Annotated in this window: 56 protein-coding genes and 1 pseudogene (1 of these 57 cut by a window edge); 37 read left to right on the top strand and 20 right to left on the bottom strand. The window is 72.5% G+C overall.

Annotated features, from left to right (window positions below; genetic code table 11):
* From VGN18_RS09605 to VGN18_RS09595, 3 genes are all read left to right on the top strand, one after another.
* Positions 1-101, top strand: partial view of a penicillin-binding transpeptidase domain-containing protein gene (locus VGN18_RS09605; RefSeq protein ID WP_327539454.1) — the 3' portion only. The gene continues 2,005 nt to the left of window position 1, outside the view; only the last 101 of its 2,106 coding nucleotides appear in the window; the start codon falls outside the window, past its left edge; it ends in the stop codon at positions 99-101.
* Positions 98-1,276: a rod shape-determining protein RodA gene (rodA, locus tag VGN18_RS09600; protein WP_327539453.1), complete on the top strand. Its 1,179-nt coding sequence runs from the start codon at positions 98-100 to the stop codon at positions 1,274-1,276. The genes VGN18_RS09605 and rodA overlap by 4 nt, the downstream gene beginning before the upstream one ends.
* A 135-nt stretch (positions 1,277-1,411) precedes the next feature.
* The gene (locus VGN18_RS09595) at positions 1,412-2,458 is read left to right on the top strand and encodes a LacI family DNA-binding transcriptional regulator (protein WP_327539452.1); all 1,047 of its coding nucleotides are present in this window, start codon (positions 1,412-1,414) and stop codon (positions 2,456-2,458) included.
* Here the strand turns inward: VGN18_RS09595 and VGN18_RS09590 are convergent.
* On the bottom strand, positions 2,418-3,338 hold the full coding sequence (locus tag VGN18_RS09590; RefSeq protein WP_327539451.1) for an EamA family transporter: 921 nt from the start codon (positions 3,336-3,338) through the stop codon (positions 2,418-2,420). The genes VGN18_RS09595 and VGN18_RS09590 overlap by 41 nt on opposite strands.
* Before the next feature lie 201 nt (positions 3,339-3,539).
* On the opposite strand from VGN18_RS09590, the gene VGN18_RS09585 reads away from it, so the two are divergent.
* The 4 genes from VGN18_RS09585 (at position 3,540) to VGN18_RS09570 (ending at position 9,825) form a co-directional block, all read left to right on the top strand.
* Positions 3,540-5,489 carry a TIGR03960 family B12-binding radical SAM protein gene (locus tag VGN18_RS09585; protein WP_327539450.1) on the top strand — a complete coding sequence of 650 codons (1,950 nt, stop codon included), beginning with the start codon at positions 3,540-3,542 and terminating at the stop codon, positions 5,487-5,489.
* Positions 5,489-5,923, top strand: a complete 435-nt coding sequence (locus VGN18_RS09580; protein ID WP_327539449.1) for a GNAT family N-acetyltransferase — start codon at positions 5,489-5,491, stop codon at positions 5,921-5,923. Before VGN18_RS09585 ends, VGN18_RS09580 begins: the two co-directional genes overlap by 1 nt.
* Before the next feature lie 34 nt (positions 5,924-5,957).
* Complete coding sequence (locus tag VGN18_RS09575) at positions 5,958-6,722, top strand: TIGR03936 family radical SAM-associated protein (RefSeq protein WP_327539448.1); 765 nt, start codon at positions 5,958-5,960, stop codon at positions 6,720-6,722.
* Positions 6,723-6,882: 160 nt separating this feature from the next.
* Positions 6,883-9,825, top strand: coding sequence for an Rne/Rng family ribonuclease (locus tag VGN18_RS09570; protein WP_327539447.1), 2,943 nt, complete (start codon positions 6,883-6,885; stop codon positions 9,823-9,825).
* Here the strand turns inward: VGN18_RS09570 and VGN18_RS09565 are convergent.
* On the bottom strand, positions 9,815-10,270 hold the full coding sequence (locus VGN18_RS09565; protein ID WP_327539446.1) for a GNAT family N-acetyltransferase: 456 nt from the start codon (positions 10,268-10,270) through the stop codon (positions 9,815-9,817). The two genes, VGN18_RS09570 and VGN18_RS09565, sit on opposite strands and share 11 nt — an antisense overlap.
* Before the next feature lie 193 nt (positions 10,271-10,463).
* Here VGN18_RS09565 and rplU point away from each other — a divergent pair, with 193 nt between their 5' ends.
* The 7 genes from rplU (at position 10,464) to VGN18_RS09530 (ending at position 15,756) form a co-directional block, all read left to right on the top strand.
* Positions 10,464-10,778, top strand: a complete 315-nt coding sequence (gene rplU / locus VGN18_RS09560; protein ID WP_327539445.1) for a 50S ribosomal protein L21 — start codon at positions 10,464-10,466, stop codon at positions 10,776-10,778.
* Between the two features lie 13 nt (positions 10,779-10,791).
* Positions 10,792-11,049 (top strand): 50S ribosomal protein L27, encoded by a 258-nt coding sequence (gene rpmA / locus VGN18_RS09555; RefSeq protein ID WP_327539444.1) that lies wholly within the window; start codon positions 10,792-10,794, stop codon positions 11,047-11,049.
* Between the two features lie 119 nt (positions 11,050-11,168).
* Complete coding sequence (gene obgE / locus VGN18_RS09550; RefSeq protein ID WP_327539443.1) at positions 11,169-12,614, top strand: GTPase ObgE; 1,446 nt, start codon at positions 11,169-11,171, stop codon at positions 12,612-12,614.
* Positions 12,614-13,705, top strand: a complete 1,092-nt coding sequence (proB, locus tag VGN18_RS09545; RefSeq protein WP_327539442.1) for a glutamate 5-kinase — start codon at positions 12,614-12,616, stop codon at positions 13,703-13,705. Before obgE ends, proB begins: the two co-directional genes overlap by 1 nt.
* 13 nt (positions 13,706-13,718) lie before the next feature.
* Positions 13,719-14,132: a DUF5313 family protein gene (locus tag VGN18_RS09540; RefSeq protein ID WP_327539441.1), complete on the top strand. Its 414-nt coding sequence runs from the start codon at positions 13,719-13,721 to the stop codon at positions 14,130-14,132.
* 46 nt (positions 14,133-14,178) lie between these two features.
* The gene (locus VGN18_RS09535; protein ID WP_327539440.1) at positions 14,179-14,478 is read left to right on the top strand and encodes a LapA family protein; all 300 of its coding nucleotides are present in this window, start codon (positions 14,179-14,181) and stop codon (positions 14,476-14,478) included.
* Between the two features lie 15 nt (positions 14,479-14,493).
* Complete coding sequence (locus tag VGN18_RS09530) at positions 14,494-15,756, top strand: glutamate-5-semialdehyde dehydrogenase (protein WP_327539439.1); 1,263 nt, start codon at positions 14,494-14,496, stop codon at positions 15,754-15,756.
* Here the strand turns inward: VGN18_RS09530 and VGN18_RS09525 are convergent.
* A complete protein-coding gene (locus tag VGN18_RS09525; protein WP_327539438.1) occupies positions 15,731-16,525 on the bottom strand; it encodes a helix-turn-helix transcriptional regulator in 795 nt (264 codons plus the stop codon). The two genes, VGN18_RS09530 and VGN18_RS09525, sit on opposite strands and share 26 nt — an antisense overlap.
* A 136-nt stretch (positions 16,526-16,661) precedes the next feature.
* On the opposite strand from VGN18_RS09525, the gene VGN18_RS09520 reads away from it, so the two are divergent.
* On the top strand, positions 16,662-17,015 hold the full coding sequence (locus VGN18_RS09520) for a nuclear transport factor 2 family protein (RefSeq protein WP_327539437.1): 354 nt from the start codon (positions 16,662-16,664) through the stop codon (positions 17,013-17,015).
* 3 nt (positions 17,016-17,018) lie between these two features.
* Here the strand turns inward: VGN18_RS09520 and VGN18_RS09515 are convergent, their stop codons facing one another.
* The 3 genes from VGN18_RS09515 to VGN18_RS09505 are packed head-to-tail and all read right to left on the bottom strand — an operon-like array spanning position 17,019 to position 19,215.
* Entirely contained in the window at positions 17,019-17,663 is a 645-nt protein-coding gene (locus VGN18_RS09515; protein ID WP_327539436.1) for a response regulator transcription factor, read from the bottom strand.
* Entirely contained in the window at positions 17,660-19,003 is a 1,344-nt protein-coding gene (locus VGN18_RS09510) for a sensor histidine kinase (RefSeq protein WP_327539435.1), read from the bottom strand. Before VGN18_RS09510 ends, VGN18_RS09515 begins: the two co-directional genes overlap by 4 nt.
* Positions 19,000-19,215, bottom strand: coding sequence for a hypothetical protein (locus tag VGN18_RS09505; RefSeq protein WP_327539434.1), 216 nt, complete (start codon positions 19,213-19,215; stop codon positions 19,000-19,002). The genes VGN18_RS09510 and VGN18_RS09505 overlap by 4 nt, the downstream gene beginning before the upstream one ends.
* Before the next feature lie 224 nt (positions 19,216-19,439).
* On the opposite strand from VGN18_RS09505, the gene VGN18_RS09500 reads away from it, so the two are divergent.
* The 3 genes from VGN18_RS09500 to VGN18_RS09490 all read left to right on the top strand — a co-directional run bounded on the left by VGN18_RS09500 (position 19,440) and on the right by VGN18_RS09490 (position 24,075).
* Entirely contained in the window at positions 19,440-20,504 is a 1,065-nt protein-coding gene (locus VGN18_RS09500; RefSeq protein WP_327539433.1) for a prenyltransferase, read from the top strand.
* Between the two features lie 98 nt (positions 20,505-20,602).
* Positions 20,603-22,000, top strand: coding sequence for a wax ester/triacylglycerol synthase domain-containing protein (locus VGN18_RS09495; protein ID WP_327539432.1), 1,398 nt, complete (start codon positions 20,603-20,605; stop codon positions 21,998-22,000).
* 71 nt (positions 22,001-22,071) lie between these two features.
* Positions 22,072-24,075, top strand: a complete 2,004-nt coding sequence (locus VGN18_RS09490) for an SDR family oxidoreductase (RefSeq protein WP_327539431.1) — start codon at positions 22,072-22,074, stop codon at positions 24,073-24,075.
* A gap of 4 nt (positions 24,076-24,079) precedes the next feature.
* On the opposite strand, the gene VGN18_RS09485 is transcribed toward VGN18_RS09490, so the two are convergent.
* Entirely contained in the window at positions 24,080-25,261 is a 1,182-nt protein-coding gene (locus tag VGN18_RS09485) for an EAL and HDOD domain-containing protein (protein ID WP_327539430.1), read from the bottom strand.
* A 256-nt stretch (positions 25,262-25,517) separates the two neighbouring features.
* Between VGN18_RS09485 and VGN18_RS09480 the strand changes: the two genes are divergently transcribed.
* The 7 genes from VGN18_RS09480 to VGN18_RS09450 all read left to right on the top strand — a co-directional run bounded on the left by VGN18_RS09480 (position 25,518) and on the right by VGN18_RS09450 (position 34,088).
* On the top strand, positions 25,518-26,609 hold the full coding sequence (locus VGN18_RS09480; RefSeq protein ID WP_327539429.1) for a hypothetical protein: 1,092 nt from the start codon (positions 25,518-25,520) through the stop codon (positions 26,607-26,609).
* A 25-nt stretch (positions 26,610-26,634) separates the two neighbouring features.
* Positions 26,635-28,287 (top strand): signal peptide peptidase SppA, encoded by a 1,653-nt coding sequence (sppA, locus tag VGN18_RS09475; RefSeq protein ID WP_327539428.1) that lies wholly within the window; start codon positions 26,635-26,637, stop codon positions 28,285-28,287.
* A 21-nt stretch (positions 28,288-28,308) separates the two neighbouring features.
* Entirely contained in the window at positions 28,309-28,905 is a 597-nt protein-coding gene (gene nadD / locus VGN18_RS09470) for a nicotinate-nucleotide adenylyltransferase (RefSeq protein ID WP_327539427.1), read from the top strand.
* 51 nt (positions 28,906-28,956) lie between these two features.
* A complete protein-coding gene (rsfS, locus tag VGN18_RS09465) occupies positions 28,957-29,346 on the top strand; it encodes a ribosome silencing factor (protein ID WP_327539426.1) in 390 nt (129 codons plus the stop codon).
* A 5-nt stretch (positions 29,347-29,351) separates the two neighbouring features.
* Positions 29,352-30,017, top strand: coding sequence for a histidine phosphatase family protein (locus tag VGN18_RS09460; protein WP_327539425.1), 666 nt, complete (start codon positions 29,352-29,354; stop codon positions 30,015-30,017).
* 337 nt (positions 30,018-30,354) lie between these two features.
* On the top strand, positions 30,355-33,225 hold the full coding sequence (gene leuS / locus VGN18_RS09455; RefSeq protein ID WP_327539424.1) for a leucine--tRNA ligase: 2,871 nt from the start codon (positions 30,355-30,357) through the stop codon (positions 33,223-33,225).
* Positions 33,226-33,233: 8 nt separating this feature from the next.
* Positions 33,234-34,088, top strand: a complete 855-nt coding sequence (locus VGN18_RS09450) for a DegV family protein (protein WP_327539423.1) — start codon at positions 33,234-33,236, stop codon at positions 34,086-34,088.
* A gap of 11 nt (positions 34,089-34,099) precedes the next feature.
* On the opposite strand, the gene VGN18_RS09445 is transcribed toward VGN18_RS09450, so the two are convergent.
* A complete protein-coding gene (locus tag VGN18_RS09445; protein ID WP_327539422.1) occupies positions 34,100-35,272 on the bottom strand; it encodes a C40 family peptidase in 1,173 nt (390 codons plus the stop codon).
* Positions 35,273-35,501: 229 nt separating this feature from the next.
* Here VGN18_RS09445 and VGN18_RS09440 point away from each other — a divergent pair, with 229 nt between their 5' ends.
* The 3 genes and pseudogenes from VGN18_RS09440 to holA all read left to right on the top strand — a co-directional run bounded on the left by VGN18_RS09440 (position 35,502) and on the right by holA (position 39,819).
* The gene (locus VGN18_RS09440; RefSeq protein WP_327539421.1) at positions 35,502-36,383 is read left to right on the top strand and encodes a ComEA family DNA-binding protein; all 882 of its coding nucleotides are present in this window, start codon (positions 35,502-35,504) and stop codon (positions 36,381-36,383) included.
* Positions 36,380-38,533: pseudogene (locus tag VGN18_RS09435) on the top strand (ComEC/Rec2 family competence protein); the annotation flags it as partial. The gene VGN18_RS09440 and the pseudogene VGN18_RS09435, both read left to right, overlap by 4 nt.
* Before the next feature lie 281 nt (positions 38,534-38,814).
* A complete protein-coding gene (gene holA, locus VGN18_RS09430; protein ID WP_349259869.1) occupies positions 38,815-39,819 on the top strand; it encodes a DNA polymerase III subunit delta in 1,005 nt (334 codons plus the stop codon).
* A gap of 126 nt (positions 39,820-39,945) precedes the next feature.
* Here holA and rpsT read toward each other — a convergent pair whose 3' ends face one another.
* The 4 genes from rpsT to VGN18_RS09410 form a co-directional block, all read right to left on the bottom strand.
* Positions 39,946-40,206, bottom strand: coding sequence for a 30S ribosomal protein S20 (gene rpsT / locus VGN18_RS09425; protein WP_327539418.1), 261 nt, complete (start codon positions 40,204-40,206; stop codon positions 39,946-39,948).
* A 135-nt stretch (positions 40,207-40,341) separates the two neighbouring features.
* On the bottom strand, positions 40,342-40,719 hold the full coding sequence (locus tag VGN18_RS09420) for a hypothetical protein (protein WP_327539417.1): 378 nt from the start codon (positions 40,717-40,719) through the stop codon (positions 40,342-40,344).
* Positions 40,720-40,799: 80 nt separating this feature from the next.
* Positions 40,800-41,780, bottom strand: coding sequence for a ribose-phosphate pyrophosphokinase (locus VGN18_RS09415; protein ID WP_327539416.1), 981 nt, complete (start codon positions 41,778-41,780; stop codon positions 40,800-40,802).
* Positions 41,781-41,822: 42 nt separating this feature from the next.
* Positions 41,823-42,446 (bottom strand): NAD(P)-dependent oxidoreductase, encoded by a 624-nt coding sequence (locus VGN18_RS09410; protein WP_327539415.1) that lies wholly within the window; start codon positions 42,444-42,446, stop codon positions 41,823-41,825.
* Positions 42,447-42,525: 79 nt separating this feature from the next.
* On the opposite strand from VGN18_RS09410, the gene VGN18_RS09405 reads away from it, so the two are divergent.
* Both VGN18_RS09405 and lepA read left to right on the top strand, forming a co-directional pair.
* Positions 42,526-42,894, top strand: a complete 369-nt coding sequence (locus VGN18_RS09405) for a helix-turn-helix domain-containing protein (protein WP_327539414.1) — start codon at positions 42,526-42,528, stop codon at positions 42,892-42,894.
* Between the two features lie 15 nt (positions 42,895-42,909).
* Entirely contained in the window at positions 42,910-44,802 is a 1,893-nt protein-coding gene (lepA, locus tag VGN18_RS09400) for a translation elongation factor 4 (RefSeq protein ID WP_414655034.1), read from the top strand.
* Position 44,803: 1 nt separating this feature from the next.
* Here lepA and VGN18_RS09395 read toward each other — a convergent pair whose 3' ends face one another.
* The 4 genes from VGN18_RS09395 to VGN18_RS09380 are packed head-to-tail and all read right to left on the bottom strand — an operon-like array spanning position 44,804 to position 47,311.
* Positions 44,804-45,319: a 2'-5' RNA ligase family protein gene (locus tag VGN18_RS09395; protein WP_327539412.1), complete on the bottom strand. Its 516-nt coding sequence runs from the start codon at positions 45,317-45,319 to the stop codon at positions 44,804-44,806.
* Complete coding sequence (locus VGN18_RS09390) at positions 45,316-46,284, bottom strand: zinc-binding dehydrogenase (protein ID WP_327539411.1); 969 nt, start codon at positions 46,282-46,284, stop codon at positions 45,316-45,318. The genes VGN18_RS09395 and VGN18_RS09390 overlap by 4 nt, the downstream gene beginning before the upstream one ends.
* Positions 46,285-46,293: 9 nt before the next feature.
* Positions 46,294-46,566: a DUF6295 family protein gene (locus tag VGN18_RS09385; RefSeq protein WP_327539410.1), complete on the bottom strand. Its 273-nt coding sequence runs from the start codon at positions 46,564-46,566 to the stop codon at positions 46,294-46,296.
* Between the two features lies 1 nt (position 46,567).
* The gene (locus VGN18_RS09380; protein WP_327539409.1) at positions 46,568-47,311 is read right to left on the bottom strand and encodes a dienelactone hydrolase family protein; all 744 of its coding nucleotides are present in this window, start codon (positions 47,309-47,311) and stop codon (positions 46,568-46,570) included.
* 65 nt (positions 47,312-47,376) lie between these two features.
* Between VGN18_RS09380 and VGN18_RS09375 the strand changes: the two genes are divergently transcribed.
* From VGN18_RS09375 to hemW, 3 genes are read left to right on the top strand one after another with little or no spacing between them, the layout of a single operon-like run.
* Positions 47,377-47,802: a ribonuclease domain-containing protein gene (locus tag VGN18_RS09375; RefSeq protein ID WP_327539408.1), complete on the top strand. Its 426-nt coding sequence runs from the start codon at positions 47,377-47,379 to the stop codon at positions 47,800-47,802.
* Positions 47,803-47,811: 9 nt separating this feature from the next.
* Positions 47,812-48,063: a barstar family protein gene (locus VGN18_RS09370; RefSeq protein ID WP_327539407.1), complete on the top strand. Its 252-nt coding sequence runs from the start codon at positions 47,812-47,814 to the stop codon at positions 48,061-48,063.
* Positions 48,064-48,090: 27 nt separating this feature from the next.
* Positions 48,091-49,335: a radical SAM family heme chaperone HemW gene (gene hemW, locus VGN18_RS09365; protein WP_327539406.1), complete on the top strand. Its 1,245-nt coding sequence runs from the start codon at positions 48,091-48,093 to the stop codon at positions 49,333-49,335.
* A 76-nt stretch (positions 49,336-49,411) separates the two neighbouring features.
* On the opposite strand, the gene VGN18_RS09360 is transcribed toward hemW, so the two are convergent.
* Positions 49,412-49,723, bottom strand: a complete 312-nt coding sequence (locus VGN18_RS09360) for a type II toxin-antitoxin system VapB family antitoxin (RefSeq protein ID WP_327539513.1) — start codon at positions 49,721-49,723, stop codon at positions 49,412-49,414.
* A gap of 104 nt (positions 49,724-49,827) precedes the next feature.
* Here VGN18_RS09360 and hrcA point away from each other — a divergent pair, with 104 nt between their 5' ends.
* From hrcA to VGN18_RS09345, 3 genes are all read left to right on the top strand, one after another.
* Positions 49,828-50,847, top strand: a complete 1,020-nt coding sequence (hrcA, locus tag VGN18_RS09355; protein WP_327539405.1) for a heat-inducible transcriptional repressor HrcA — start codon at positions 49,828-49,830, stop codon at positions 50,845-50,847.
* 92 nt (positions 50,848-50,939) lie between these two features.
* Positions 50,940-52,094: a molecular chaperone DnaJ gene (dnaJ, locus tag VGN18_RS09350; protein WP_414655035.1), complete on the top strand. Its 1,155-nt coding sequence runs from the start codon at positions 50,940-50,942 to the stop codon at positions 52,092-52,094.
* Positions 52,095-52,097: 3 nt separating this feature from the next.
* Positions 52,098-52,829, top strand: coding sequence for a 16S rRNA (uracil(1498)-N(3))-methyltransferase (locus VGN18_RS09345; RefSeq protein WP_327539403.1), 732 nt, complete (start codon positions 52,098-52,100; stop codon positions 52,827-52,829).
* Positions 52,830-52,834: 5 nt separating this feature from the next.
* Here the strand turns inward: VGN18_RS09345 and VGN18_RS09340 are convergent, their stop codons facing one another.
* The 3 genes from VGN18_RS09340 to VGN18_RS09330 all read right to left on the bottom strand — a co-directional run bounded on the left by VGN18_RS09340 (position 52,835) and on the right by VGN18_RS09330 (position 54,818).
* A complete protein-coding gene (locus tag VGN18_RS09340; RefSeq protein WP_327539402.1) occupies positions 52,835-53,149 on the bottom strand; it encodes a YceI family protein in 315 nt (104 codons plus the stop codon).
* Between the two features lie 95 nt (positions 53,150-53,244).
* Positions 53,245-54,300, bottom strand: coding sequence for a hypothetical protein (locus VGN18_RS09335; protein WP_327539401.1), 1,056 nt, complete (start codon positions 54,298-54,300; stop codon positions 53,245-53,247).
* Complete coding sequence (locus tag VGN18_RS09330; RefSeq protein ID WP_327539400.1) at positions 54,297-54,818, bottom strand: SigE family RNA polymerase sigma factor; 522 nt, start codon at positions 54,816-54,818, stop codon at positions 54,297-54,299. Before VGN18_RS09330 ends, VGN18_RS09335 begins: the two co-directional genes overlap by 4 nt.
* A 105-nt stretch (positions 54,819-54,923) precedes the next feature.
* Here VGN18_RS09330 and VGN18_RS09325 point away from each other — a divergent pair, with 105 nt between their 5' ends.
* Positions 54,924-55,271: a histidine triad nucleotide-binding protein gene (locus VGN18_RS09325; protein WP_327539399.1), complete on the top strand. Its 348-nt coding sequence runs from the start codon at positions 54,924-54,926 to the stop codon at positions 55,269-55,271.
* Positions 55,272-55,795 lie beyond the last annotated feature (524 nt).

Here is a 55,795-nt window from a genome sequence, read left to right as displayed (position 1 = left end):
CACTGTTCGGCGTCGACGGCAAGCCGCTGCTGCCCGGGATCCGTCCCGACACGACGCTGCCGACGATCGCGCCGCAGGTGAGCACGGTGACGAAGCGATGACCTACGCCGCGCGCGATCCGCGCGTCCCGTTCGCGCTGAACCCCCCGGTGCTCTCGCTCGACCGCCGGGCGCAGGGCCAGGACCACGTCCTCAACGCGACCGCGCTCGCGCTCTCCCTGATCGGCGCGGTGCTGGTGTGGGCCGCGACCCGCGACCAGCAGATCGTGATCGGCGGCAACCCGCAGGCGTTCCTCTACCGCCACCTGATCAATCTGGTGATCGCTGCCGGGCTCATGGTGGCGGCGTCGCGGCTCGACGCCCGCCTGCTGCGGCTGTTCGGCCCGATTGTCTACCTCGCCAGCCTCGGCGGGTTGCTGCTCGTATTCGTGGCCGGCTCGACGATCAACGGCGCGCACGCGTGGATCCGGCTCAGCAGCAGTGTCGAGCTGCAGCCGTCGGAGTTCATGAAGCTGGGCCTGATCGTCGGTATGGCGGTGCTGTTCACCCAGCGCGCCGCCCGGCGTGACGACGGATCGCCGCCGACCACCGGCGACGTGCTCCTCGTGATCGGGCTGGTGGCGGTGCCGTTCGGGTTGATCATGCTGCAGCCCGACCTCGGGTCGGCGATGGTGCTCGCGAGCGCGGCGTTCGGCGTGCTCATCACCGCCAACGTCCGGGCCCGCTGGACGATCGGGCTGATCGTGCTCGGCGTGCTGGTCGCGGTGATCGCGGTGAAGGCCGGCGTGCTGCAGGACTACCAGCTCGCCCGCTTCACCTCGTTCACCCACCCGAACCGGGATGTGCAGGGCGCGGCCTACAACGTGACCCAGGCGCACATCGCCATCGCCGACGGCGGCCTGTTCGGCACCGGGCTGTTCCACGGGCCGCAGACCAACGGCGGCTTCGTGCCCGAGCAGCAGACCGACTTCGTGTTCTCCGTGGCGGGGGAGGAGTTCGGCCTGCTCGGCGGCAGCTGCATCGTCGCGCTGTGCGCGCTGCTGTGCTGGCGCGGCCTGCGCATCGCCCGAGACGCCGACGACGCCGGCCGGCTGGTCGCGGTCGGCGTCGTCTGCTGGTTCGCCTTCCAGGCGTTCCAGAACATCGGCATGAACCTCGGGCTCACGCCGGTGACCGGCGTGCCGCTGCCGTTCGTGTCCTACGGCGGGTCGTCGATGTTCGCGCAGGGGCTCGCGATCGGCCTGCTGCAGTCGGTACGCCGACGGTCGGCGGGCTGAGCCCTCCGCGACCGCAGGGGTTGGCGCACCGGCGGCGGGGTGGCAGTCTGACAACCTTGTCGGCCTCCGGACGGAGGGCTTCGTGAGCGACGCCAAGACCCGAGGTCCCGGGTGAGCCCGGCGCGACGGGCCACCATGCGCGACGTCGCGGCCCGCGCCGGCGTGAGTTTCAAGAGCGTCTCGCGGGTCGTGAACGGCGAACCCGGGGTCTCGCCCGATCTCGTGGCGCGGGTGCACCGGGCCGCGGCCGAGCTCGACTACCGGCACAACCTCGCGGCCAGCAACCTGCGCCGCGGCGTGCGCACGTCGAGCATCGGGGTGTTGCTGCACGACCTCGGCAACGCCTTCTCGGCCCAGCTGTTGCGCACCATCGGCGACCGGGCCCGGGCCCGGCGCATCGCCGTCCTGTCGGCCAGCGTCGACGACGATGTCGAGCGCGAGCCGCAGCTGGCCCTCGATCTCGTCTCACGCCGGGTCGACGGTCTCGTCATCATGGCCGCGGTTCGCGACCAGTCCTACCTCGCCGCTGAGATCCGGGCCGGCCTGCAGGTGGTGGCGGTCGACCGTCCGGTGCACGGCGTCGAGGTCGACACCGTCGTGTGCGACAACCTCGGCGGGGCCCGGGCGGCGGCCGAACACCTCCTCGCGCAGGGACACCGGCGCATCGCGTGCCTCACCGACCGCGCCGTGCTCTGGACCGCCGCGCAGCGGGCGTGCGGCTTCCGCGACGCGCTGCAGCCCACCGGCGGCCCGGACGAGCGCCTCGTCCTCCCCGACCTCGGCGACGCGACCCTCGCCGAGCGCGCGGTCACCGAGCTCATGGCTCTGGCCGATCCGCCGAGCGCGCTGTTCACCGCGCAGAACAGCATCACGGTCGGCGCGGTGACGGCGCTGCGCCGCCTCGGGCTGCTCGATCAGGTCGCGCTCGTCGGATTCGACGACTTCCCGCTCGCCGACCTGCTCGATCCGCCCGTCACCGTGGTCCGCCAGGACGTCGTCGGCATGGGGGAGCGCGCGAGCGAGCTGCTGCTCACCCGCATCGACCGGCGCACCGGGCCGGCCGAGATGGTCACCCTGCCGACGACGCTCGTGGTGCGCGGTTCGGGCGAGATCCCTCCACCGCCGGTGACGCGACGCGGGGTCAGGCGTCCAAGGGGCGGTCGGGGCGTGCCCGCCCGGTGACCGTGGCGCCGACACTCGCGACCACGACCATCACGATCGCGACCGTGAGCACGGCGGTCAGCGACTGCCCCAGCACGATCACCCCGGCGAGGGCCGCGACCGCCGGTTCCAGACTCATGAGCAGGCCGAACACCGCGGTGGTCAGCCGGCGCAGCGCGATGAGCTCGAGGGTGTACGGCACGAGCGACGACATCACCGCGACGCCGAGGCAGCCGGCGAGCACGCCCGGCAGCAGCAGTGACGAGCCGCCCTCGACGACGCCGGCGGGCAGCACCAGGAACGAGCCGACGGCCATGCCGATCGCGAGGGCCTCGATCGCGCCGAACGACGCCCCCACCCGCTTCGTCAGCACGATGTAGAGCGCCCAGAGCGAGGCCGCCACCAGCGCCAGCAGCACCCCGACGAGATGCACGCCGGACTCACCCCCGCGCAGCGCGAGCAGCACGACGCCGCCGCCGGCGAGCGCCACCCAGATCACGTCGACCACCTTGCGCGACCCGGCGATCGCGACGGCCAGCGGGCCGGTGAACTCGATGGTCACCGCAACGCCGAGCGGTAGCCGGTGCAGCGCCTCGTAGAAGGCCCAGTTCATGGCGGCGAGCGTGAGCCCGTACGCGACGACCGTCCCGATCTCGCGCCGGGTCCGGCCGCGCAGGCTCGGACGGGCGATCGCGAGCAGCACGACGGCGGTGAACAGGACGCGCAGGAACGCCGTACCCCCCGGCCCCGCGCGATCGAAGATCTTGTCGGCGAACGCGGAGCCGAACTGCACCGAACTCACCGCGGCGAGCAGGAGGATCTCCGGGGGCACGGCGTCGGCCCGGCTGGGTGTCGGCTCGCGCGAACTCACTGTCGCGATACTGCCAGTGGTCCGGATCACGCCCGCAGCGTGGCAGCACGCCACATCGCGGTGGCGCAGCACGCAGCCCGTCTCGAGCGACCTCGTCACCACGGCGACCGGCGCCGAGGCCCGCGACCACCAGGATCCGACGCCGTTCTTCGGCGAGTGGCTCTACCGCCCGGGCAAGCCCCCCGGCGGAGCGGATCGCTGCAGCCGAATACGTCCGTACACTCGGTAGGCGTGCCTGTCCCGTCGCTGTTCCCCCTGCTCGAACCGCTGCTGCCGCGGGTCGCCAAGCCGATCCAGTACGTCGGCGGTGAGCTCAACGCGCGCACCAAGGAATGGGACGACGTCGCGGTCCACTGGGCGCTGATGTACCCCGACGCCTACGAGGTCGGCCTGCCCAACCAGGGCGTCCAGATCCTGTACGAGGTCCTCAACGAGCGCGACGACGCCCTCGCCGAACGCACCTACAGCGTCTGGCCCGACCTCGAGGCCCTGCTGCGCGAGCACGGCATCAGCCAGTTCACCGTCGACGCCCACCGCCCGGTCGGCGCGTTCGACCTGCTCGGCATGTCCTTCTCCACCGAGCTCGGCTACACCAACATGCTCACCGCGCTCGACCTCGCCGGAATCCCTTTGACCGCAGCGGATCGGGACGAATCGCACCCGATCGTGGTCGCCGGCGGGCACGCTGCGTTCAACCCGGAGCCGATCGCCGACTTCATCGACGTCGCCGTGCTCGGCGACGGCGAGCAGGCCGTCGGCACCATCACCGACGTCGTCCGCGACTGGAAGGCGCAGAACTGCCCCGGCGGGCGCGACGAGGTGCTGCTGCGCCTGGCCGCGACCGGCGGCATCTACGTGCCCCGCTTCTACGACGTGACGTATCTCGAGGACGGCCGCATCGAGGCCGTGCGGCCGAATCGCGCCGGCGTGCCGGAGCGGGTCAGCAAGCACACCGTCATGAACCTCGACGAGTGGCCCTACCCGAAGACACCGCTCGTACCCCTGGCCGAGACGGTGCACGAGCGGATGAGCGTCGAGATCTTCCGCGGCTGCACCCGCGGCTGCCGCTTCTGCCAGGCCGGCATGATCACCCGTCCGGTGCGCGAGCGCAGCCTGAAAGGCATCGGCGAGATGGTCGCCAACGGCCTGGCCGCGACCGGCTTCGAGGAGGTCGGGCTGCTGTCGCTCTCGAGCGCCGACCACTCCGAGATCGGCCCGCTGGCCAAGCAGCTCGCCGACCGCTACGAGGACGACAAGGTCAGCCTGTCGCTGCCCTCGACCCGCGTCGACGCGTTCAACATCGACCTCGCCAACGAGTTCTCCCGCAACGGCCGGCGCTCGGGCCTGACCTTCGCGCCCGAGGGCGGCAGCGAGCGGCTGCGCCGGGTCATCAACAAGATGGTCAGCAAGGACGACCTGATCCGCACCGTCTGCGCGGCGTACGGGCAGGGCTGGCGCCAGGTGAAGCTGTACTTCATGTGCGGCCTGCCGACCGAGACCGACGACGACGTCCTCGAGATCGCCGAGATGGCGCACGACGTCATCCGGGCCGGCCGCGAGACCGCGGGTCACAAGGACATCCGCTGCACCGTCTCGATCGGCGGGTTCGTGCCCAAGCCGCACACGCCGTTCCAGTGGGCCGCGCAGGCCTCGCCCGAGGTGATCGACGAGCGGCTGCGCAAGCTGCGGGCCGCGATCAACGCCAACAAGTCGCTCGGCCGAAACGTCGGCATGCGCTACCACGACGGCGAGCCGTCGATGGTCGAAGGCCTGCTGTCGCGGGGCGACCGCCGCGTGGGCGCGGTCATCGAGAAGGTGTGGCGCGAGGGCGGCCGTTTCGACGGCTGGTCCGAGCACTTCTCCTTCGCCCGCTGGATGGCGTCGGCCGAGGCCGTCGGGATCGACGTGAACTGGTACACGACCCGCGAGCGCGACGGCGACGAGGTGCTGCCCTGGGACCACCTCGACTCGGGCCTGGACAAGCAGTGGCTGTGGGACGACTGGCAGGACGCGCTGAGCGAGTTCGAGCAGGACGACTGCCGCTGGACCCCGTGCTTCGACTGCGGCGTCTGCTCCAACCTCGGCACCGACATCCAGATCGGCCCGACCGGCGGCACGCTCGCGCCGGTGCCCGGCCGCGCGCTGCTGCCGATGGCCGCCCCGGCCGCCCCGAAGGCCTGATGCCGATCCGGCGCGCCGGCCCGGACGACGTGCCCGCGCTGGCCCGGTTGCGCGCGGCCTGGACCGACGAGGTCGCGGACCCGGAGTTCGAGGCCGAGTTCGCCCGGTGGTGGGACGCCGAGGCCGGCCGTCGCGCGATCTGGCTGGCCGAGGTCGACGGCGAACCCGCCGGCATGCTGACGCTGGCCGAGTACCGCCGCATGCCCCGCCCGGGCCGCCCGGCCGGGTGCTGGGGCTACGTCGGCAACGTGTTCGTGCTCGCGGAGCAGCGCGATCGCGGCCTCGGGCGGGCGCTGCTCGACGCCGTGATCGCCGAGGCCCGCGCCCGCGACTACGTCCGACTCGTCCTCGCCCCGTCCGAGCGATCGATCCCGCTCTACCGCCGCGCCGGGTTCGGCGCCGCCGACGGCCTGCTCGTCCTGCCCCTCACCTGATCGGTGACGCCGCGGCATGGGGGAGACTGGGGGCATGGCACGACGTGTTCCTGAAGGCCCGCCCCCGCCACCGGTGGTGCAGCGGATCCGGCTCCGCTACGCCAAGCGCGGGCGGCTGCGCTTCACCTCGCACCGCGACTTCGCCCGGGCGTTCGAGCGGGCGCTGCGCCGCGCCGAGGTGCCGATGGCTTACTCCGCGGGCTTCTCGCCGCACCCCAAGATCAGCTACGTCGGGGCCGCCCCGACCGGGGTGGCCAGTGAGGCCGAGTACCTCGAGATCGGGCTCGCCCGCGCGGTCGATCCGGCCGCGCTCCGCGAGGCCCTGGACGCCGTGCTGCCCGACGGCATCGACATCGACGAGGCGGTCGAGGCCGGCCCGGGTTCGCTGGCCGAGCGGATGCAGGCCTCGGCCTGGCGCATCGAGTTGCCGGGGATCGACGCCGAGGCCGCGGCGCTCGCCGTGACGGCGTTCCTGGCCCGCGACGAGATCCCGGTGTTCCGCCTGACGAAGGACGGCCGGCGCACCCTCGACGCCCGCGCGCCGGTGCTGCGCATGATCGCCTCCGGCGCGGCCGACGACGCTGCCGCGGGCACTCGTGCGATACTGGACCTGGTCGTTCGGCAGGTCACCCCTACCGTCCGACCCGACGACATCGTTGCTGCACTGCGCGAAGTCGCCGGTCTCGCCCCGGCCGGTCCGCCTGTAGCGGTCCGCCTGGCGCAGGGTCCGGTCGACCCCGACGGTGCGATCGGGGACCCACTGGCCCCCGATCGACAACACGCAACGGCGACGTCGTAGCACGACCGCAGTGATCCGGGTCGATCCCCCTCGGCCCGAGCAGACTTCGCGGACCCGCCCGGCACCCGCCGGAACGGGACCCGCCACAACCGCCTCTGCGCGGTCGCGGTCCACCTCCTGGTGGGCGCGCCCGGAGGCCGAAATGGAGTGACCCGAGCACATGCTCGATTCCGACCCCACCGACACCACGTCCACCCCGTCCGACGACGCGAGCGAGAGTCCGGCACCGAAGGCCCGCAAGCGCGCTCCGCGCAAGGCGGCGGCCAAGGCCGGCCCACCGCCGGTCGCCGAGCCCGCCGCTGACGCAGCGTCCGGCGAGCCAGCGGCCGCGGCCCCTGCCCCTCGCAAGCGCGCCCCGCGCAAGGCGGCGGCCAAGGCCTCCGCCCCGGTCGAGACCGAGGTGGCCGCGCCCGAAGCCGGCGACCAGGTCGCGGCCGCGCCCGCGGCGAAGGCCCCGGCCAAGCGCGTCCGCAAGATCGCCGCCAAGACCGCCACGCCGGCGGCTGCGCAACCGGCGCCGGCGGAGCCGGCGGCCGAGGCCGCCGCGCCGGCCAAGAAGACCGCGCGCAAGCGGGTCAGCAAGAAGGCCGCAGCCGAGGCCCCGACGCCCGACTCGGTCGAGAGCACGGCCACGGCACCGGCCGGCATGGCCGCCCCGAGCGTGCTGTTCATGGCCCCCGACGCGTCGGAGCCGACCACGCCGCGCCGCCGCCGGGTCGCCAAGAAGACGGCTGCCCCCGTCGAGGCCGAGGCCGATTCGGCCGAGCCGGAGCCGGGCGAGACCGACATCACCACGGCCGAGGACGCCGAGGACCAGACCGCCGAGCCCGAGGACGTCCGCGAGGCCGCGATCGAGCAGGCCAGCGGCGCCCGCCGTCGCCGGCGTCGGGGCCGTCGCGGTCGCGGCGGCGGCTCGGCCCGCAACGGCGAGGACGCCGAGGACGACACCGACGACGAGACGCCGGACTCGGACGACGCCGAGAGCGTGACCGAGTCCGACGAGGCCGACGAGACCACCGAGGCCTCGGACGACTCCGAGGAGACGACCGCCGCCGGCACCCGCCGCCGCCGTCGGCGCCGCCGCTCCGGCGCGGCCGACTCCGACGACGATTCCGGCGACAACCCGCCCAACACCGTCACCCACGTTCGCGAGCGCAACCAGAACCAGCGCAAGGACAACTCCCGCGACTCCGGCGGCGAGAGTGGCGACGGCGTCCGCGGGGTCAAGGGTTCGACCCGCCTCGAGGCGAAGCGCCAGCGCCGCCGCGACGGCCGCGAGACCACCCGCCGCCGTGCCCCGATCCTCACCGAGGCCGAGTTCCTGGCCCGCCGCGAGGCCGTCGACCGCGTCATGGCCGTGCGCCAGAGCGGCGACCGCACCCAGATCGCGGTGCTCGAGGACGATGTCCTCGTCGAGCACTACGTCACCCGGGCCAGCGCCACGTCCTACGTCGGCAACGTCTACCTCGGTCGCGTGCAGAACGTGCTGCCCTCGATGGAGGCCGCGTTCATCGACATCGGCAAGGGCCGTAACGGCGTGCTCTACGCCGGCGAGGTCAACTGGGACGCCGCCGGCCTCGAGGGCAAGTCCCGCGCGATCGAGCAGGCGCTGAAGTCCGGCGACAGCGTGCTCGTCCAGGTCACCAAGGACCCGATCGGCCACAAGGGCGCCCGGCTCACCAGCCAGGTGTCGCTGCCCGGCCGCTTCCTCGTCTACGTGCCCGGCGGCGGCATGACCGGCATCAGCCGGCGCCTGCCCGACACCGAGCGGCACCGCCTGAAGGCGATCCTGAAGAAGATCGTCCCCGACGAGGCCGGCGTCATCGTGCGCACCGCGGCCGAGGGGGCGAGCGAGGAGGACCTCACCCGCGACGTCGAGCGGTTGAAGTCGCAGTGGGAGGCCATCCAGGCCAAGTCCACCCAGACGAAGTCGGCGCCCACGCTCGTGCACGGCGAGCCCGATCTCGCGATCCGGGTCGTCCGCGACGTCTTCAACGAGGACTTCCAGTCGATGGTCGTCCAGGGCGACGGTGCCTGGGACACCATCTCGGAGTACCTCGGCGGCGTGGCCCCCGACCTCGCCGAGCGGGCCTCGCGGCACACCAAGGACACCGACCTGTTCCACGACCTGCGGGTCGACGAGCAGCTCATGAAGGCACTCGACCGCAAGGTCTGGCTGCCCTCGGGCGGCTCGCTCGTCATCGACCGCACCGAGGCCATGACGGTCATCGACGTGAACACCGGCAAGTTCGTCGGCTCGGGCGGCAACCTCGAGCAGACGGTCACCCGGAACAACCTCGAGGCGGCCGAGGAGATCGTGCGCCAGCTGCGGCTGCGCGATGTCGGCGGCATCGTCGTCATCGACTTCATCGACATGGTGCTCGAGTCGAACCGCGACCTCGTGCTGCGTCGCCTGACCGAGTGCCTCGGCCGCGACCGCACCAAGCACCAGGTCGCCGAGGTCACCTCCCTCGGGCTCGTCCAGATGACCCGCAAGCGGGTCGGAGAGGGCCTGCTCGAGGCGTTCAGCGAGCCGTGCGAGCACTGCCGCGGACGCGGCGTCGTCATCCACACCGAGCCGGTCGATCAGCCCGGCGTGCCGGGCGACGACACCGAGGACCGGCCGAAGACCCGCCGCAAGCGGGGCGCCCGCAGCGCCGCGACCGAGCCGGTCGAGGTCCCGGTCGAGCCGCCGGCGACCCCGGAGCAGCGGCAGGCCGCCAACGCGGCCATCGCCGCGATCCACCGGGCCGCCGCGCTGGAGAAGGAAGCCCTGGCCAAGGAGCACGCCGAGGACGCGTCGGCCGTCGACAAGCTGGCCACCGGCCTCGTCGTCGCGGCCATGGACGCCGAGGCGGCGTCGGCCCGGCCGGCCGTCGACGACTCCGACGACGCGACGCAGGAGAAGGTCGACGACGAGCCGACCGACCCCACCGCCGCGGCGATGGAGTCGGTGGCCAAGACCGAGGCGCCCGCCCCGGCGATCGACGACACCCCGGCGCAGAGCGAGTCCGAGCCGCCGTCGCCGAACGGGTCGGCCCCGGGCGGGCGCCGCCGGCGCCGCGCGGCCAGCCGTCCGGCCGGCCCGCCCGTCAGCGGCTGAGGTCGCGTTCGAAGCAGCGCGACACCGGCTCGCCGGCGTACGGCCCGAAGTTCTCGATCGGGCGGTACCCGGCGCGCCGGTAGAACGCTTGCGCGGCGTCGAGCCGGTCGCCGGTCTCCAGCCGCAGGTGGGCCCAGCCGAAGCCGCGGGCGGCGTCCTCCAGGGCCGCCAGCACCGCGTCGGCCACGCCCGACCCGCGGGCCGACGGCACGACGTACATGCGCTTGATCTCACCCGTTGTCGCGTCGAGCCGGCGCAGGCCGCCGCAGCCCACCGCCCGGGCGGCGTCCCAGGCGACCAGGAACAGGTCGATGTCCTCGGCCGACGGCGTGACTCCGGGCTCGGTGTCCTGGCCGTAGATGCCGCGGATCTCGGCCTGCTGGGCCGTGCGCAGCACGGTGGCCGCGGGGGAGTCCCAGTGATCGGCGCGGACGTCGAAGGGCACGGGCGGAGACTAGCGGCGGGGGGCGTTTTGCCTCGGCCGTGTGCGGTGACGTAATCTGGACGACGGCCCACCTGGTGGTGGGCCAATCGTGCGTAAGGCGGGCCTCCGGTTCTCCGGGACGCCGACCACGTCCGGGATCGACGAGAGCCCGGACCGACAAGAGTTTCCAGCAAGCCGAGGAGTGGATCCCGCGATGTACGCCATCGTCAAGACCGGCGGCAAGCAGTACAAGGTCGCCGAGGGCGATGTGATCGAGGTCGAGAAGCTCGACGCGGCGCCCGGCGCCGAGGTCGCTCTCGCAGCGATCCTGCTGGTGGACGGCGACGCCGTCACCCACGAGGCCGACAAGCTGTCCAAGGTCAACGTCACCGCCGAGGTGGTCGCCCAGACCAAGGGTCCGAAGATCCGGATCCACAAGTACAAGAACAAGACCGGCTACCACAAGCGGCAGGGCCACCGTCAGAAGCTGACGCAGCTCAAGATCACCGCCGTCAGCGGCCAGAAGTAGAGGGAGACTCGACATGGCACACAAGAAGGGTGCATCCAGCTCCCGCAACGGTCGCGATTCGAACGCCCAGTACCTCGGCGTCAAGCGCTACGGCGGCCAGGTCGTCAAGGCCGGCGAGATCCTGATCCGGCAGCGCGGCACCAAGTTCCACCCGGGCGCCGGCGTCGGCCGCGGCAAGGACGACACGCTCTTCGCCCTCGAAGCCGGGGCCGTGCAGTTCGGCCAGTCGCGCGGCCGCAAGACCGTGAACATCGTGCCGGCCGGGGTCTGAGGGCCCTCCCAGCACCACTCGACCCCAAGCACCACTCGAGACAGGGCGGCCCCGGGCAACCGGGTGCCGCCCTTCTTCTGTTCCGACCCGCCCACCACCCCTATCGAGAGGAGCCGGACGTGAACTTCATCGACCGCGTCGTCCTGCACCTCACCGCCGGTAACGGCGGCCACGGGGTCGCCTCCATCCACCGCGAGAAGTTCAAGCCGCTGGGCGGACCGGACGGCGGGAACGGTGGTCGCGGCGGCGACGTCATCCTCGTCGTCGACACCAACGTGCACACGCTGCTCGACTTCCACCACCACCCGCACCAGAAGGCCGGCAACGGCGCACAGGGCGCGGGCAGCCACCGCAACGGCGCCGAGGGCGGCGATCTCGAGCTGCGGGTGCCCGACGGCACGGTCGTGCTCGACGAGAACGGTGACGTGCTGGCCGACCTCACCGGGGCCGGCGCGACCCTCGTCGCGGCACAGGGCGGCCGAGGCGGGCTGGGCAACGCCGCGCTCGCCTCGACGAAGCGCAAGGCCCCGGGCTTCGCCCTTCTCGGGGAGCCGGGCGAGGCCCGCGAGCTCGTGCTCGAACTCAAGAGCGTCGCCGACGTCGGCCTGGTCGGCTTCCCGAGCGCGGGCAAGTCCTCGCTCGTCGCCGCCATCTCGGCCGCCCGGCCGAAGATCGCCGACTACCCGTTCACGACGCTGGTGCCGAACCTGGGTGTGGTCAGCGCGGGTGACACCACCTTCACCGTCGCCGACGTCCCCGGCCTCATCCCCGGTGCCGCGGCGGGTAAGGGCCTGGGGCTGGACTTCCTGCGACACGTCGAGCGGTGCGCGGTGCTGTTGCACGTGCTCGACTGCGCAACGCTCGAACCCGGCCGCGACCCGCTGTCGGACCTCGACGCCCTCGAGCACGAGCTGGGCCAGTACGAGGGCACCTTCGGCGAGCTGCTGGCCAAGCCGCGCCTCGTCGCGCTGAACAAGGTCGACGTCCCCGAGGCGCGCGAGCTGGCCGATCTCGTCCGGCCCGACCTCGAGGCCCGCGGCTACCGCGTCTTCGAGATCTCCGCCGTCTCGCACGCCGGCCTGCGCAACCTGACGTTCGCGCTCGCCCAGGCGGTCGAGGCGGATCGCGCCGCCCGGGCCGTCCCCGAGTCGCCCCGCATCGTCCTGCACCCCAAGGCGGTCGACGACGCCGGCTTCACCGTCGAGCCCGATCCGGCCGAGCCGGGCGCGTTCATCGTCCGCGGCGAGAAGCCCGAGCGCTGGATCCGGCAGACCGCCTTCGACAACGACGAGGCCGTCGGCTACCTCGCCGACCGGCTCGCCCGCCTCGGGGTCGAGCGCGAGCTCATCCGGCTCGGCGCCGAACGCGGCGCGTCGGTCACGATCGGTCCGGTCATGTTCGACTTCGAACCCACCGCCGGCGTGGACGAGAGCGACTACCTGCCCTCGCGCCGCGGCACCGACCTGCGCGTCGACGCCCCCACCCGCACCCGGGCGCACGAGCGGCTCGCGGCCAAGAAGGCCCGCAAGCAGTCGTCCGGCGAATGGGACGACGAGACCGACTGATGGCCAGAGAGCTGATCGCCGGCGCGCGGCGGACCGTCGTCAAGGTCGGTTCGTCGTCGCTCACGGCCGACGGTCAGCTCGACCCGCACCGCCTCGACGCGATCGTCGACGCCATCGCCACGCGGGCGGCGGCCGGCCGGCAGGTCGTGCTCGTGTCCTCCGGCGCGATCGCCGCGGGCATCGGCCCGTTGGGGCTGTCGACCCGCCCGCGTGACCTGGCGACACAGCAGGCAGCGGCGAGCGTGGGCCAGCTGCTGCTGGCCGAGCGCTACGCGGTCTCGTTCGCCCGCTACGACCTGCAGGTCGGGCAGGTGCTGCTCACCGCCGATGACCTGCACCGGCGCGGGCACTACCGCAACGCCGAGCGGACCCTCGAACGCCTGCTGGCCTTCGGGGTCATCCCGATCGTCAACGAGAACGACACCGTGGCCACGCACGAGATCCGCTTCGGCGACAACGACCGGCTGGCCGCGCTCGTCGCCCACGTCGTGCACGCCGACGCGCTCGTGCTGCTCACCGACGTCGACGGCCTCTACACCGGCAAGCCGGGGCGGCCGGGCTCCACCTACATCCCCGAGGTCGTGACGGTCGCCGAGCTCGCCGGCGTCGACGTCAGTCGCTCGGGGAGCCACGTCGGCTCCGGCGGCATGACGACGAAGATCGACGCCGCGACGATCGCCACCGGCGAGGGCATCCCGGTCATGCTCGCGGCCTCGGCCCGCATCGGCGAGGCCCTGCTCGGCAAGGCCGGCACCTACTTCCACCCGGCCGGCGAGAGGATGGCGTCGCGGCTGTTCTGGCTGCGGCACGCCACCTCGCCGCGCGGCCGGCTCGTGCTCGACGCCGGCGCGGTCACCGCCGTGGTCACGCGTCGCGCCTCGCTGCTGCCCGCGGGCATCACCGGGTTGGACGGCGACTTCGACGCGGGCGACCCGGTCGAACTCGTCGGCCCCGACGGCGTCGTGCTGGCCCGCGGCCTCGTCGGGTACGACGCCTCGGACCTGCCACCGCTACTGGGTCGAAAGACCCGGGACCTCCCGGCCGAGTTCCGGCGCGAGATAGTGCATCGTGACGACCTCGTCCTGCTCTAGACCGGGAGACTACGTGACCTCCGAACGCCTGCGGCCCGGGCCGCTGCGCTGGCTCTGGTACGCCTTCGGCGGCGGCCTGCCCGCGCGCTACCGCGAGTGGGTCCTGCACGACACGACGTGCTCGACCTGGCTGCCGCGCCACATCGTCCGGTCGCTGCTGATGCTGGCCCTGCCCGTCACCGCGGTGCTGCTGTTCCTGCCGGCCGACCTCGGACTGCGGGTGCTCACCGCCTTCACCGCCGGCGCGTGCGGGCTGATGTTCATGATCGTGCACGTCATCGAGACCACCGAGCGCCGCTTGGTGAAGGCGGGCTACGTCGGCGGAACCGGTGAGCTCACCCGCTCGGCCCGCTCGCACGACAGCCAGCGGCTCGCCAACGCGCAACGCCGCGCCCGGGTCGCCGAGCGCAACGCGCGGCGGCGCTAGACCACGTCACAGTGAGGGCCCGCCGGGGTCGGGGTAGATCACTGTCATGACCACTCCGGACCAGTTCCAGCCGCCCGCCGACCCGTACCAGCAGCCGGCGGACCCCGCCGCGACGCCGGGGGCGCCGGAGACGAAGAAGCGCAGCGCCTCGGCCGGGCAGATCCTGGCCGGCCTGCTGTTCGTCGTCGTCATCGTGTTCATCATCGAGAACAGCCGGCAGGTGCGGGTGCGGCTGATCTTCCCCGAGGTGCAGGCCCCGCTCTACGTGCCGATCCTGATCGCCGCCGTCCTCGGCGGCGTGATCGGGGCGCTGCTGCGCTACCGGCGCCATCGCCACCACCGGTAGCCGTACCCTGGCCGGATGATTGAGCGGGCCGCCACCGAGGAAGACGTCCGAGCCGTCGCCCGTCGCGCCCGCGACGCGGCCGCCGAACTCGCGCCCCTGCCGCGCCGCGCGAAGGACGCGGCGCTGCACGCCATGGCCGACGCCCTCGACGCCGCCACGGACGCGGTGCTGGCCGCGAACGCCGAGGACGTCGCCCGCGGCCGCGACACCGGTCTGAACGCCGGGCTGATCGACCGGCTCTCGCTGGATGCCGACCGGGTCGCCGCGATGGCCCAGGGGCTGCGCGACGTCGCCGGGCTGGCCGACCCCGTCGGCGAGGTGCTGCGCGGCTACACCCAGCCCAACGGCCTCGAGATCCGGCAGGTGCGGGTGCCGTTCGGCGTCATCGCGATGATCTACGAGGCGCGTCCGAACGTGACCGTCGACGCCGCCGGGCTCGCGCTCAAGAGCGGCAACGCCGCGCTGCTGCGCGGCTCGGCGTCGGCGTACTCGTCCAACGTCGCGCTGGTCGAGGTGCTGTCGACGGCGGCGGCCGAGGCCGGCTTGCCCGCCGACAGCGTGCAGCTCGTACCGGGCACCGACCGTGGCAGTGTGCTGCACCTGCTGCGGGCCCGCGGGTTGGTCGACCTCGTCATCCCGCGAGGCGGGGCCGGGCTCATCAACCACGTCGTCGAGAACGCGACCGTGCCGGTGATCGAGACCGGCGTGGGCAACGTGCACGTCTACGTCGACGCGGGCGCCGACCTCGAGATGGCCGAGCGCATCGTGGTGAACAGCAAGACCTCGCGGGTGAGCGTGTGCAACTCGGCCGAGACACTGCTCGTGCACCGGGCGGTCGCGGCCGAGTTCCTGCCCCGCATCACCTCAGCGCTGCAGACCTGCGGCGTGGTCGTGCACGGTGACGAGCACTTCGCGTCGCTGGCGGGCGTGCAGCCGGCCACCGACGACGACTGGGAGCGGGAGTACCTCTCGCTCGACATGGCGGCGCGGGTGGTCGACGACATCGACGAGGCGATCGCGCACATCCGGCGCTGGTCGTCGGGCCATACCGAGGCGATCGTCACGCGCGACCTCGACTCGGCCCGGCACTTCGTCGCCCGCGTCGACTCCGCCGCGGTCATGGTCAACGCCTCGACCCGCTTCACCGACGGCGCCGAGTTCGGCTTCGGCGCCGAGATCGGCATCTCGACGCAGAAGATGCACGCCCGCGGGCCGATGGGCCTCGCCGAGCTGACCTCGACGAAGTGGGTCGTCACCGGCGAGGGGCACGTCCGCTGAGCCGGAGCGCCTGCGCCGTGGCCTCGTCGGCCGGGTAGAACGACTCGATCACCAGCTCGTCGACGGTGATGTCGGAGGCGGTCTCGACGACGGCGGCGACGGTGAAGAGCGAAAGCTCGAGCGCGCCCTGGCGCAGCCGCATCGGCAGCACGACCTCGGCGGGCGGGGGAGCGGCGTCGGTGCCGCCGGGGTAGTCGCGCAGCTCGGCCGCCAGCTCCACGAGCCGCGGGTCGCCGGTGAGCTCGACGCGGTGCCGCACCTGGCTCAGCAGGTGCGCCCGCCACTGCCCGAGGTTGACGATGCGCGGGGCGAGACCGTCCGGGTGCAGGGTCAGGCGCAGCACGTTCACCGGCGGCTCGAGCAGGTGCGCGGCGACGCCGTCGGTCATCCGGGTCACGGCCGGGTTGGCGTCGAGCATCGTCCACCACCGGTCGATGACGACGGCGGGATACGGCTCGTGGCTCGTCAGCACCAGACGCATCGCCTCGCGCACCTTCGCGAGTTCGGGGGCGTCCAGACCGTGCTGCGGGAACGCCGGCGCGTAGCCGCCGGCGAGCAGCACCTGGTTGCGTTCCCGCAGCGGCACGTCCAGCTGCTCGGTGAGCCGCAGGATCATCTCCGGCGTCGGGCGCGACCGTCCGGTCTCGACGAAGCTGAGGTGCCGGGTCGAGATGTCGGCGCGGATCGAGAGGTCGAGCTGGCTGAGCCGCCGCCGCTCGCGCCACTCGCGCAGCAGGTGCCCGACCGGGCGCGTCACGGTGCTCGTCATGCGGCCGACGCTACGGACCGCGGGTAGGTCGCGCGATTACCCCGGAGGGAATCGACGGGACGCCGCCGCGGCGTCCACGATCGTCGCTGTCAGTCGCAAGCCAACCGCAAGGCTTTGCCGCGAAGGGGATTCCGCGATGTCCGAGCTGTTCGAGAACTACCTGGCCTGCTGGAACGAGACCGACCCGACGGCGCGACGGGCGCTGATCGAGCGGCACTGGAGCGAGGACGCGACCTACGTGGATCCGCTCGCCGACGTCCGGGGCCACGAGGCGCTGGACGCGACCATCGGCGCCGTGCAGGCGCAGTTCCCCGGGTTCGTCTTCACGCCGGCCGGGCCGGTCGACGCGCACCACCGACAGGCCCGCTTCACCTGGGGCCTCGGGCCGGCCGGCGCGGAGCCGCTGATCGTCGGCTTCGACGTCGTCGTCACAGGTACCGACGGCCGCATCGAGACCGTGCTCGGGTTCCTCGACCGCGGGCCGGGCTGACCGTCACGACTGCAGGTAGCGCAACACGGCGAGCACGCGCCGGTTGTCGGTCTCGGACTGCGGCAGGTCGAGCTTCGTGAACACGTTCGCGATGTGCTTCTCGACCGCCCGGTCGGAGATGACCAGCGCGGCCGCGATGCCTGCGTTCGACAGCCCCTCGGCCATCCGCTCGAGCACCTCCCGCTCGCGCGGGGTGAGGGCGGCGAGGCGGTCGGTCTGGCGGCTGGCTCCGAGCAACTGGGCCACCACCTCGGGGTCGAGCGCGGTGCCGCCGCCGGCCACCCGCACCAGCGCGTCGACGAACTCGCGCACGTCGGCGACGCGGTCCTTGAGCAGGTACCCGACGCCCTTCACCGACCCGGCGAGCAGCTCGGCGGCGTAGCGCGTCTCGACGTACTGCGAGAACACCAGTACCCCGACCTCGGGGTGCGTGCGGCGCAGCGCGATCGCCGCCCGCAGGCCCTCGTCGGTGTAGCTCGGCGGCATCCGGATGTCGACGACGCACACGTCCGGGAGGTGGAAGGCAACGGCGTCGCGCAACGCGTCGCCGTCGGCCACCGCGGCCGGCACGTCGTGTCCCCGATCGACGAGGAGGCCGGCGAGCCCGTCACGCAGGATCGCGTTGTCCTCGGCGATGACGACCCTCATGCGGTCCGCCCGGCCCGCAGCGGAAGTTCGACGGTGATGGCGGTGGGGCCGCCGTCCGGGCTGTCGATGCGGACGGTGCCGTCGACGGTGGCGATGCGCTCGGCCAGGCCGCGCAGGCCGCTGCCCGCCCCCATCCGGGCGCCACCGTTCCCGTCGTCGGTCACCTGCAGGCGCAGCCGGCCGGAGGCGCTGCGCACGTCGAGGCCGATGCGGGTGCCGCCGCTGTGCTTGACGGCGTTGGTGATGAGCTCGGCGGCGCAGAAGTAGGCCATCGTCTCGATCGCCGGGTCGGGACGGTCGGTGATCCCGCTGTGCACGGAGACCGGGATGCTGCTGTGCGCGGCGAGGGTGGCCAGGGCGGCGTCGAGTCCGGCGTCCAGCACCGGCGGGTGGATGCCGCGGGCGAGATCGCGCAGCTCGACGATGGCCTGCTTGGCCGTGGTGTGGGCGGTGTCGAGCAGACGGGAGGCCTCGGCCGGGTCACCGCCCTCGGCCAGCTTCTCCTTGGCCAGCCCGACGTTCATGGCCAGCGCGACGAGGCGGGCCTGGGCGCCGTCGTGCAGGTCGCGCTCGATGCGGCGCAGCGTGGCGGCCGAGTCGTCGACCGCGGCGGCCCGGGTGCGCTCGAGCTCCTCGACGCGATTGGCGTCACCGGTCGGGCCGAGCAGCGAGCGCACGAGGCCGCGGTCGACGGCGTTGAACGCGCGGATGACCCACGGGAAGGTCATGACCAGCAGCAGCCCGGTGACGAACACCAGCCCGATGCGCAACGGGGTGTCGAGGAAGTAGCGGTCGGTGATGCTGGCGCCGCGGTGGCAGGTGCCGCCGTCGTGGCCGGTCTGGCACGGCAGGAACGGCCGCCAGATCGCGTAGGTGAGCCCGCCCAGGCCGTAGCTGAGGAAGACCGTGGTGGCCACGAACTGGGCGATGCCGACGGGGAGCTTCAGCAGCAGGTACAGCCGGGCCCGCCAGGCGGTGCCGTCCTTGAGGCACGAGCCGATCCAGCCGAGCAGTCCGGGATTTGCCCGGAAGCGTTGCGCGGGTGGGACGTCGGCGTCGATCAGCCGGTTGGCGAACCGGCGCAGGCCGTCGCCGAAGCCGCGCTCGATCAGCCCGGTGAGCGCCATCAGCGGCAGCCCGACGAAGGTGACGATCAGCCCGGCCGACACGCTGATCGTGGTGACGGTGAGGGTGAAGCCGGCGACGCCGATCGGCAGGCCGACCAGGGCGTACAGGACGTGCGCCCAGGTGCGTCGGCGGAAGGGCTCGGTGGCCGCGCGCGGCAGTCGATCGACCCAGGACTCGGTCGTCATGGTGGGGTCAGCCTGCCAGACGGTCATCGTGATCCGCCTTTCGTGAGGTGGGACGTCAGGAGGTAGGCGGCGATCAGGATCGCCGGGCCGCAGTGCCGGGCCAGCACGCCGGCGGTCGACGGCCCGCCCCGGTCGTTGCGGTAGGTCGACGGGTCGCCGAAGTCGATGACGAAGCACTCCGCGATGCCGCGGATCACGAGGAACGCGGCGACGACCGCGGCGGTGGCCTTGAGGATCATGCCGCCGATGCTGCTCGGATCGAGCGCCCCGATCGATGGGGTTCGCCCGTCGATCCGAGGTGGGGTTTCCCGTACCCCCGGCCAGTGGCCGCGTCCCCGTGATCTTCATGCCGGGACGGCCTCCCGGCCCCGTCTCGTCATGAAGATCCATTCCGGGTCACCGCCCGCGCCACTGTGACGAGAGCCGTCCGAAACACCCTCAGAACGGTCGTACGCTGGATCCTGTGAGCACTGACGCGCAGGCCCCCGCCACCCCGGCCCCCGGCACGAAGCCGCCGCAGCGCGGCCCGTTCGCCTGGGTCAGCGCCTTCACCGGCTTCTACCCGGCCCAGGCCGAGGAGTTCGGCCACCTCGATCCGGTCACCCGGTTCCTCTACGCGGCCCGCAGCGTCATCCTCGTCATCTCGGCGCAGTCGGCGGTGATGGCCGGCCTGCTCGCGGCCACGCACCGCCGCTTCGAGGTGCTGCCGTTCGTGCTCGTCTTCATCGGCTACGTGGTGCTGCACGCCATCAGCAACCTGTCGAACGACTACTTCGGCTACCGCCGCGGTCACGACACCGCCGACTCGCCCCGCCGCCGCTACACGCTGCACCCCATCGCGAGCGGCGCCGTCACCCCGCGCCTGCTCGGCACCGGCCTCGTCGCCCTGAGCGTCGTGGTCGTCGCCATCGGCGCCTACTTCGTCGCCCTGCGCGGCTGGCCGGCCGTCTGGCTCGCCGTCGTCGGCTTCGTGTTCCTCTACGCCTACGACGCGGCGCCCCGCGCGCTGAAGGAGCTCGGTCTCGGCGAGATCGCCGCGTTCGTCGTGTGGGGGCCGCTCATGATCGGCGGCGGCTACTTCGTCATCACCGGCCGCTGGTCGGGCGAGGCCTTCGCCGCCAGCGTGCCGCCCGGTCTCGGGGTCATGTCGATCCTCGTCGGCAAGCACATCGACCAGCGCCAGTTCGACACCGGCCAGCACCAGCGCACCCTGCCCGTGCTGCTCGGCGAGAAGACGGCCCGGCTGATGAACGAGGTCGTCGTGGCCGGCATGTACCTCGCCACTGTGATCGCGATCGCCGTCGGCTCGCTCACCCCGTTCGCGCTCGTCATCGTCGTGGCCGCGCCCCGCGCGATCCACGCCCTGCGGGTCATGGCCCACGCCGCGCCGACCGAGCCGCCGGCCGGGTACGTCGGCTGGCCGCTCTGGTACCACCGCGTCTGCCTCGTCCACAACCGCGCCTTCGGCTGGCTGTTCATCCTCGGCCTCGCGGCCGGCGCGATCTTCCCCCACGTCCGGATCGGCTGACGCCCGACGGCGTAGGGGACGCCGCATCCCCGACCTGTGACGTTGGGCCCTCGTCCCGGCCGACCGGCGTCCCTAGGGTCGGATCAGGGGTGCACATCATGGCCGGAACCCGCATGCTGCACAGCGACGCCTTCGCCTGGTACATGGAGAAGGACCCGGTGCTGCGCTCGACGATCGTGGCGGTCAACCGCCTCGAGAGCGCGCCCGACTGGGAGTCCCTGCATCACCGCATCGACCGGTTGACCCGGCTGGTGCCGAGCCTGCGCATGCGGGTGCAGGCGCCCCCGCTGCGCATCGGGCCGCCGCGGTGGAGCGTCGACGAGAACTTCGACCTCGCCTACCACCTGCGCCGCTCGGGCCTGGGCGCCGGTGCGGGGTGGGACGACGTCCTGGAGTTCGCCCGGACGGCCGCGATGGCCGACTTCGACCGGAGCCGGCCGCTGTGGGAGTTCACCCTGCTCGAGGGTCTGGCCGGCGGCGAGGCCGCGTTCGTCACCAAGCTGCACCACTCGCTCACCGACGGGATCGGCGGCATGCAGCTCGCCGCGCTCGTGGTCGACCTCGCCCCCGATGCCCACCCCGACGAATCCCTGCCGCCGGCACCGATCGGGCACTCGAGTTCGGTGCTCGGGCTCACCGCCCGCTCGATCGCCGACGACCTCGTCGAGTTCGCCGGCGCCACCGCCCGCATCGCCCGCGCCGTGCCGGGCGAGACGGTGTCGGCGGTCCGCCACCCGCTGACCGCGGCGAAGACGGTGTTCGCCACGACGGCGTCGGTCGGACGCTTCGTCACCCCCGTGAGCAACCAGCTGTCCTCCGAGCTGGGGGAGCGGCGGACCGGCCGCCACCTCGCGGTCCTCGACGTGCCGGTCGACCGCCTCCTCGCGGCCTCTCGCGCCGCCGGGGGACACCTCAACGACGCGTTCCTCGCGGCCCTGACCGACGGCATGCACCGCTACCACGAGCGGCGCGGCGTACCGCTCGACGAGGTGCGCGTGACGATGCCGGTGAGCCTGCGCAGCGGCACCGATCCGCTCGGTGGCAACCGCATCACGCTCACCCGCATCCGCATGCCCGCCGCGATCGCCGAACCGGCCGACCGCATCAAGCACATCAGCCGCCTCGTCAGCCAGTGGCGGCACGAGCCGGCCCTCGGGCACGCCCAGGAGATCGCATTCGGGCTCAACCTCCTGCCGCGCGCCTACCTCGGCGGGATGTTCAAGCGGGTGGAACTGCTGGCCAGCGACGTGCCCGGCATCCCCCAGCCCGTGTGGCTCGCCGGGGCCCGGGTGATCGGCTACTACGCGTTCGGCCCGACCATCGGCTCGGGGATGAACGCCACCCTGATGTCCTACGCCGGCACGTGCAACATCGGCGTGAACGTCGACACCGGCGCTGTCGACGATCCCGAGGCATTGATCGACTGCCTGCGCGAGGCGTTCGAGGACGTGCTCGCGTTGGCCGCGCCGTCGGCAGCCGCCCCTGCGCCGACCTGAGTGGAATATCCGACCCGGGTGGGCGAGACTGCGGGTGACACCCAGCCGCCGCGGCACCCCTGGAGGATCAGATGGCGTACTTCGTCACGGGCGCGACCGGCTTCATCGGCCGCTTCCTGCTCGCTGAACTGCTCGAGCGCGAAGGAACGATCTACGCCCTGTGCCGGGCCAGCTCGCTCGACAAGCTCGACGACCTCAAGGGCCGCCTCGGCGACGACGACGACCGCATCGTGCCGGTCATCGGCGATCTGTCGCGGGAGCGTCTGGGCGTCAGCACCGAGGAGATCGAGCGGCTCGACGGCCAGATCGAGCACTTCTTCCACCTCGCCGCGATCTACGACATCACCGCCGACGGCGACAGCCAGCGCATCGCGAACACCGAGGGCACGCGGCACGCCGTGCAGCTCGCCGAGGCCGTGCACGCCGGGCACTTCCACCAGGTCAGTTCGATCGCGGCCGCCGGGCTGTACCGGGGCGTCTTCACCGAGGACATGTTCGACGAGGCCGAGGACGTCGAGCACAACCCGTATTACCTGACCAAGCACGAGTCCGAGGCCGTCGTCCGCAATGAGTGCAGCGTGCCGTGGCGGGTGTACCGGCCCGGCGTCGTGGTCGGCCACTCCGAGACCGGCGAGATCGACAAGATCGACGGCCCGTACTACTTCTTCAAGACCATCCAGCGCCTGCGCGGCGTCACGCCCTCGTGGTTGCGCGGCGTCGGCATCGAGGGCGGCGAGATCAACATCGTCCCGGTCGACTACGTCGTCAAGGCGATGGACTACATCGCCCACCAGCCCGACCTGGACGGCCGCGCCTTCCACCTCACCGACCCGAACGCGCTCACCGTCGGTGGCCTGTTCAAGGCGCTGACCAAGGCGGCCAAGGCGCCCCAGCCGACGGTGAACGTCGACGCCCGGGCCATGGACGCCCTGCCGGCCCGCCTCACCTCGACGCTCACCAAGCTGCCCGGGGCCAAGCAGGTCACCGACCTCGTGCTGGCCGAGCTGGGCATCCCGCGCGAGTCGTTCGCCTACCTCACCTACCCGACGCACTTCGACTCGACCAAGACCGAGGCCGTGCTCGCCGGCTCGGGCATCGAGCTGCCGCCGTTCTCGATGTACGCCCAGCACCTCTGGGAGTACTGGGAGCGCACCTACAGCCCCGACCGCCGCAAGGACAAGCAGCTCGCTCGCGCCATCAAGGGCAAGACGGTCATGATCACCGGTGCCTCGTCGGGCATCGGCCGGGCCACCGCGCTGCGGGTCGGCGCGGCCGGCGGCAAGGTCATCCTCGTCGCCCGCGGCGTCGAGAAGCTCGAGCAGACGAAGATCGAGATCGAGGACATGGGCGGCGAGGCGTTCGTCCACCGCTGCGATCTCGCCGACATGAGCGACATCGAGCGGATGGCCAAGGAGGTGCTGCAGGAGCACGGCCGCGTCGACGTGCTGGTCAACAACGCCGGCCGCTCGATCCGCCGCTCGATCGCGCTGTCCTACGACCGCTTCCACGACTTCGAGCGCACCATGCAGCTCAACTACTTCGGTCCGGTGCGGCTCGTCCTGTCGCTGCTACCGATCATGCGGCAGCCGAGTTCGGACGGCCGCAAGGGCGGTCACATCATCAACATCAGCTCGATCGGCGTGCAGGCCAACATCCCGCGCTTCTCGGCCTATGTCGCCTCGAAGGCCGCGCTCGACGCGTTCTCGCGCTGCATCGCCTCCGAGGTCATCGACGACGGCGTGCACCTGACGACGATCCACATGCCGCTCGTCCGCACCCCGATGATCGCCCCGACGAAGATGTACGACCGCTTCCCGACGATGACGCCGCCCGAGGCCGCCGACATGATCTGCAAGGCGATGATCAACAAGCCGAAACACAAGGGCACCGCGCTGGGCAACGCGGGCGCGCTGGCCTACCAGGTGGCGCCGAAGGGCGTCGACGTCGTGCTCAACGCGGGCTACAAGCTCTTCCCCGATTCGCACGCGGCCCGCGGCGGCAAGGACACCAAGAGCGACCAGCCGTCGACCGAGAGCGTCGCCTTCGCGCACATCCTGCGCGGGGTGCACTGGTAGCGGCTCACTGCAGCGCCGAGGTCGCCTCCAGCGCCCAGGCGAAGGCCGCGGCCGACGCGGCGTCGAGTTCCGGGCCGCTGATCCCGGACAGGTGACGCGGTTGGCGCCGCCCGTCCTGGTGGTCGGCGACGTCGCGGACGATCTGCCCGAGCGGGGTGTCCTCGCCGAAGGCGGCCTCGCGCAGCTCGTCGGAGAGCGGCAGCTTCTCCAGCAGGTGCTCGCGCGGGATCTGCAGCAGCCGCTCGAACGACGAGACCATGCCGGCCGTGAACCCGAGCCGGCCCGACCAGCGGTCGAGCTTGGTCGCCGCGAGCGACTCGCACGCGCTGGCCCGCGCGAGTGCCGTGGTGATCTCCTCGTCCACCGCGGCCCCGGACTGCCGGGCCACGAGCAGGGCGATCCAGTTCTGCACCCGCCAGCTGCCGGCGAGCACGAGCGCGTCACGGACGCTCGAGATGCGGCGCCGGTTCTCCCCGATGCGGCCGAGCGAGGCGAGCTGCATGACCTGGTAGCTGAGCGCGGGCTCGGTGCGCAGGACGTCCTCGAGGGCGTCGAAGTCGAGCAGGGTGCCGAGCGTGCCGGACGCGCGGCCGAGGGCCGCGATGTCATTGACCGAGACCTCGCGCCCGACCTCCCAGCGCGGCTGCTGCAGCGCGTAGCCCTGGAAGAAGTCGACCCCGACGTCGAGCAGGTCGTCGAGCTCGTGCACGGTCTCGACGTTGCGGGCCAGCACCTCGACATCGAGCTGGTGGCAGCGCTGCACCAGCGTGGCCGTCTCGTCGGGGCCGATCGCGTGCGGGTCGATCTTGGCGATGGCGGCGAGCTCGAGCAGCGTCTCGGCACCGGCATCGGGACGCAGACCGGTGACCGCGACCGTGAAGCCCTGGGCCCTGAGCCGGCGGCAGGCCGAGAGGACGGCCTCGTCCCCGAGCCCGTCAGGGCCGACCTCGACCACGCTGCCCGGTGGCAGCAAATTCAGCGGGGCGGCGCCGGCGAGCAGCTCGACGTCGGCGCTGCAGAACAGCTGCTTGTCGCCGATGAGCCGGGTCCAGCCGACGTTCAGGGCGTCGCGGACGACGTTGTCGGTGGTGCCGTCGCCGGCCTGATCGTCCAGAGCGGAGAACAGGAGCTCGTACCCGACGGCGGACAGCCGCCGGTCATGGACGCTCTGTCGGCCGATGAGCACTCTCGACGAGGTCTGGAGGGGCAAGAATCGGCCTTTCGTGGGCGGGCTCCCCGAGTCGCGGCGACGGTCGACCGGCGTGACCACTCGGGATGCTCGGTGTTCCATCGACCGCGCGGCGCCCGGCTTGAGCCGACCGGCGAGATCGGGCCCACCGGATGTCGTCCGCGAGGCCGGATCGGGCAGGCAATAAGCTGGGCGGAGAGGCCGCCAACCAACGCCGTGTCGCCGGACACGACGGATGACGTGGAGGGGACTCATGAGCGAGAAGCTGGACCCGAGCACGACCGCGCGCCATCGCGACAACGGCACCGGACGCCGGCACGTCGCCGCCCCGGCGCCCGACGCGCCGGTGTCCTCCGCCCTGCTGCCCGACGGGCCGCGGCCGGAGGACCTGCTCGTCCCGAACCGGAGCCCGGTCACGACCGAGCCCGCGTCGTGGGGGTGGCGCGGGCGGCTCAACCGGGGCAGCGGGGGGCTCATCCGCCCCAGGGCCGCCGCGGCCGAGATCGCGATGCGAGAGGCGATCGCCCGCATCCAGCGCGGCTTCTCCCGGCCGATGACCGTCGTGGTGATCCAGCCCAAGGGCGGCGCGGGGAAGACCCCGACGACGATCTGCCTGTCGGCCGCGTTCGGCTCCTACCGCGGCGGCTACGTCGTCGGGTGGGACGACAACGAGACCCGCGGCACGCTGGCCGTGCGGGTGAGCAATCCCGACGACCAGCGCGCGACGGTGTGGGACCTGCTGCACGACCTGTCGGCCTTCGAGCGGTTCGACGCCCGGGTGGGCGATCTGAGCTACTACGTGCGGGCCCAGCCCGACGCCCACTTCGATGCCCTCGTCAGCGACGACAATCCGGCCAACATGGCCCAGATCGGCGACGACGAGTTCCAGCGGCTGCACCAGGTGATGCAGCGCTTCTACCGGATGATCGTGGTCGACACCGGCAACAACGTGCGCTCGCCGAACTGGCAGGCCGCGGTGAACGCCGCCGACCTCGTGGTCGTGGTGTCGACCTACCAGCGCGACGCCGGCTACAGCGCGTCGTGGGTCCTCGACCACCTCGCCCAGACCGGGCGCGAGCACCTGGCCCGCAACGCCGTCACGCTGTTGACCGCCGCCGGGCCGACGACCGACCGGACGGTGCGCGACCAGCTCCTGGCCCACTTCGGCGCCCGCACCCGCGGCATCGTCGAGATCCCCTACGACCCGCACCTCGCCGAGGGCGGCCCGATCCAGTGGACCGGGCTCGCCCAGCCGACCCGCAACGCCTGGACGCTCGCGGGCGCCACTGTCGTCGACGCGTTGGCCGAGCAGGACGACCGGCACCTGGCGGCCCGGCGCGCCTGAACGCCGCGTCACTACCGTGGTGCGCATGGTCTCGGTTCCCGGACGTCGTCCCGCCCTGCTGCTCGAGCTCGATCTGACGGCGGCGCCCGTCGAGGTCGAGCCCGACGACCTGCTGGCGAAGCTGCGCAGCCGGCACCGTCCTCGCCTGCGGGCCGTGCTGCGCACCCTGCACGAGGCGGGGGCCGACCGGCACGTCCGCGGCCTGGTGGTCAAGGTCGGCGGGACGCCGCTGCCCTGGGCGACCATGCAGGAACTGCGCGCCGGGCTGCGCGCGTTCGCCGCGAGCGGCAAACCCACCGTCGCCTGGGCCGAATCGCTGGGGGAGGGCGGCAACGGCACGGCCGACTACGTCCTGGCCTCGGGCTGCCCGGAGATCTGGCTGCAGGGTTCGGGCGAGGTCGGCCTGATGGGCGTGGCCGCGGAGACGACGTTCCTGCGCGGCGCTCTCGACAAGCTCGGTATCGAGCCGCAGCTCGACAAGCGCTACGAGTACAAGAACGCGGCCGATCGCATCATGCGCACCGACTTCACCCCCGAGCACCGTGAGGCCGTCGATCGGGTCGTCGCCTCGACGTGGGACTACGCCGTCGAGGCGGTGGCCGCCGCCCGGCGGCTCGACGCCAATACGGTGCGCTCGATCGCCGACCGCGCCCCGCTGTCGGCGTCCGCCGCGAAGGAGGCCGGGCTGGTCGACCGGCTCGGCTACCGCGACGAGGTGTACTCGGACCTGCGCGCGCGCCTCGGCTCCGACGTCGAGCTGCTGTTCGCCGACCAGTGGACGCCCCCGCGCAAGCCGAGTGCGGTCGTGCGGCGCAGCCGGGGTTTCGTCGCGCTCGTCGAGGGCCACGGCGAGATCGTCACCGGCCGCAGCCGTTCGGGTCCGCGCGGGCGTCAGCTCGGCAGCGACACCGTGACCGCGGCGCTGCGCGCGGCCCGCCGGAACGAGCACGCGAAGGCGGTGCTCTTCCGCGTCGACTCACCCGGCGGCTCGGCCGTCGCGTCCGACACGATCTGGCGCGAGGTCGCGCTGACCCGCGAGGCGGGCAAGCCGGTGGTCGTCTCCATGGGTGCGCTGGCCGGCTCCGGCGGCTACTACATCGCCTGCCCGGCCGACGAGATCGTGGCCCAGCCGGCCACGATCACCGGCTCGATCGGCGTGTTCGGCGGCAAGGTCGTCGTGGCCGACCTGCTGGAGCGTCTCGGCCTCGGCACCGGCGCGGTCGCGCACGGCGGAAGTGCCCGCATGTACTCGCTGCGGCAGCGTTTCACCGACGACGAGCAGGCGCGGCTCGCGGCCATGCTCGACCGCGTCTACGCCGAGTTCGTGCAGAAGGTGGCCGACGGCCGGGGGATGACCTACGACGCCGCGCACGAGGTCGCCCGCGGACGCATCTGGTCGGGCGCCGACGCGGTCGGCAACGGCCTGGTCGACACCCTCGGCGGCATCCGTGACGCGGCGGCGATCGCCCGCAAGCGGGCCGGGCTGCGCGATGACGCTCCGGTACGGCCGGCGCTGCACATCCCGCCGCTGGCCCGTCTCGGCCGCCCGAGGTCCAGCGACGACCCGCGGGCGCTCGCCGCCATGACGAGCGCGTGGGGCGATCTCGCCGGCCTCGCCGCCGCCCTCGGGCTGCCCGGCGGCGGGCCGCTCAGGATGCCCTCCCTCGTCCTGGGCTGAGCGCTCACTAGGATCGCCGCCATGGCCCCGAACGGCGTGCAGCGCGTCGGCATCATGGGTGGCACGTTCGACCCGATCCACCACGGCCACCTCGTCGCCGCCAGCGAGGTCGCCTCGCGCTTCGGGCTGCGCGAGGTCATCTTCGTGCCGACCGGCGAGCCGTGGCAGAAGTCCGAGCGGGAGGTCAGCCCGGCCGAGCACCGCTACCTGATGACCGTCATCGCCACCGCGTCCAACCCGCGGTTCTGGGTCAGCCGGGTCGACATCGACCGCGAGGGCCCGACCTACACCGTCGACACGATCTCCGACATCGCCGCGCTGCGACCCGAGGCCGAGCTGTACTTCATCACCGGCGCCGACGCGTTGAGCCAGATCCTGTCCTGGAAGGACGCGGAGGAGGCGCTGAAGCTGGCCCACTTCGTCGGGGTCACCCGACCGGGGTACGAGCTCTCCGACGCCCACCTGCCGCAGGAGGCTGTCACCCTCGTCGACGTGCCGGCGATGGCGATCTCCTCGAGCGCCTGCCGCGAGCGCGTCCGCGGCGGCCGGCCCGTCTGGTACCTCGTGCCCGACGGCGTCGTGCAGTACATCAACAAGCACCGGCTCTACCGTCCGTAGACTGGCCCGCAGTGTCGCGTACGCATGGTGCGCGCCGATCTTGGGAGCTTGATGACCGCCACCGACGAGGCCACCGCCCTCGCGCTGACCGCAGCCCAGGCTGCTGCCGACAAGCTCGCCTCCGACATCGTCCTCATCGACGTCAGTGACCGCCTCGCGATCACCGATGTCTTCGTCGTCGCCACCGGCAACAACGAGCGGCAGGTCGAGGCGATCGTCGACGCCGTCGAGGAGAAGCTGCGCGAGGCCGGCGCGAAGCCGATCCGGCGCGAGGGGCAGCGCGACGGCCGCTGGGTCCTGCTCGACTACGGCGACATCGTCGTCCACGTGCAGCACTCCGAGGAGCGCGTCTTCTACGCCCTGGAGCGGCTCTGGAAGGACTGCCCCTTCATCCCGTTCGTGGACTCGGCGGCCCCGGCGGCCGACGTGGCGCAGGACTGACCCCGGTGCGGCGGCTGGTGCTGCTGCGGCACGGCCGCACGGCGTGGAACGCGCAGCGCCGCTTCCAGGGCCACGCCGACCCTCCGCTCGACGAGGTCGGCCGCGCCCAGGCGTGGGAGGTCGCGGCCATCATCGCCGCGCTGCGCCCCGGCCTGCTCGCCAGTTCGAGCGCCGACCGCGCGACGCAGACCGCCGCGATCGTCGGCGAGACCACCGGCCTCCCGGTCGTCACCGATCCACGCTTCCGCGAGCGTGGACTGGGGCACTGGGAGGGCCTGACGCTCGACGAGGTGTCGGCGGCCTACCCGGACGAGTACGCCGAGTGGGTCGCCGGGCAGGACGTCACCCGTCGCGGGGGTGAGACCCGGCTCGAGGTCGCCGGCCGCGCCCTCGAGGCGTTCGCCGAGCTGCCGGTCGCCGAGCTGACCGTGCTGGTCACCCACGGCGCCACCGCGATGGCCATGTGCAACGCGATGCTCGGTATCCCGCAGGAGACGCACCTGCTCGCGCCGCTGGCCAACTGCCACTGGAGCGAGCTGTTCACCGAGGAGCGGAGCGACTCCGCTCCGGTGTGGCGCATGCGCGGCCACAACCTCGGCGCCCCGGGCATGGTGGTGCCCCTGCCGGCGCACCCGTCCGAGGGGGTGGAGACGTCCGACGCCGACGCGTGAAGCGCAGTCTTGTCGGGCTTGTCCGCATTCGGCCGCCAGGTGACCCAGGCCATACTTAGTTGAGCGTTCTGCTTTATCCCCGGAGCGCTTACAGTGAGTTCAAGGTGCCCCCGCGTCCGGCGGCGACGGACGGCGGACGCGGGGTGCGCACCGAAACGCGACTGCGCACACTCTCGGCGGTATCGTTACCGGCATGACCACCGGTCGCCTGCTCCTTTTCGGGCCGCGCTGAACGATCCCACCGATCCGGCAGCGCGGCCGAGCCTCTGCGAATCCCGCAGGGGCTCTTCGTCTGTCCGGCCCCCGAGCAGTTGACCCACCGGCATAGGAGCCCACGATGACCAGCGGCGCAGACGCGAGCGACACCGCGGCCGACGTCCCCCCGTTCCGTTACAACGCGAGACTGGCCGACCGGATCGAGACCGGCTGGCAGGACCGCTGGGAGCGCGAGGGCACCTTCAACTCGCCGAACCCGTCCGGACCGCTGTCCGACGGCTTCGACCGGGTCGCCATCCGCGACCACACCTACATCCTCGACATGTTCCCGTACCCCTCGGGCGCGGGCCTGCACGTCGGACACCCGCTGGGCTACATCGGCACCGACGTCTACGCCCGCTACCGGCGCATGCGCGGCGACAACGTCCTGCACACGATGGGCTTCGACGCGTTCGGCCTGCCGGCCGAGCAGCGCGCGGTCGAGACCGGTCAGCACCCGCGGGTGTCGACCTACGACAACATCGAGATCTTCCTGCGCCAGCTGCGCCGCCTGGGGCTGGGCCACGACGAGCGCCGCCGGGTCAACACCACCGATCCCGAGTTCTACAAGTGGACGCAGTGGATCTTCCTGCAGATCTTCAACGCCTGGTACGACCCCGATCTCGCCAAGGCGCGCCCGATCGCCGACCTGATCGCGGAGTTCGACGCCGGCACCCGCGCGCCGACGGCCGAGGCGAACCAGAGCGGCGCGCCGTGGGCCGAGCTGAGCGACGTCGACAAGCGGCGCGTCGTCGACAACTACCGGCTGGCCTACCGCAGCGAGGCGATGGTCAACTGGGCGCCCGGCCTGGGCACCGTCGTGGCCAACGAAGAGGTCATCGACGGGCGCAGCGAGCGCGGCAACTTCCCGGTGTTCCGCAAGCCGCTGATGCAGTGGATGATGCGCATCACCGCCTACGCCGACCGCCTGCTGGCCGACCTCGACCACATCGACTGGCCGGACAAGGTCCGCGCCATGCAGCGCAACTGGATCGGCCGCTCGACCGGGGCGCACGTCGCCTTCGCGTCGCCGGCCGGCGCGATCGAGGTGTTCACGACCCGGCCCGACACGCTGTTCGGCGCCACCTACGTGGTCGTCGCGCCCGAGCATCCGATGGTCGACTCGCTGACCGCAGCCGAATGGCCCGAGGGCATCGCGGCGTCGTGGACGGGTGGTGCCGCCACCCCGACCGAGGCCGTCGACGCCTACCGGCTGGCTTCCTCGCGCCGGTCGGATCTCGACCGGCAGGCCGGCGACCGCGTCAAGACGGGTGTGTTCACCGGCTCCCACGCCGTGAACCCGGTCACCGGGTCCGCGTTGCCGGTGTTCATCGCCGACTACGTGCTGATGGGTTACGGCACCGGCGCGATCATGGCCGTCCCGGGCCAGGACGAGCGCGACTGGGAGTTCGCCGAGGTCTTCGACCTGCCGATCGTGCGCACCGTCGCCCCGCCCGAGGGGTGGGAAGGCAAGGCCTTCACCGGCGACGGCCCCGCGATCAATTCCTCGCGGGAGGGCCTGTCGCTGGACGGCCTGGACGTGACCGCGGCCAAGGCGGCGATGATCGAGTGGCTGGAGGCGCAGGGCTCCGGCCGCGGCGCCGTCACCTACCGGCTGCGCGACTGGCTCTTCGCCCGGCAGCGGTACTGGGGCGAGCCGATCCCGATCCTGTACGACGACTCCGGCCTGCCGGTGTCGCTGCCGGAGTCGATGCTGCCGCTCGAACTGCCGGAGACCGACCAGTTCGCGCCGGTGTCCTTCGAGCCCGACGACGCGGCCTCCACGCCCGAGCCGCCGCTGGGCCGGCTGACCGACTGGGTCGAGGTCGAGCTGGATCTCGGCGACGGGCCGAAGAAGTACCGCCGCGAGACGAACACGATGCCGCAGTGGGCCGGGTCGTGCTGGTACGAGCTGCGCTACCTGGACCCCACGAACACCGAGCGGCTGATCGATCCCGAGGTCGAGCACTACTGGATGGGCCCGAGTGCCGATCGCCCGCTGGGTGGCGTCGAGCTGTACGTCGGCGGCGTCGAGCACGCGGTGCTGCACCTGCTGTACGCCCGCTTCTGGCACAAGGTGCTCTACGACCTGGGCCACCTGAGCTCGGCCGAGCCGTTCCACCGCCTGGTCAACCAGGGCATGTTGCAGCTGCCGGCGTACACGAACGCCGAGGGCTTCTACGTGCCGGCGGCCGAGGTCGTCGAGACCGAGGGCCGCTTCACCTGGAACGACGTCGCGGTCAACCAGGAGTTCGGCAAGATCGGCAAGAGCCTGAAGAATGTCGTCGGGCCGGACGAGTTCATCAGCGAGTACGGCGTCGACACGTTCCGGCTGTTCGAGATGTTCAGCGGGCCGCTGGAGCAGTCCCGGCCGTGGGACGCGAAGGCGATCGTCGGGCCGTACCGCCTTCTGCAGCGCATCTGGCGCGTCGTCGTCGACGAGAACACCGGCGAGGTGCACGTCTCGGACGACGCCGTCCCGGACGAGCTGAACCGCTTGCTGCACAAGGCGATCCACGCCGTGCGCGAGGGCTACGAGACACTGCGGTTCAACACCTCGATCGCCCGCATCACCGAGCTGAACAACGCGGTGACGCACGCGTATCCCGACGGCGGCACCCCGCGCGAGATCGCCGAGTCGCTGGTGCTGATGCTGGCGCCGCTGGCGCCGCACGTCGCCGAGGAACTGTGGTCGCGGCTGGGGCACGAGTCGTCGCTGGCCTGGACCCAGTTCCCGGTCGTCGACGAGTCGCTGCTGGTCGACGACACCGTCGAGGTGCCGGTGCAGGTCAACGGCAAGCTGCGGGCGGTCATCACGGTCGCGGCCGACTCCGACGCTGCGGCGATGGAGGCGGCGGCGCGGGCCGACGAGAAGGTGGCAGCGGCCCTGGACGGTCACGAGACCCGGCGCGTCATCGCGGTGCCCGGTCGCCTGGTCAACTTCGTCGTCTGAGCGCGACGATGACAACCGAGCGGGTCGCGGTCGTCACCGACTCGACGTCCTGCCTACCGGCCGCGACGCTCGAGCGGCTGCGTATCGGCGTCGTGCCGCTCCGGGTCACCCTGGGCCACCGCACCGCGGTCGACGACGGCGTCGACGTCACGTCGGCCCAGGTCACCCGGGCGCTGCGCGACCGCCAGGTGGTGCGCACGTCGCGGCCGACGCCGGCCGAGTTCGCCGCGGCGTTCCGGGCCCAGCTCGAGGCCGGTGCGGCCCGGGTCGTGTCCGTCCACCTCTCGGCGGCGCTGTCGGGCACGTGGGAGTCGGCAACGCTCGCGGCGCAGGACTTCCCGCACGGCGTCGTGCGGGTCGTCGACTCGCGCTCGACCGCGATGGGGCTCGGCTTCGCGGTGATCGCCGCCGCCGAGTGCGCCCGGGACGGCGGCAGCGCGGCCGAGGTGCAGGGCGCGGCCACGGCCTCGGTCGACGGCACCCGCACGATGTTCTACGTCGACACCCTCGAGCACCTGCGCCGGGGCGGGCGCATCGGCACGGCGGCCACGCTGTTCGCGACCTCGCTCTCGATCAAGCCGCTGCTGCAGATGGTCGAGGGGCAGATCGTGCCGCTGGAGAAGGTGCGCACCTCGAGCCGCGCGCTCGCCCGGCTCGTCGAGCTGACCATCGCCGCGGCCGGCACCGGCCCGGTCGATCTCGCCGTGCACCACCTGGCCGCCGCCGACAAGGCGACGGCCCTGGAGGCCCAGCTCCGCTCGGCGATCCCCGGCGTGCGCCAGACCTACGTGGCCGAGCTGGGCGCCGTGATCGGGGCCCACCTCGGCCCGGGCGTGCTGGGCACCGTGCTGGTGCGGCGGTAGGCGCTCGTCGATCAGGTGTGGGTGAACGAGCCGTACGTCGTCGAGCTCGGATCCCAGACGCGCTGGTAGTTCACGCCCTCGGCCTCGTCGATCGCCGCCACGGCCATGCCCGGCCCGTAGTAGATGCCGACGTGGTAGACGTCACCGACGGAATCGTGGGTGAAGATCAGGTCGCCCGGGACGGCCCGCGAGGCCGGGATGAGCCGGGCCGCGGTGAACTGGTCCTCGGAGATGCGCGGCGTCGTGTAGCCGAACTTCCCGTAGCTGTACTTGACCAGGCCGGAGCAGTCGAAGGTCTTCGGCCCGGTGGCGCCCCAGACGTACTGCTGGCCGATGTGGGTCTTGGCCTCGGCGATGACCTTGGCGTTGAGCACCGGGGTGGTCACGGCGTTGGTGCCGGCCGGCCCGCGGGTGTCGACGGCCTGGCAGCCGAGGAACGAGTTGCTGCCGAGGCCGATGTTCACCAGCCAGACGCAGCCCAGGTGGGCACCGGGGGCGACCGGGGCCAGGATGTCGAACGCGGACTGCAGCCCGGCGCCGGCCGGCAGCGGGCGCGTCGAGTTCCAGTGCGTCGAGGCGGTGACGGCCGGGCGGCCGTCGATGTAGAGGACGACGCTGGCCGGACGCCAGGTGAAGTCGGGGTCGGTGGCCCAGCCGACGAAGTGCAGGCTGGTCGGGTTGGCCCAGCCCTTCATGGTCCCGACCGGGTTGCGGGCGGCGAGCTGGCTCGAGCTGAGCGTCGTGCCGACCGGCACGGCCTGGCAGCGCTGCACCGTGTCGAGGCCGACGCCGATCGTGTGCGCGACCAGGCAGGCGACGTGCGCGCCGGACGGCACCGGGATGGTCAGCTGGTAGCCCGGCGTCGGTCCGGCGGCGTACGCCGAGGTGACGGTGGGGCTGGGCAGCGAGGTCGGCACGAGGCCGGTCACGCGGACGCCGTCGACCACGCCGAAGACCGAGACGTTCGACGTCCGGGCGTCGGGGTCGACCGCCCACCCGCTCATCTGGATGCCGCCGGGGACGGCCTTGTAGGCGCTCACGTTGCCGAACGGGTCGTGCGGGCCGGGGGCCGCGGCGTGGGCGGCGGTCGGTGCGGCCAGGGTGACGGCGGCAGCGGCCGCGGTGACGGCGAGGCCGGCGACGAGGCGGTGCAGGGGCCGACGGGCGGCGGTCGGCAGTGACATGGGGGTGGACTCCAGGTTCGTGTGACTGACCCGCGATACAGCTGTGCTCGTCCCCCGCAGCGAGGCTACCGGCTGTGAAGACCAGGTGAAACCCTTGAGTTGATATTGGACCGGCGCGGGTAGCACAGCGGGCCGACATCTCCGGCCCGCCGGTCCACAGTCGCGATCTCTGTCCACAGCTGCCGGCAGGGGCCCACGACACGGCGCCGCGCTCCCTAACTTCGGGGACGTGCGTGATCATCGGCAGCCGACCCGGGGCGAACCGGCCCGGGTGGCCGAGCGCACCCGGGAGCTGCTGGCCCGCTTCGACGACGGCTCGCCCCTGCTGGTTCCGGACCGGCCGGATCCACCGGAGGCGGGGTCCTCGGGGGTGCCGGATCCGGCGGAGGTACGGCGCGGGCCGGCCCGGTGGCGGCGGCTAGCCGCCCGGGTGCCGGTGCGCCTCGACCCGGGACGGCGGGCCGCGCTGTCCGTCGGGGTGGCGGTCGTGGTGGCGGCGGTGGCCACCGGCGTCTGGTTGCTGTCGTCGCAACCGCAGCCCATGTCGGTGTCGACCTCGAGGCCGCCGAGCGCGGCGGCGATGCCGGCACTCGGGAGCACGTCTTCCTCCGCCGACCCGACCGCCGCCGGCCCCGCCTCGGTCGCGGTGTCGACCCCGCCGTCGCTCGTGGTGGTCGATGTCGCGGGGAAGGTGCGCCGACCCGGGCTGTACCGCCTCGCGCCGGACTCCCGGGTCGACGACGCGGTCCGGGCGGCGGGCGGTCCGCTGCCCGGTGTGGACCTCAGGAGCCTCAACCTCGCAGCGAGGGTTGTCGACGGCCAGCAGATCCTGGTCGGGCCGGGCGCCGCTCTGCCCCCTGCGGCCGGGACGGGGAGCGCGGGCAGCTCCGGCTCGGCCGGTGGCTCGATCGGCGCCGATGGTCCGGTGAACCTCAACTCGGCCGATCTCGCCCAGCTCGAGACACTGCCCGGCGTCGGACCGGTGCTGGCCCAGCACATCCTCGACTGGCGCGGCGCGCACGGCAGCTTCCAGTCGGTCGACCAGCTCAACGACGTCACCGGCATCGGCGACGTCAAGTTCGCGGCCCTGAAGCCGCTGGTCACGGTATGACGACCCCGCTCGCGGCACCTGGGAGCGAGCCGCTCGATCTGCGGCTCGCCACCGGCGCGGTCGCGGCCTGGCTGGCCTGCGTGCTGCTCCTCGATGCCACCACGGGCGCAGTCGCCGTCGCGGCGCTGGGTTCGGTCGCGGTCGGGCTGCTGGCGCTCGGAGCGGCCCGGCTCGTGCCGGTGCGCCGGCCCGTGGCGGGTCACGTCGCCGTGGTCGGCCCGGCCGTTGCCCTCGCCGCGTTCTGCATCGCCCTCGTGCTGATCCCGCTGGCCGGCCGCATCGGGCACGCCCGGGCCTCGCCGCTGTTCCGGCTGGCCGCGCGGCACGCGAGCGTGACCCTCGACCTCACCGTGGCCGCCGATCCGGTGACCCTGGCCGCCGCCGGTCCGGCCGGGGCGCCGCGAGTGGCCGTGGAGACCTCGGCCGACGCGGTCCGCGCCTACGGTCCCGCCGTCGGGGCATCCGGAGCGGTACTCGTGCTGGGCGACGCCGGGCCGTGGCGTGACACCTTGCCCGGGCAGCGGGTGCGGCTCGAGGGCACGCTGCAGCCCGACCTCGACGGCAGCGCCCTGTCGGTGACGCTGTTCGCGCGCGGCTCCCCGCACCTTCTCGGGGTGCCGCCGTGGTGGCAGCGGGTGGCCGGGACGATCCGCCACGCGCTCCGGCAGGCCGCGTCCGGACTCCCGCCCGACGAGCGGGGGCTGCTGCCCGGCCTCGTCGACGGTGACACAGCCGACCTCGATCCGGTGCTCGCGCAGCGCTTCCGGCTGGCCGGGCTCACCCACCTGGTCGCCGTCAGCGGCACCAACTGCAGCCTGGTCGTCGGCGCGGTGCTGCTACTGCTGCGGCGGGCCCGGGTGCGGCCGTGGGTGAGCGCGCTGGTGGGGGGCGCCGTGCTGCTGATGTTCGTGGTCGTCGCCCGTCCTTCGCCGAGCGTGCTGCGGGCGGCGCTGATGGCCGTGGTCGCGCTGAGCTCCCTGGCCAGCGGGCGGCCGCGGGCGGCGCTGCCGTCGCTCGCCGTGGTCGTGCTCGGCCTGCTGCTGTGGGATCCGACGCTTTCGGCCAGTGCGTCCTTCGCGATGTCGGCCCTGGCCACGGCGGCGTTAATCGTCATCGCGCCGGGGTGGGCGGGTGCGCTGCGGCGGCGCCGGGTGCCGGCCGGGCTTGCCGAGTCGGTGGCGGTCGCGGCGGCGGCGCACGTCGTCACCGCGCCGGTGGTCGCCGCCATCTCGGGTCAGGTGAGCCTCGTGGCGATCGGGGCGAACGTGCTGGCCGAACCGGTCGTTGCCGTCGCGACGATCGTCGGCTTCCTGGCGGCCGTGATCGCGCCGCTCGGGCTCGGTGCCGGGGCGGCGTTGGCCTGGGTGGCGGGCTGGCCTTGCCGCTGGCTGGTGCAGGTGGCCGACTTCTTCGGCGGCCTGCACGGCGCGGTGCTGCCGTGGCCGGGCGGCGCGGCCGGCGGCCTGGCGCTGCTGGTCGTGCTGGCGGTGGTGGCGCTCGCCTCCGCCCGGATCGGGGTGCGACGCGTGCTCGCCGCGGCGGCGGTCACGGCGCTCGTCGTGCTCATCCCGGTACGCGCGGTCACCTCCGCCTGGCCGCCGCCGGGCTGGGTGTTCACGGCCTGCGACATAGGCCAGGGCGACGCGCTGCTGCTCGCGGCCGGCCCGCACCAGGCCGTGGAGATCGACGCCGGCCCGGATCCGGTGCTGATCGACCGCTGCCTGCGCGATCTCGGCATCACCTCGGTGCCCCTGCTGGTCCTCACCCACCTGCACCTCGACCACGTCGGCGGAGTGGTCGGGGTGGCGCACGACCGCCCGATCGGCGCGATCCTGGCCGGCCCGCTCGACGAACCGGCGTCCGGCTCGGCCCTCGTGCATCGGGTGGCGACGGAGCGGGGCCTCACGGTGTACAGCCCGGTCGTCGGCACCCGCCTGCAGATCGGGGCGGTCCGGCTCGACGTCCTCGGCCCGGCCCGGCCGTACCGGGGCACCCGATCGGACCCGAACAACTCCTCCCTGGTCCTGCGGGCGACGGTCGGCGGCATCCGCATCCTGCTGCCGGGCGACGCCGAGATCGAGGCCCAGCAGGCGATGCTCGCCGCCGGGCTGGATCTCCGCGCCGACGTGCTCAAGGTGCCGCACCACGGCTCGGCCTATTCCGATCCCGACTTCCTGGCGGCCGTGCACGCCCGGCTCGCGATCGTCAGCGTCGGCCTCCACAACGACTACGGGCACCCGTCACCGCGGCTGCTCACGACGATGGCCCGGCTCGGGGTGCCGCTGCTTCGCACCGACCGCGACGGCGACGTCGCCGTCGTGCCGCAGGGTGGACGGGTGGCGGCCGTGCGGCACGGCACCGCGGCGGCGTCCGCCGCGGCCGCCGGGCCCGGCCCGCTCGTCGCGTCGGTGCCCGGTGCGAGGATGAACGCATGCCAGCACGAGCGGTCAGCCCGGACGATCTCCCCAGCCCGCTCCCCGGCGTCCTCCTGCTGGTCGGCGACGAGGACCTGCTCATCGACCGAGCCATCAGCGCGGTCACCGCCGCCGCCCGCCGGGTCGACCCCGAGGTGGTCGAGACCGAGCGCACCGGCGGCGCCATCGAGGGTCCCGAGCTGCACGAGATGCTCGGGCCGTCGCTGTTCGGCGATGCCCGCGTGATGATCATCCGGGCCGCGCAGGACGTCCGCGTCGCGGCCGCGGCCGTGCTCGGCCCGTACCTGAGCTCACCGGCCGACGGCACGACGGTCGTCCTGCAACACGCCGGCGGGGCCAAGGGCAAGGCCGTGCTCGACACCGCCCGCAAGGCGAAGGCGCTGGAGATCGGCTGCACGAAACTGACCCGCCCCGACGAGCGGGCCGACTTCGTGCGCACCGAGATCCGTCGCCACGGCGGGCGCATCGACCCCGAGGCGCTGTCGATGCTGATGGACGCGGTCGGCAGCGACCTCCGCGAGCTCGCGAGCGTGGCCGGGCAGCTGGTCAGCGACTCCGGCGGGGACATCGGCCTGGAGATGGTGCGCGCGTTCCACAAGGGGCGCGCCGAGGTCACCGGGTTCGCGGTGTCCGACCTCGCCGTCGTCGGCCGCAGCGGGCCGGCGCTCGAGGCGCTGCGCTTCGCCTTGTCGGTGGGGGTGCCGCACGTCGTGATCGCCGACGCGCTGGCCGACGGCGTGCGGTCGGTGGCCCGCGTCTGGTCGGCCGGGCGGGGGAGCGAGTACGAGCTGGCGAAGCGGCTCGGCATGCCGCCGTGGAAGGTGAAGCGCGCCGGCAGTCAGGGCCGGGGGTGGACCGAGGACGGCCTGCGCCACGCCCTCGGGGTCGTGGCCACGCTCAACGCCGATGTGAAGGGCGCCGCGGCCGATCCGGCCTTCGCGCTCGAGCAGGCGGTCCGCCGCATCGGCGCCGCCCGCGCCGCCAAGGTCTCCGCGCGCTGAGGGTCCGCACGCTGCGGGTCCGCGCGCCAAGGTTTCCGTTCGCTGAGATTCCCGCACGCTGCGGGTCCGGCGACGCGAAGAAGCCGTGCGACCAGGGTCACACGGCTCGTTCGGTGAAGCTTCGAGTTAGAGCGACTTCGCCCGCAGCGCCATGGCCGACTTCTTGTTGGCGGCCTGGTTGGCGTGGATGACGCCCTTGCTGGCGGCCTTGTCCAGGTGACGCGACGCGGTGGCGAGCGCGGTGAGCGCCTGCTCCTTGTTCCCGGCGTCGGCCGCCTCACGGAAGTGCCGGATCGACGTCTTCAGTGCCGACTTCACGCTCTTGTTGCGCAGGCGCGCGACCTCGTTGGTGCGAATGCGCTTGATCTGGGACTTGATGTTTGCCACGAAAGCCTCGACGTTCTCGTTGTGGTGGTCACCCGCAGGACGGATTCGGTGGTCCGCTAGGTGCTGGTGCACCGGCGAGCAGACAACCTCGCCAGACTATCAGCGCGGCCGGAACGTCCCCAAATCCGGGCGGGATCAGCTGCTGGTGGCCCGCACCGTGACGAGCTCGTACTTCGTGTAGAGGTAGGTGCGCACGCCGTCGGTGCTGCTGACGATGTCGGCGACCGCCTGGTCCTCGCTCTCGTCGTCGCCGTAGACGGTGGCGGCGCCCTCGCCGTCGAAGTACACGCCACCGTCGACCGGGGCGAGGTCGGTCAGCTGCACCACGACGTAGCGGCCGCCGAGGGTCGACACGAGGGTTCGGATCTCGGTGCTCTTGGCGTCGTCGGCCTGGCGGTAGACGCCGACGACCTCCTGCCAGTCGTCCTCGCCGGGCGTCGTGTTGACGAGATCGCCCTTGCGCAGGTCGACGGCGGGCAGGCGGTACTCAACGGCGGCACGAGGGTCGGTCATGCCCCTCATCCTGCCGGATCGTCCGCGGGACCCGTGCCGGGGGAGGGTGCTCGCGCCGGCGAGCGGCCCGGACCCGGAGGTCAGCCGAAGGGCAGCTGCGGCTGCGGCGGCCCGTGCGTCGGGTCGACGCCGTCGAACAGGCTGCTGATCGACTCGCCGCCGTGGATGCGCGAGATCGCCTCGGCGAACAGGGGCGCGACGGACCGCACGGTGAGCTCGGGCCAGTCCTCGGGCGGCGGCACGGTGTCGGTGGTGACGACCTCGCTCACCAGCGGGTGCTCGCGCAGCCGCTTCACCGCCTTGCCGGCGAACAGGCCGTGGGTGCACGCGATCGCGGCGCTCGGGCAGTCCTGCTCGGCCAGCTTGTCCAGCAGCTCGATGATCGACCCGCCGGTCGCGATCTCGTCGTCGAGCACGATCGCCTTCTTCCCGCGCACGTCGCCGACGATCGCGTCGATGACGACGCGGTCGTCGGACACGCGCTGCTTCGAGCCCGCCGCCACCGGCAGGCCCAGCAGGCGGGCGAACTGGGTGGCCGTCTTGGCGTTGCCGAGGTCGGGGGAGACGACGACCGTGTCGTCGAGGTCGCGGCCGCGGAAGTGGTCGGCCAGTTCGCCGATCGCGGTCAGGTGATCGACCGGGACGGAGAAGAAGCCGTGCACCTGCGGCGCGTGCAGCGTCATGGTCAGAACCCGGTCGGCGCCGGCCGTGGTCAGCATGTCGGCGACGAGACGCCCCGCGATCGAGATCCGCGAGGCGTCCTTCTTGTCCGAGCGGGCGTAGGCGTAGTGCGGGATCACCGCGGTGACCTGCGACGCCGACGCCCCTCGCGCCGCGTCGAGCATCAGCAGCAGCTCCATGAGGTGCTCCTGCGTCGGCGGCACGAGGGGTTGCACGACGTAGACGTCCCGCTGGCGGCAGTTCTCCTGCAGTTGGACGTAGAGGCAGTCGTTGCTGAACCGCCGGATCTCCACCGGCGACAGCGGGACACCGAGAGCGTCGCAGATGCTGGTCGCAAGAGGTCGGTGGGCACTCCCGGAGAGCACCACGATCTCGCGCATGAGGTGCAGGCTATCCCGAGCCCCGCCCGCGGTGGGAAGGGATCAGCGGGTCGCGACCGTGAAGCGCGCGCGGCGGTGGGCCGGCTCTTCGAGTTCGTCGAGCGCGGCGACCGCGTAGTCCTCGTAGGAGATCCAGTTGCCGGCCGGCACCTCGTCGGCGATCGCGTAGCTGCCGGTGCGCTCGCCGGCCTCGATCATCGGTGCCGGTGACAGGTAGCCCCAGTCGAGCGAGTCGTCGGCGCCGCGCAGGAACTCGAGCACCTGGGCCCCGGCGAGCGACTCGGACTTGTAGGCCTCGGGGAACTCGGCGGTGTCGACGAGGCGCACGCCCGGCGCGGCCAGCAGGCTGCCGGCGCCGCCGACCACGAAGAACCGGGTCGCGCCGACGACGGCGGCCGCACCCCGGATGAGCGGGGCGAAGGCGAACGGGTCCTCGCCCGGCACGCGAGACGGGCCGGTCGCGGTGACGACGACGTCATGGGCGGCGGCCACCGCGGCCACGCCGTCGGCGTCGGCGAGATCGCCGGCCTGCCAGACCGCCCCCTCGGGCACGGGCGTCGTGGGTTCGCGCCGACTCAGGGCGGTGACGTGGTGGCCGCGCCTCAACGCCTCGGTGACGATGCGCGAGCCGATGTTGCCGGTCGCGCCGTACACGGCGATCTTCATGGGAGTTCCTTTCGTAGCGGTGGTCGAGACCAACAGTAACGATTGGTAACTGAGTACTTCAACGTGCCATAGTTACCTTGTGACTACCAAGCACGACCGGGCCGGCAACGTCCTGGACGTCAATTGCCCGAGCCGATTGGTGCTCGACCGCATCGCCGAGAAGTGGACCGGGCTGGTCGTGCTCGTCCTCGGCGACGGCACGCTGCGCTTCGGCGAGCTGCGCGAGCGGGTCGGTGGGGTGGCCCCCAAGGTGCTGACCCAGACCCTGCGCGGGCTGGAGCGCGACGGGCTGCTGACCCGCACGGTCTACGCCGAGGTGCCGCCGCGGGTCGAGTACACCCTCACCGACCTCGGCCGGTCGCTGCGCGAACCGCTCGCCGTCGTGCAGGCCTGGGCCGAGAACAACGTGTCGAAGGTGATGGCCGCGCGCGAGCGTCATGGCGGTTGACCGGGCCGTGAGAACATGGGGCGGACGCTTCACCCGACCCGCCGGAGAGACATCTTGAGCAGTTCGCCGACCGCCGGCGCCGTCGGCCGGACCGATCCGGCGATCATCCGCAACTTCTCGATCATCGCCCACATCGACCACGGCAAGTCGACGCTGGCCGACCAGATGCTGCGGCTGACCGGTGTGCTCGATCCGCGCCAGGCCAAGGCCCAGTACCTCGACCGCATGGACATCGAGCGCGAGCGTGGCATCACCATCAAGGCGCAGAACGTGCGCATGCCGTGGACGAGCCGCGAGACCGGCGTGCCGCACGTCCTGCACATGATCGACACCCCCGGCCACGTCGACTTCACCTACGAGGTCTCGCGCAGCCTGGCCGCGTGCGAGGGTGCGGTGCTGCTCGTCGACGCCGCCCAGGGCATCGAGGCGCAGACCCTGGCCAACCTCTACCTGGCGCTCGAGAACGACCTGCAGATCGTCCCCGTGCTGAACAAGATCGACCTCCCGGCCGCCCAGCCCGATCTCTACGCCGCCGAGCTGGCGCACATCATCGGCTGCGAGCCCGACGACGTGCTGCGGGTCAGCGCCAAGACGGGCGAAGGGGTCGAGGCCCTGCTCGACGTGATCTGCCGGGACGTTCCCGCGCCGGTCGGCGAGGCGGATGCGCCGGGCCGGGCGATGATCTTCGATTCGGTCTACGACATCTACCGCGGCGTCATCACCTACATCCGCGTCGTCGACGGCCAGTTCACCCCGCGTGAGCGGATCAAGATGATGTCCACGCAGGCCACCCACGAGCTGCTCGAGATCGGCGTCATCTCGCCCGAACCGGTGCCCTCGGCCGGGCTGTCCGTCGGCGAGGTCGGCTACCTGATCACCGGCGTGAAGGACGTGCGCCAGTCGCGCGTCGGAGACACCGTCACCGACGCCGCGAAGCCGGCCAAGGAGAGCCTCGGTGGCTACCGCGACCCGAAGCCGATGGTCTACTCCGGGCTCTATCCGATGGACGGCTCGGACTACCCGCTGCTGCGCGACGCCCTGGACCGACTGCAGCTCAACGACGCCGCCCTGGTCTACGAGCCCGAGTCGAGCGCCGCGCTCGGCTTCGGCTTCCGCTGCGGCTTCCTCGGCCTGCTGCACCTCGAGATCACCCGCGACCGCCTCGAGCGCGAGTTCGACCTCGATCTCATCAGCACCGCACCGAACGTCGTCTACCGCGTCGTGCTCGAGGACGGTGTCGAGCACGTCGTCACCAACCCGTCCGACTGGCCGGCCGGGCTCAAGGTCAACGAGACCTACGAGCCGTACGTGAAGGCGATGATCATCGCGCCGAGCGAGTACATCGGTGCGATCATGGAGCTCTGCCAGGAGCGGCGCGGCAACCTCGGCGGCATGGACTACCTGTCCGAGACCCGGGTCGAGCTGCGCTACACGCTGCCGCTGGCCGAGATCATATTTGACTTCTTCGACCAGCTGAAGTCGCGCACGCGGGGCTACGCCAGCCTCGACTACGAGCTCCAGGGCGAGCAGTCGTCCGACCTCGTCAAGGTCGACATCCTGCTGCAGGGCGAACCGGTCGACGCGTTCTCGGCCATCGTCCACAAGGACAAGGCCTACGCCTACGGGACGTCGATGACGACCAAGCTGCGCAAGCTCATCCCGCGCCAGCAGTTCGAGGTGCCGATCCAGGCCGCGATCGGTTCGCGCGTCATCGCCCGCGAGAACATCAGCGCGATCCGCAAGGACGTCCTGGCCAAGTGCTACGGCGGTGACATCACCCGCAAGCGCAAGCTGCTGGAGAAGCAGAAGGAAGGCAAGAAGCGGATGAAGATGGTGGGCCGCGTCGAGGTGCCGCAGGAGGCCTTCATCGCCGCGCTCTCCACCTCCGACGCCCCGGCCAAGAAGTAGGTCAGCCCCCGAGCGGCAGGTGGGCGATGTCGCCCTGACCGCCGACGGCGATCACGGCCAGCGCATCGACGGTCAGCCGGAACCCTTCGACCGGCCGTGCCGTGAGGCGGCGCAGCGCCGGCGGGGGCACCCGGGTGGCGAGCGTGCAGTGCGCGAGCCACCCGTCCGGCTCGCTCCGCGCCCCGAACGCGGGCGGCCAGTGCCCGGCGAGGGTGGTGTGCGCGTCGTGCTGCAACGCCTGCAGCGCATCGGTCGCGGTGATCGCGACGAACAGCACGCCCGCCTCGAACGACGCCAACCCGGTCGAGGTGAGCGTGAAGGGTGCGTGGCGGGCGGCGATCTCGCCGGCGCGCGTCACGACCGCGGCCGGGTCCGCGACCCGCGCCGCGGCGAGCGTGAGATGCGGGCGGTGCGCCCGCCGCACCCGCAGTCCCTCACGCTCGACCAGCCGGCGCAGGCGTTCGACCTGCTCGTCGCCGGCCGTGTCGAACGCCGCGCAGACGACCGCGGTCGTCACATCTCGATGACGATCTTGCCGACGAGGTCACCCGAGGCCATCGCCTCGAGGCCCTCGCCGATGCGGTCGAGTGGCAGCGTGCGGTCGATGTGCGGCCGCAGCCCGGTGGAGTGCAGGAACGAGATGAGCTGGGCCAGCTCGGTCTTCGTCCCCATGGTCGAGCCGACGAGCTCGAGCTGGAGGAAGAAGAACCGGTTCAGGTCGGCCGGCGGGTTCGGGCCGGAGGTCGCGCCCGAGATGACGATCCGCCCGCCCGGCTTGAGCGAGCGGGCCGAGTGCGAGTAGGTCGCCTCGCCGACGGTCTCCATCACGGCGTCGACCTTCTCGGGCAGCCGCGCGCCCGAGGCGAAGGCCCGGTGCGCGCCGAGCTCGAGGGCCCGGGCCTGCTTGTCCTCGGTGCGCGCCGTCGCGTAGACGGTGAACCCGGCCGCCCGGGCCATCGCGATGCAGGCGGTGGCCACGCCGCCGCTCGCACCCTGCACCAGCACCGACTGGCCCGGCTTGAGTCCGGACTTCGTGAACAGCATCCGGTACGCCGTCAGCCAGGCGGTCGACAGGCAGGCGGCCTCGCCGAAGGACAGGTCGGCCGGCTTGGGCAGCACGTTGCGCTTCGGCACGATCACGTACTCGGCCAGCGAGCCCTGGTGCTTCTCCGACAGCAGCGTGCGACCCGGATCGGTCGTGTCGTCGCCCGTCCAGCCCGGCGTGTTGATCACCGCGTGGACGACGACCTCCTCGCCGGTCGACTCGTCGATGCCGGCGGCGTCGCAGCCCAGGATCATCGGCAGCTGCTCGGCTTTGATGCCGACCCCGCGCAGCGTCCAGAGATCGTGGTGGTTGAGGCTGGCCGCCTTCACCCTGACCCGGGTCCAGCCCTCCGGCGGTTCGGGATCGGGGCGTTCGCCGACCACCAGCCCGTCGAGCGGCTGGTCCGGGTTGAAGGATTCGGCGTAGGCGGCGCGCATGTCCCGACCCTAGCGAGCGCCCGACATCTCGGCGGGGGCGCTGTCCAGGGCGCCCTGGATCGCCGCGATCAGCGCGCGGGCCGACTCGGCGGTCAGCTCGACCGCCACCCGGGCCGACGGCCCCTTGGCCGGGGCGGCGAGGTCGATGTTGAGGGTGTGTTCGGCCATCGCGTGGACCGGGTGGTCGAAGTACACAGTGGCATCGGTGACCCGGAACCAGCTGCCGTTGGGACCCTTGGCGCTGCCCGTCATCGGCGCGGTGAGAGTGGCGTAGGTACACATGTCAGCCTCCGAGATGGGTCGCGTAGAAGTCGGTGATCTGCTCCCAGCCGTCGTTCGCCGCCTCGACGCGGTAGGACGGGCGATCGGTGGAGAAGAACGCGTGGCCGGCGTTGTCGTAGCGGTGGAACTCGTGCGGCTTGCCGAGCTCGGTCAGCCGCTCGTCGAGCTCGTCGACGTGCGCCGGTGACGGGTGCTGGTCGTCGTTGCCGAACAGGCCGAGCAGGGGGGCCCGCAGGTGGGGCAGCTGGTCGACGAGGTTTGTCACCTTGAGCGGGAAGCCCTCGGGTGGCGTGCCGACGACGTAGGCGCCGTAGCAGTCGACCGCGGCGTCCACATCGACGTTGCAGGCGGCGAGCACGGTCTGCCGGCCGCCCGAGCAGTAGCCGATGACGCCGACCTTGCCGTTCGAGGTATCGAGCGAGCGCAGGTACGCCGCGGCCCCGCCGACGTCGCCGACGAGCTGGGAGTCGGGGATGCCGCCCTGCGCCCGCGCCGTGGCCGCGGCGTCGTCAGGCGCGGCCCCGGGCGCCTGGCGCCAGTAGAGGTTGGGGCAGATCGCGTCGTAGCCCAGCTCGGCGAAGCGCCGCACGATCTCTTTCGTCGCGCGGTCGTAGCCGGGCAGGTGGTGAATGACCACCACGCCGCCGCGCGCCGCGCTGCCGTCGGGACGCGCGAGATAGGCCTCGATCTCGTCCCCGTTGTCGCCGCTGATCCGGATCGTCTCTGCCGTCAAGGTGTCGCCCATGAGTTCGATCGAATCACCTGCGGCTGAGGAACGTCCGGCGGGGGAGCCGTTTAGAGTCAGCGATCGTGCGCCGAGTCCGTCGAACCCGTAGGCCGCTGGTCGCGCTGGTCGCGCTGCTGGCCGCGCTGGTCGTCGGCTACGGCGTCAAGGCGTTGTCCTCGGGCGACCATGCGAGGACGAGCGGATCGACGAGCGCGAGCACGTCATCTGCCCGGGTCCCGCTCTCGTCGCTGCCCCAACAGGCCGGGGCGACGGTGCACCTCATCGAGCAGGGCGGCCCGTTCCCGTACCCGCGCAACGACGGCGTCGTGTTCCGCAACAACGAGCGGCACCTGCCGAGCGAACCGACCGGCTACTACCACGAGTACACCGTGCCGACCCCGGGTTCACGTGACCGCGGTGCCCGGCGGATGATCATGGGTGGGGGCGGGGAGTTCTGGTACACGGGCGACCACTACGCGACCTTCCAACGTGTGGACGTCAACCGGTGAGGATTCTCGATGACCGACCTGAAGGCGACGATCGCTGAGCTCTACGCGCGGCTCGCCGTGCCGGACTGGGCCTCGCCCAACCTCGACGGCCTGGCCGACGTGCTGCGTGACCTCTCCTGGCGCCCCGAGGGCGAGGTCACGCTCGAGCTGCCCGACCTGCGCGCGCTGCCGATGGACGACGCCGTGCGGTTGATGCGGGTGCTCGTGACCGCCGAGGTCGAGACGGCCGACGGCCCCCGCCCGGTCCGCCTGACGGCCTGACCCGGCCCCGGAGCGCACACTGGTTCCGTGCCCTCCGCCCTGCCCCACGGTGATCCGCCGCCGCCCGACGGCCGCCTGCCCCGCACCGCGCTCGACGGTGCGCGCGATCAGCCGTTCGGCGTGTACGTGCACGTGCCGTTCTGCCAGACCCGCTGCGGCTACTGCGATTTCAACACCTACACCGCCGTCGAACTGGGCGACGGGGTCAGCCGGGGCAGCTACGCCGACACCGTGCTGCTGGAGCTGCGCCTGGCTGCCGACGTGCTCGCCGCGGCGCCCATGGCCGAGGATCGGGTGCCGCCGGTGTCGACGGTGTTCTTCGGCGGCGGCACGCCGACGCTGCTCCCGGCCGAGCACCTCGGGCTGATCATCGCCGAGATCCGTGAGCGGTTCGGGCTGGCCCGCGATGTCGAGATCACCACCGAGGCCAACCCCGACACGGTGACACCCTCGTACCTGGCCAAGTTGCGCGACGCCGGCTTCAACCGCATCTCGCTCGGCATGCAGTCGGCCGTGCCGAAGGTGCTCGCCGTGCTCGACCGCACGCACCGGCCGGGCCGGCCCGAGGAGGCCGTGGCCGAGGCCCGCGCGGCCGGCTTCGAGCACGTCAACCTCGACCTCATCTACGGCTCGCCGCACGAGACCGACGCCGATTGGCAGGCCTCCCTCGACGCCGCCGTCGCGGCCGGCCCCGACCACGTGAGCGCGTACGCGCTGGTCGTGGAGGAGGGCACGGCGCTCGCCCGGCAGGTCGCGTCCGGGGTCGTGCCCGCGCCCGACGACGATGCGATGGCCGACCGCTACGTGATGGCCGACGAGACCCTGCGGGCCGCCGGATTCGAGTGGTACGAGATCTCCAACTGGGCCCGGACGCCGGCCGGCCGCTGCCGGCACAACGAGCTGTACTGGAGCGACGCGAATTGGTGGGGCGTCGGGCCGGGCGCGCACAGCCACGTCGGCGGGGTGCGCTGGTGGAACGTGAAGCATCCGGCACGCTACGCGGCCCTGCTCGACGCCAACCAGAGCCCGGCCGCCGGCCGCGAGACCCTGGACGCCGACGCCCGGCTGACCGAACGGGTGATGCTGGGCGTGCGCCGCCGCGAGGGGCTGGCCGTCGGCTCCCTGCCCGAGGCGTCCCGCGAGGTGCTGCCGCAGCTGGTGCGCTGGGGGCTGGTCGACCCGGCCCGCCACGGCGAGGGGCAGCTCGTACTCACCCAGCGCGGCCGCCTGATGGCCGACGCGGTCGTGAAGGACCTGCTGGCGGTGGTGTGAGCCACGCCTGCGCAGCGAACCAACGGGCACAGTCGCCGTCGGCGGCCGACCCGAGCGCGGCGGGGTAGGCCGCCGTCTAACCGCCGGCGCGCAGGGCGTCGAGATCGAGGATGCGCACGTGCAGCGTGTTGCGGCCCTGCAGCGCGGCCCGCAACGCCCGGTGCAGGCCGTCCTCGAGGTAGGTGTCGCCGTGCCACAGCACGGCGTGCGGGAAGAGGTCGCCGTAGAACGTGGAGTCCTCGTCCAGCAGGTGGTCGAGTTCGAGCTGGCGCTTGGTGGTGGTCAGCTCGTCGAGCCGGACCGTGCGTGGCGGCACGTTGGCCCAGTCGCGCGTCGACAGGCCGTGGTCGGGGTAGGGACGCCCGTCCCGTACCGCCTTGAAGATCACGTGCTGCCCCTGCCGCAGTGCCGAAGTGGTCATCCCGACCCTATCGTCACGCCGCGTCCGGAACGCGCCCTAAGCTGGAGCCATACGGAAGGGGTCGATCTGACGTGGGCGTCGAGGACCGCAAGCTCGAGGTGCTGCGCGCCATCGTCGAGGACTTCATCGTCACCAACGAGCCGGTGGGCAGCAAGGCCCTCGTCGACCGGCACAACCTCGGCGTCTCGCCCGCGACGATCCGCAACGACATGGCTGCCCTCGAGGAGGACGGCCTGATCGCGCAGCCGCACACCAGCGCGGGGCGGGTGCCCACCGACGCCGGCTACCGGATGTTCGTCGACAAGCTGACCGAGATCAAACCGCTGTCGGGGGCGGAGAAGCGGGCGATCCACACCTTCCTCGACGGCGCGGTCGATCTCGACGACGTGCTGCACCGGGCCGTGCGCACGCTGGCCCAGCTCACCCGCAACGTTGCGGTCGTCCAGTACCCGTCGCTGTCACGCAGCCGCATCCGCCATCTTGAACTCGTCATGCTCACGGCCTCGCGGCTGATGCTGGTGGTGATCACCGACACCGGACGCGTCGAGCAACGCATCGTCGAGCTGCCGGCCGAGGTGATGGACACCGTCGTCTACGAGCTGCGGGCGACGCTGAACGCGCGGCTGCGCGACCGCCTGCTCGCCGAGGCCCCCGAGGTCATCGGCGACCTGCCGACCCACGTGGTGCCCGAGCTGCGCGGCCTGCTGGCCACGCTCACCTCGGTGCTGCTCGAGGTGCTCGTGGAGCCGAGCAGCGACCGGATCCTGCTCGGCGGCACGGCCAACCTGACCGAGCGCACGCTCGACTTCCCGGCGATCCGCCCGGTGCTCGAGGCGCTCGAGGAGCAGGTGGTGCTGCTGCGCCTGCTCGACCAGTCGGTCTCGTCGTCGAAGATCGTGGTGGCCATCGGCAACGAGACCCAGCACGAGGGGTTGGCCACCGCGGCCGTGGTGTCGAGCGGTTACGGGGTGCGCGGCTCGGCCCTCGGCGCCGTCGGCGTGCTCGGCCCGCGCCGCATGGATTACGCGCACACCATGGCCCGCGTCGCCGCCGTGGCGCGCTACGTCGGGACGCTGCTCGAGGAGCGGTGAGGCGCCCCACCACGGGCTGAGCGCACCCCGCTCAGATCCGTACACTGAACTGGCACTCGCCGCACCTGAGTGCCAGACGCAATTGAGGACGGATCCGATTCGTGGCTGAAACCCCGCGCAACTACTACGACCTGCTCGGCGTGAAGAAGGACGCGACGCCCGAGGAGCTCAAGCGCGCCTACCGCAAGCTCGCCCGCGAGCTGCACCCCGACGTCAACCCCGACCCCGCGGCGCAGGACCGGTTCAAGGCGGTCACGACCGCCTACGAGGTGCTGTCCGACCCCGAGAAGCGGCGCATCGTCGACCTCGGCGGCGACCCGCTCTCGCAGGGCGGCGGCGCCGGTGCCGGCAGCGGTGGCTTCAGTGGCTTCGGCGGGTTCGGCGACGTCTTCGAGGCATTCTTCGGCGGCGGCGGCCCGATGGGTGGCGGCCGCGGTCGGCGCAGCCGTGTGCGTCCCGGTTCGGACGCGCTGCTGCAGATCTCGCTGACGCTGGAGGAGACGGCGTTCGGCGTGCGGCGCGAGATCGTCGTCGACACCGCCGTCGTCTGCGAGACCTGCACCGGCAACGGCTGCGCGCCCGGCACCTCGCCGCGCACCTGCGCCACGTGTGGCGGCGCCGGCGAGATCCAGTCGGTCCAGCGTTCCTTCCTCGGCCAGGTCATGACCACGCGGGCCTGCTCGGCCTGTGGCGGCACCGGCGAGCAGATCCCGTCCCCGTGCCCGACGTGTGGCACCGAGGGGCGGGTGCGGGCCCGCCGCACCAAGACCGTCGACGTGCCGTCCGGCATCGAGGACGGCATGCGCATCCGGCTCAGCGGCCAGGGTGAGGTCGGCCCCGGCGGCGGCCCGGCCGGCGACCTGTACATCGAGATCTCCGAGATCCCGCACGAGACGTTCACCCGCGAGGGCGCCGACCTGCACTGCACGATCGGCGTGCCGATGACCTCGGCCGCGCTCGGCAGCGAACTCGTGCTGAGCACCCTCGACTCCGAGGAGAAGATCGAGGTCCGGGCCGGCACGCAGAGCGGCGCCGTGCTGCACCTGCGCGGCAAGGGCGTGCCCAAGCTGCGCAGCACCGCGCGGGGCGATCTCTTCGTGCACGTCGAGGTGCGTACCCCGACCCGGCTGGACGAGGAGCAGGAGCGCCTGCTGCGCGAGCTCGCCGAGCTGCGCTCGGAGGATGTCGCGGTCACGACGCGGTCGGCCGGACTGTTCGGCAAGGTGCGCGACGCCTTCCGGCAGTAGCCGATGACCCCGCCGCTGTTCCTCGTCGACGCGCTCGACGACGGTGCGGAGTTCACGCTCGGCGGCGACGAGGGTCGTCACGCGGCCCGGGTGAAGCGGCTCGGCGCCGGCGAGGTCGTGTGGGTGGCCGACGGCCGCGGTGCGCTGGCCGAGTGCGTGGTCGCCGCGGCTCTCACCGACGGGTTGCGGCTGACCGTCACCGCGCGGCGGTCGGTCGCCGAACCCGATCCGCGGCTGGTGATCGTGCAGGCCCTGCCCAAGGGCGAGCGGGCCGAGCTGGCCGTCGAGACGATGACCGAGCTCGGGGTCGACGCGATCGTGCCGTGGTCGGCGTCGCGCTCGATCACGCAGTGGCACGGGCCGAGGGGCGACAAGGGGCTGGACAAGTGGCGCCGCACCGCGCGGGAGGCGGCGAAGCAGAGCCGTCGGGCCCGGGTGCCGGTGGTCGACCCGGCGGCCTCGACGACCCAGGTGGCGGCGCGGCTGGCGGGCGCCGCGCTCGCGCTGGTGCTGCACGAGGACGCGACGACGTCCCTTGCCGCGCTCGACCTGCCGAGCGGCGGCGAGATCGTCGCCGTCGTCGGCCCCGAGGGCGGCATCTCCGGCGACGAGCTGGACTCGTTCGGTGCGGTCGGCGCGGTGCCGGTGCGGCTGGGCGATCCGGTGCTGCGCACCTCGACGGCCGGCCCCGCCGTCCTCGCCGCGCTGTCGCTGCGGCTCGGGCGGTGGGGCTGACCGGACTACGCCGGCGCAGCGAAGACCGCGTCGACGGTGATGCGGACCCGGGTGCCGAGGAGGAACCGCGGCGCCGTGATGCCGAGGTCGCGCCGGTCGAACTCGGCCGTCGCGTGCACGGCGAGGGTGCTGCCGTCGCCCGGCGTGACCGTGGCGCCGAGGGTGATCGCGGTGCGGTGCCCGTGGCCGGCGAGCACGCCGGGGACCGACCAGCCGTCCTCGCCCGGCGCGATGCCGGTGGCGTCGAACGTGAAGCCGGCGCTGCTCAGGCTGCTGCGGAACTGCCAGACTCCCGCGGCGAGGCCGAGGGCGATGCTCATGCGCAGCATCCTGGCCAAGCTCGGCTTCACCAGCCGCACCGAGATCGCGACCTGGCGGCTGCGCACCCCGGTGTAAGGCCCTCGCCGCGCGGGGGTCAGGGGTGCGTCGGGGTCGGGGTGCTGCTGGTCGTGGTGGACGGGGCCTCGTAATGCCCGGTGATCTCCACCGTCGGCGCGCACGCGGTGGACGTGTTCGCGCAGTCGATCCCGATCGTCAACGGCTTGCCGGCGGACACGGGAAACTGGCGCGCCGCGTCGAGTGTGAAGGTGTGGTCGCCGAGGCCGGCGAGGGCCTGATCGAGGACGACCGTGCTTCCCTGCACGAACCGGATTCGGCCGGTGTCGTCACTGTTGTGGAACCGCAACTCGGTCACGACGAAGGTGTCGCCCGAGGCCAGCGGCATCGTTGCCGTCCCCGTGCTGTGCGCGTTCGCGCGCACCGTCAGCCCGATCGTGAGCGACGAGGAGTAGGCCGGCACCGAGCTGCCGCAGAATCCGGGGTCGAGCGCGCCGGGCTCGCAGGGCGTAGTGGGCACGGGACTCGGCATATCGCTCGAGGTGGGGGCATCGGTCCGGGTACACGGGTCGTCGGTCGGGCTGGTCGACGGGAGCGGCTTCAGCACGACCGTCGGTTCGACGGTCGAGCCCGGAACGGCCGGCGTCGTGCTCACCGGCGGCAGGGTCATCGCGATGCCGCCGTTCGGCGGAGCTGCGGTGGCCGAGCCGCTCGCCGACGGAACGGGAGTGCTGCTCGGCAGGTGCAGCGGCAGGTCGGACGCGGTGGACGTGACCGGCGTCGGGTAGAGCGTCGAGGGGGGAGCGGCCGGGAGCGGGTACACCGGCGGGATCGCCGAGGCCGACTCGCTCGGCGCGGCCGACGTCGAGGTCGGGGGGCAGGGGACCGGCGGCACCGGGCCCCCGCCCGTGGCGGTCCCGCTGTCGCGGGTGGCGGCGAACGTGGCGACACCCCCACCGATGACGACGACGGCGGCCGCGGCGGCGAGGGGAGCGGCGTAGGCGCGCCGCTCGCCGAGCGGGGCGGACTGCGTCGCCACCCGGATCATGTCCTCGGCCCGGGCGGCATCGAAGCCGACGTGGGCGGCCTGCAGGTCGCGGCGCAGGGCCGCGGTGATCTCGTCGTCGAACGTCATGACGTGACCTCTTCCCGGGAGTCGGTGGTGGGGACGCCGGTGGCGGCGCGGAGGGCGGCGAGACCGCGGAAGGCCTGGCTGCGCACGGTGCCGACCGAGATCTCGAGCGTCTCGGCGATCTCGTCGTCGGGGACGTCGCCGAGGTAGCGCAGCACCAGCACGGCGCGTTGCCGGGGCGGCAACGCCCGCAGCAGCGGCAGCAGTATCTGCCGGTCGTCGACGCCCTGTGTCCCCGACCGCGACACCGCCCGCTCCGGCGGTTCCGCGACCACGAGCTCGCTGCCCCGGTGCCGCCGCCAGCGACTCACGTTGCCGTTGAGGATCGAGCGGCGCAGGTAGGCCAGCGCCTGGTCGCGCCGGATCCGGCGCCAGCGCACATAGGCGTTCGCCAGCGCGGTCTGCACGAGATCCTCGGCCTCGGCCCGCGAGCCGGACACCGCGACCCCGATGCTCATCAGCGTCGACCAGTACTCGCGCGCGAAGTCCTCGAAATCCGAACGCACCGCGGCGTCGTCCACCGGCGATCCCTCCCGTCCGGGCCGCGCCGACCGCCGCCTCATCGATCCATACGCGGCCCGCGGCGGATCCGTTGCACGCGGACCACGTGCGTAATCTTCGACCCCATGACAACCTCCTCGCCCGATTGCCTTTTCTGCGGGATCGTCGCGGGCGACATCCCCTCGACCAAGGTCTACGAGGACGAGCACGCGTACGCCTTCGCCGACCTCAATCCCCAGGCCCCGACGCACGTCCTCGTCGTGCCGAGGAAGCACTTCAGCGACGTCGCCGATCTCGGCCGCGATCCCGATGCCGCCGCCGGGCTGCTCGCCGGCATCCGCGGGCTGGTGGCCCAGGAGGGGCTCGAGCACTTCCGGACCGTCCTGAACACCGGCGCCGAGGTCGGTCAGAGCGTGTTCCACGTGCACGCCCACGTCCTCGCCGGCCGCCCCATGGGCTGGCCGCCTGGCTGACCGGTCTGCTTGGTCTGGTCCGGTTGGTCAGATCGCTCACGCTGGGCGGCCCGGCCCGACGACGGGTCGGAGCTCTGGTCGTGAGCACGCCGACCGGGTCGGCGAGGGTGCTTCTCGACACCCACACGCTGGCGTGGGCGCGGATCAGCCCGGACCGACTTTCCGCGACCGCCCGGTCGGTCATCGCATCCACCGCGACGACCATCTTCGGGTCGTTACAGCGAGAAACTGGCGCGACTCGGCGCAGGCGAATCGGCGGTGACGAGCCGGCACGCGTTGACTGCCGGCGGTCTCCTGGTCCCACCGCGATCCCTCCGACCGCATGCTGGCGGCTCAGAGCGTGCGCGAGCCGCTACCAGTCGTCACTCGCGATGCAGCGTTCCGCGACTGCGCCGGCGTCCGTGTCGTCTGGCAACCACATCGACCCGTTATCGGGGGCCTTCCCGCCGGTACAGTGGAGTCGTCGCCCCTTCCCGCGGCGACCGCGAAGCCCGACCAGAAAGCCTGCATTGTCACCACAGTCA

The organism is Jatrophihabitans sp., assembly GCF_036000465.1.
In the GTDB taxonomy this organism is placed as follows: Bacteria; Actinomycetota; Actinomycetes; order Mycobacteriales; family Jatrophihabitantaceae; genus Jatrophihabitans.
This window is presented reverse-complemented; position numbering and strand designations above follow the sequence as displayed.

What these genes read in the sequence shown, in the direction of transcription:
- VGN18_RS09345 (WP_327539403.1), top strand. Translation starts at nt 52,098, where the DNA reads ATGACCCCGCCGCTGTTCCTCGTCGACGCGCTCGACGACGGTGCGGAG.
- VGN18_RS09525 (WP_327539438.1), bottom strand. Translation starts at nt 16,525, where the DNA reads ATGACGAGCACCGTGACGCGCCCGGTCGGGCACCTGCTGCGCGAGTGG.
- VGN18_RS09335 (WP_327539401.1), bottom strand. Translation starts at nt 54,300, where the DNA reads ATGACGTTCGACGACGAGATCACCGCGGCCCTGCGCCGCGACCTGCAG.
- VGN18_RS09390 (WP_327539411.1), bottom strand. Translation starts at nt 46,284, where the DNA reads ATGCGCGCCGCCTACGCCGAATCCTTCAACCCGGACCAGCCGCTCGAC.
- VGN18_RS09535 (WP_327539440.1), top strand. Translation starts at nt 14,179, where the DNA reads ATGACCACTCCGGACCAGTTCCAGCCGCCCGCCGACCCGTACCAGCAG.
- VGN18_RS09505 (WP_327539434.1), bottom strand. Translation starts at nt 19,215, where the DNA reads ATGATCCTCAAGGCCACCGCCGCGGTCGTCGCCGCGTTCCTCGTGATC.
- VGN18_RS09490 (WP_327539431.1), top strand. Translation starts at nt 22,072, where the DNA reads ATGGCGTACTTCGTCACGGGCGCGACCGGCTTCATCGGCCGCTTCCTG.
- VGN18_RS09480 (WP_327539429.1), top strand. Translation starts at nt 25,518, where the DNA reads ATGAGCGAGAAGCTGGACCCGAGCACGACCGCGCGCCATCGCGACAAC.
- leuS (WP_327539424.1), top strand. Translation starts at nt 30,355, where the DNA reads ATGACCAGCGGCGCAGACGCGAGCGACACCGCGGCCGACGTCCCCCCG.
- VGN18_RS09575 (WP_327539448.1), top strand. Translation starts at nt 5,958, where the DNA reads ATGGCACGACGTGTTCCTGAAGGCCCGCCCCCGCCACCGGTGGTGCAG.
- proB (WP_327539442.1), top strand. Translation starts at nt 12,614, where the DNA reads ATGGCCAGAGAGCTGATCGCCGGCGCGCGGCGGACCGTCGTCAAGGTC.
- VGN18_RS09380 (WP_327539409.1), bottom strand. Translation starts at nt 47,311, where the DNA reads ATGGGCGACACCTTGACGGCAGAGACGATCCGGATCAGCGGCGACAAC.
- VGN18_RS09580 (WP_327539449.1), top strand. Translation starts at nt 5,489, where the DNA reads ATGCCGATCCGGCGCGCCGGCCCGGACGACGTGCCCGCGCTGGCCCGG.
- rsfS (WP_327539426.1), top strand. Translation starts at nt 28,957, where the DNA reads ATGACCGCCACCGACGAGGCCACCGCCCTCGCGCTGACCGCAGCCCAG.
- VGN18_RS09370 (WP_327539407.1), top strand. Translation starts at nt 47,812, where the DNA reads ATGACCGACCTGAAGGCGACGATCGCTGAGCTCTACGCGCGGCTCGCC.
- lepA (WP_414655034.1), top strand. Translation starts at nt 42,910, where the DNA reads ATGGGGCGGACGCTTCACCCGACCCGCCGGAGAGACATCTTGAGCAGT.
- VGN18_RS09420 (WP_327539417.1), bottom strand. Translation starts at nt 40,719, where the DNA reads ATGACCGACCCTCGTGCCGCCGTTGAGTACCGCCTGCCCGCCGTCGAC.
- VGN18_RS09530 (WP_327539439.1), top strand. Translation starts at nt 14,494, where the DNA reads ATGATTGAGCGGGCCGCCACCGAGGAAGACGTCCGAGCCGTCGCCCGT.
- VGN18_RS09385 (WP_327539410.1), bottom strand. Translation starts at nt 46,566, where the DNA reads ATGTGTACCTACGCCACTCTCACCGCGCCGATGACGGGCAGCGCCAAG.
- VGN18_RS09445 (WP_327539422.1), bottom strand. Translation starts at nt 35,272, where the DNA reads ATGTCACTGCCGACCGCCGCCCGTCGGCCCCTGCACCGCCTCGTCGCC.
- VGN18_RS09415 (WP_327539416.1), bottom strand. Translation starts at nt 41,780, where the DNA reads ATGCGCGAGATCGTGGTGCTCTCCGGGAGTGCCCACCGACCTCTTGCG.
- rpmA (WP_327539444.1), top strand. Translation starts at nt 10,792, where the DNA reads ATGGCACACAAGAAGGGTGCATCCAGCTCCCGCAACGGTCGCGATTCG.
- sppA (WP_327539428.1), top strand. Translation starts at nt 26,635, where the DNA reads ATGGTCTCGGTTCCCGGACGTCGTCCCGCCCTGCTGCTCGAGCTCGAT.
- VGN18_RS09515 (WP_327539436.1), bottom strand. Translation starts at nt 17,663, where the DNA reads ATGAGGGTCGTCATCGCCGAGGACAACGCGATCCTGCGTGACGGGCTC.
- VGN18_RS09510 (WP_327539435.1), bottom strand. Translation starts at nt 19,003, where the DNA reads ATGACCGTCTGGCAGGCTGACCCCACCATGACGACCGAGTCCTGGGTC.
- VGN18_RS09325 (WP_327539399.1), top strand. Translation starts at nt 54,924, where the DNA reads ATGACAACCTCCTCGCCCGATTGCCTTTTCTGCGGGATCGTCGCGGGC.
- rplU (WP_327539445.1), top strand. Translation starts at nt 10,464, where the DNA reads ATGTACGCCATCGTCAAGACCGGCGGCAAGCAGTACAAGGTCGCCGAG.
- holA (WP_349259869.1), top strand. Translation starts at nt 38,815, where the DNA reads ATGCCAGCACGAGCGGTCAGCCCGGACGATCTCCCCAGCCCGCTCCCC.
- VGN18_RS09450 (WP_327539423.1), top strand. Translation starts at nt 33,234, where the DNA reads ATGACAACCGAGCGGGTCGCGGTCGTCACCGACTCGACGTCCTGCCTA.
- nadD (WP_327539427.1), top strand. Translation starts at nt 28,309, where the DNA reads ATGGCCCCGAACGGCGTGCAGCGCGTCGGCATCATGGGTGGCACGTTC.
- VGN18_RS09340 (WP_327539402.1), bottom strand. Translation starts at nt 53,149, where the DNA reads ATGAGCATCGCCCTCGGCCTCGCCGCGGGAGTCTGGCAGTTCCGCAGC.
- VGN18_RS09520 (WP_327539437.1), top strand. Translation starts at nt 16,662, where the DNA reads ATGTCCGAGCTGTTCGAGAACTACCTGGCCTGCTGGAACGAGACCGAC.
- VGN18_RS09495 (WP_327539432.1), top strand. Translation starts at nt 20,603, where the DNA reads ATGGCCGGAACCCGCATGCTGCACAGCGACGCCTTCGCCTGGTACATG.
- VGN18_RS09570 (WP_327539447.1), top strand. Translation starts at nt 6,883, where the DNA reads ATGCTCGATTCCGACCCCACCGACACCACGTCCACCCCGTCCGACGAC.
- VGN18_RS09595 (WP_327539452.1), top strand. Translation starts at nt 1,412, where the DNA reads ATGCGCGACGTCGCGGCCCGCGCCGGCGTGAGTTTCAAGAGCGTCTCG.
- rodA (WP_327539453.1), top strand. Translation starts at nt 98, where the DNA reads ATGACCTACGCCGCGCGCGATCCGCGCGTCCCGTTCGCGCTGAACCCC.
- VGN18_RS09410 (WP_327539415.1), bottom strand. Translation starts at nt 42,446, where the DNA reads ATGAAGATCGCCGTGTACGGCGCGACCGGCAACATCGGCTCGCGCATC.